The sequence below is a fragment of the Amycolatopsis sp. cmx-8-4 genome (genome assembly GCF_046548675.1).
Classification (GTDB): Bacteria; Actinomycetota; Actinomycetes; order Mycobacteriales; family Pseudonocardiaceae; genus Amycolatopsis.
Genome location: NZ_JAEBDZ010000046.1, coordinates 1 through 55,655, shown reverse-complemented (window position 1 = coordinate 55,655; position 55,655 = coordinate 1). Strand labels below are relative to the sequence as shown.

52 protein-coding genes and 2 pseudogenes are annotated in these 55,655 nt (G+C 71.9%); 25 read left to right on the top strand and 29 right to left on the bottom strand.

All coding sequences use genetic code 11. The features are described 5' to 3' along the window. Positions 1-127 (top strand): annotated as a pseudogene (locus ACLJQZ_RS45720) (IS630 family transposase); the annotation flags it as partial. Between the two features lie 255 nt (positions 128-382). Continuing rightward, entirely contained in the window at positions 383-994 is a 612-nt protein-coding gene (locus tag ACLJQZ_RS45715) for a hypothetical protein (RefSeq protein WP_410627712.1), read from the top strand. Positions 995-1,202: 208 nt separating this feature from the next. On the opposite strand, the gene ACLJQZ_RS45710 is transcribed toward ACLJQZ_RS45715, so the two are convergent. After that, entirely contained in the window at positions 1,203-1,613 is a 411-nt protein-coding gene (locus ACLJQZ_RS45710; RefSeq protein WP_410627711.1) for a hypothetical protein, read from the bottom strand. Between the two features lie 479 nt (positions 1,614-2,092). On the opposite strand from ACLJQZ_RS45710, the gene ACLJQZ_RS45705 reads away from it, so the two are divergent. Beyond that, a complete protein-coding gene (locus tag ACLJQZ_RS45705; protein WP_410627709.1) occupies positions 2,093-2,851 on the top strand; it encodes a PIG-L deacetylase family protein in 759 nt (252 codons plus the stop codon). 178 nt (positions 2,852-3,029) lie between these two features. Here ACLJQZ_RS45705 and ACLJQZ_RS45700 read toward each other — a convergent pair whose 3' ends face one another. Continuing rightward, the gene (locus ACLJQZ_RS45700) at positions 3,030-3,767 is read right to left on the bottom strand and encodes an ANTAR domain-containing response regulator (RefSeq protein ID WP_410627707.1); all 738 of its coding nucleotides are present in this window, start codon (positions 3,765-3,767) and stop codon (positions 3,030-3,032) included. A gap of 505 nt (positions 3,768-4,272) precedes the next feature. Between ACLJQZ_RS45700 and ACLJQZ_RS45695 the strand changes: the two genes are divergently transcribed. The 3 genes from ACLJQZ_RS45695 to ACLJQZ_RS45685 all read left to right on the top strand — a co-directional run bounded on the left by ACLJQZ_RS45695 (position 4,273) and on the right by ACLJQZ_RS45685 (position 7,126). Beyond that, positions 4,273-5,505 carry a 2-isopropylmalate synthase gene (locus tag ACLJQZ_RS45695; RefSeq protein ID WP_410627705.1) on the top strand — a complete coding sequence of 411 codons (1,233 nt, stop codon included), beginning with the start codon at positions 4,273-4,275 and terminating at the stop codon, positions 5,503-5,505. Beyond that, the gene (locus ACLJQZ_RS45690) at positions 5,502-6,152 is read left to right on the top strand and encodes a hypothetical protein (protein WP_410627703.1); all 651 of its coding nucleotides are present in this window, start codon (positions 5,502-5,504) and stop codon (positions 6,150-6,152) included. Before ACLJQZ_RS45695 ends, ACLJQZ_RS45690 begins: the two co-directional genes overlap by 4 nt. A gap of 233 nt (positions 6,153-6,385) precedes the next feature. Then, positions 6,386-7,126 (top strand): hypothetical protein, encoded by a 741-nt coding sequence (locus ACLJQZ_RS45685; protein ID WP_410627702.1) that lies wholly within the window; start codon positions 6,386-6,388, stop codon positions 7,124-7,126. A gap of 119 nt (positions 7,127-7,245) precedes the next feature. Here ACLJQZ_RS45685 and ACLJQZ_RS45680 read toward each other — a convergent pair whose 3' ends face one another. Both ACLJQZ_RS45680 and ACLJQZ_RS45675 read right to left on the bottom strand, forming a co-directional pair. Further along, positions 7,246-7,650: a histone-like nucleoid-structuring protein Lsr2 gene (locus ACLJQZ_RS45680; protein ID WP_247049881.1), complete on the bottom strand. Its 405-nt coding sequence runs from the start codon at positions 7,648-7,650 to the stop codon at positions 7,246-7,248. Positions 7,651-7,856: 206 nt separating this feature from the next. Beyond that, positions 7,857-8,579, bottom strand: a complete 723-nt coding sequence (locus tag ACLJQZ_RS45675; protein WP_410627700.1) for a GntR family transcriptional regulator — start codon at positions 8,577-8,579, stop codon at positions 7,857-7,859. A gap of 122 nt (positions 8,580-8,701) precedes the next feature. Here ACLJQZ_RS45675 and ACLJQZ_RS45670 point away from each other — a divergent pair, with 122 nt between their 5' ends. Genes ACLJQZ_RS45670 through ACLJQZ_RS45655 form a run of 4 tightly spaced genes read left to right on the top strand, consistent with a single transcriptional unit; the run spans position 8,702 to position 12,630 of the window. Then, positions 8,702-9,982: an MFS transporter gene (locus ACLJQZ_RS45670; protein WP_410627699.1), complete on the top strand. Its 1,281-nt coding sequence runs from the start codon at positions 8,702-8,704 to the stop codon at positions 9,980-9,982. Next, on the top strand, positions 9,979-10,923 hold the full coding sequence (locus tag ACLJQZ_RS45665) for a phosphoglycerate dehydrogenase (protein WP_410627697.1): 945 nt from the start codon (positions 9,979-9,981) through the stop codon (positions 10,921-10,923). Before ACLJQZ_RS45670 ends, ACLJQZ_RS45665 begins: the two co-directional genes overlap by 4 nt. Further along, complete coding sequence (locus tag ACLJQZ_RS45660; RefSeq protein WP_410627695.1) at positions 10,920-12,296, top strand: acyclic terpene utilization AtuA family protein; 1,377 nt, start codon at positions 10,920-10,922, stop codon at positions 12,294-12,296. The genes ACLJQZ_RS45665 and ACLJQZ_RS45660 overlap by 4 nt, the downstream gene beginning before the upstream one ends. Next, positions 12,289-12,630 (top strand): DUF4387 domain-containing protein, encoded by a 342-nt coding sequence (locus tag ACLJQZ_RS45655; protein ID WP_410627693.1) that lies wholly within the window; start codon positions 12,289-12,291, stop codon positions 12,628-12,630. The genes ACLJQZ_RS45660 and ACLJQZ_RS45655 overlap by 8 nt, the downstream gene beginning before the upstream one ends. Before the next feature lie 2 nt (positions 12,631-12,632). On the opposite strand, the gene ACLJQZ_RS45650 is transcribed toward ACLJQZ_RS45655, so the two are convergent. After that, positions 12,633-12,785, bottom strand: coding sequence for a hypothetical protein (locus ACLJQZ_RS45650; protein ID WP_410627692.1), 153 nt, complete (start codon positions 12,783-12,785; stop codon positions 12,633-12,635). Between the two features lie 156 nt (positions 12,786-12,941). Here ACLJQZ_RS45650 and ACLJQZ_RS45645 point away from each other — a divergent pair, with 156 nt between their 5' ends. Further along, positions 12,942-13,907 (top strand): TIGR03557 family F420-dependent LLM class oxidoreductase, encoded by a 966-nt coding sequence (locus tag ACLJQZ_RS45645; RefSeq protein ID WP_410627691.1) that lies wholly within the window; start codon positions 12,942-12,944, stop codon positions 13,905-13,907. Between the two features lie 31 nt (positions 13,908-13,938). Next, positions 13,939-14,322 carry a VOC family protein gene (locus tag ACLJQZ_RS45640; RefSeq protein ID WP_410627689.1) on the top strand — a complete coding sequence of 128 codons (384 nt, stop codon included), beginning with the start codon at positions 13,939-13,941 and terminating at the stop codon, positions 14,320-14,322. Positions 14,323-14,392: 70 nt separating this feature from the next. Here the strand turns inward: ACLJQZ_RS45640 and ACLJQZ_RS45635 are convergent, their stop codons facing one another. Further along, on the bottom strand, positions 14,393-15,331 hold the full coding sequence (locus ACLJQZ_RS45635) for a PfkB family carbohydrate kinase (protein ID WP_410627687.1): 939 nt from the start codon (positions 15,329-15,331) through the stop codon (positions 14,393-14,395). A gap of 80 nt (positions 15,332-15,411) precedes the next feature. After that, positions 15,412-15,984, bottom strand: a complete 573-nt coding sequence (locus tag ACLJQZ_RS45630; protein ID WP_410627685.1) for a TetR/AcrR family transcriptional regulator — start codon at positions 15,982-15,984, stop codon at positions 15,412-15,414. A gap of 37 nt (positions 15,985-16,021) precedes the next feature. Here ACLJQZ_RS45630 and ACLJQZ_RS45625 point away from each other — a divergent pair, with 37 nt between their 5' ends. Continuing rightward, a complete protein-coding gene (locus ACLJQZ_RS45625) occupies positions 16,022-17,002 on the top strand; it encodes a DMT family transporter (RefSeq protein WP_410627684.1) in 981 nt (326 codons plus the stop codon). Here the strand turns inward: ACLJQZ_RS45625 and ACLJQZ_RS45620 are convergent. Next, positions 16,894-17,376: a DUF6292 family protein gene (locus ACLJQZ_RS45620; protein WP_410627682.1), complete on the bottom strand. Its 483-nt coding sequence runs from the start codon at positions 17,374-17,376 to the stop codon at positions 16,894-16,896. The two genes, ACLJQZ_RS45625 and ACLJQZ_RS45620, sit on opposite strands and share 109 nt — an antisense overlap. A 189-nt stretch (positions 17,377-17,565) precedes the next feature. Between ACLJQZ_RS45620 and ACLJQZ_RS45615 the strand changes: the two genes are divergently transcribed. After that, on the top strand, positions 17,566-17,946 hold the full coding sequence (locus ACLJQZ_RS45615) for an ATP-binding protein (protein ID WP_410627680.1): 381 nt from the start codon (positions 17,566-17,568) through the stop codon (positions 17,944-17,946). 211 nt (positions 17,947-18,157) lie between these two features. Beyond that, complete coding sequence (locus ACLJQZ_RS45610; RefSeq protein ID WP_410627678.1) at positions 18,158-20,764, top strand: hypothetical protein; 2,607 nt, start codon at positions 18,158-18,160, stop codon at positions 20,762-20,764. Positions 20,765-20,776: 12 nt separating this feature from the next. Here ACLJQZ_RS45610 and ACLJQZ_RS45605 read toward each other — a convergent pair whose 3' ends face one another. Next, positions 20,777-21,991, bottom strand: a complete 1,215-nt coding sequence (locus tag ACLJQZ_RS45605) for an SGNH/GDSL hydrolase family protein (protein WP_410627677.1) — start codon at positions 21,989-21,991, stop codon at positions 20,777-20,779. Positions 21,992-22,159: 168 nt separating this feature from the next. Here ACLJQZ_RS45605 and ACLJQZ_RS45600 point away from each other — a divergent pair, with 168 nt between their 5' ends. After that, positions 22,160-26,260: a SpoIIE family protein phosphatase gene (locus ACLJQZ_RS45600; RefSeq protein WP_410627676.1), complete on the top strand. Its 4,101-nt coding sequence runs from the start codon at positions 22,160-22,162 to the stop codon at positions 26,258-26,260. Next, positions 26,260-26,553, top strand: coding sequence for an STAS domain-containing protein (locus tag ACLJQZ_RS45595; protein ID WP_410627674.1), 294 nt, complete (start codon positions 26,260-26,262; stop codon positions 26,551-26,553). Before ACLJQZ_RS45600 ends, ACLJQZ_RS45595 begins: the two co-directional genes overlap by 1 nt. On the opposite strand, the gene ACLJQZ_RS45590 is transcribed toward ACLJQZ_RS45595, so the two are convergent. Beyond that, positions 26,547-27,110, bottom strand: a complete 564-nt coding sequence (locus ACLJQZ_RS45590) for a TetR family transcriptional regulator (RefSeq protein WP_410627673.1) — start codon at positions 27,108-27,110, stop codon at positions 26,547-26,549. The genes ACLJQZ_RS45595 and ACLJQZ_RS45590 overlap by 7 nt on opposite strands. A 121-nt stretch (positions 27,111-27,231) precedes the next feature. Here ACLJQZ_RS45590 and ACLJQZ_RS45585 point away from each other — a divergent pair, with 121 nt between their 5' ends. After that, the gene (locus ACLJQZ_RS45585) at positions 27,232-28,134 is read left to right on the top strand and encodes an SDR family oxidoreductase (RefSeq protein ID WP_410627671.1); all 903 of its coding nucleotides are present in this window, start codon (positions 27,232-27,234) and stop codon (positions 28,132-28,134) included. Between the two features lie 30 nt (positions 28,135-28,164). Here ACLJQZ_RS45585 and ACLJQZ_RS45580 read toward each other — a convergent pair whose 3' ends face one another. The 3 genes and pseudogenes from ACLJQZ_RS45580 to ACLJQZ_RS45570 form a co-directional block, all read right to left on the bottom strand. Continuing rightward, positions 28,165-29,718, bottom strand: a complete 1,554-nt coding sequence (locus ACLJQZ_RS45580; protein ID WP_410627670.1) for a hypothetical protein — start codon at positions 29,716-29,718, stop codon at positions 28,165-28,167. A 126-nt stretch (positions 29,719-29,844) separates the two neighbouring features. Then, positions 29,845-30,711 (bottom strand): alpha/beta hydrolase family esterase, encoded by an 867-nt coding sequence (locus ACLJQZ_RS45575; RefSeq protein ID WP_410627714.1) that lies wholly within the window; start codon positions 30,709-30,711, stop codon positions 29,845-29,847. 38 nt (positions 30,712-30,749) lie between these two features. Continuing rightward, positions 30,750-31,193, bottom strand: a pseudogene (locus tag ACLJQZ_RS45570) (ricin-type beta-trefoil lectin domain protein); the annotation flags it as partial. A 157-nt stretch (positions 31,194-31,350) separates the two neighbouring features. On the opposite strand from ACLJQZ_RS45570, the gene ACLJQZ_RS45565 reads away from it, so the two are divergent. Next, on the top strand, positions 31,351-32,343 hold the full coding sequence (locus ACLJQZ_RS45565; protein WP_410627668.1) for a glycoside hydrolase family 26 protein: 993 nt from the start codon (positions 31,351-31,353) through the stop codon (positions 32,341-32,343). 36 nt (positions 32,344-32,379) lie between these two features. On the opposite strand, the gene ACLJQZ_RS45560 is transcribed toward ACLJQZ_RS45565, so the two are convergent. Further along, entirely contained in the window at positions 32,380-33,495 is a 1,116-nt protein-coding gene (locus ACLJQZ_RS45560) for a GDSL-type esterase/lipase family protein (RefSeq protein ID WP_410627666.1), read from the bottom strand. Positions 33,496-33,618: 123 nt separating this feature from the next. Here ACLJQZ_RS45560 and ACLJQZ_RS45555 point away from each other — a divergent pair, with 123 nt between their 5' ends. Next, on the top strand, positions 33,619-34,008 hold the full coding sequence (locus ACLJQZ_RS45555; protein ID WP_410627665.1) for a hypothetical protein: 390 nt from the start codon (positions 33,619-33,621) through the stop codon (positions 34,006-34,008). A 3-nt stretch (positions 34,009-34,011) separates the two neighbouring features. On the opposite strand, the gene ACLJQZ_RS45550 is transcribed toward ACLJQZ_RS45555, so the two are convergent. Genes ACLJQZ_RS45550 through ACLJQZ_RS45525 form a run of 6 tightly spaced genes read right to left on the bottom strand, consistent with a single transcriptional unit; the run spans position 34,012 to position 41,722 of the window. After that, a complete protein-coding gene (locus ACLJQZ_RS45550; protein WP_410627663.1) occupies positions 34,012-36,420 on the bottom strand; it encodes a glycoside hydrolase family 2 protein in 2,409 nt (802 codons plus the stop codon). Between the two features lie 31 nt (positions 36,421-36,451). Continuing rightward, on the bottom strand, positions 36,452-37,201 hold the full coding sequence (locus ACLJQZ_RS45545; RefSeq protein ID WP_410627661.1) for an ABC transporter ATP-binding protein: 750 nt from the start codon (positions 37,199-37,201) through the stop codon (positions 36,452-36,454). After that, entirely contained in the window at positions 37,198-38,184 is a 987-nt protein-coding gene (locus ACLJQZ_RS45540) for an ABC transporter ATP-binding protein (RefSeq protein WP_410627659.1), read from the bottom strand. Before ACLJQZ_RS45540 ends, ACLJQZ_RS45545 begins: the two co-directional genes overlap by 4 nt. Then, positions 38,181-39,077 (bottom strand): ABC transporter permease, encoded by an 897-nt coding sequence (locus ACLJQZ_RS45535; RefSeq protein WP_410627657.1) that lies wholly within the window; start codon positions 39,075-39,077, stop codon positions 38,181-38,183. The genes ACLJQZ_RS45540 and ACLJQZ_RS45535 overlap by 4 nt, the downstream gene beginning before the upstream one ends. Further along, on the bottom strand, positions 39,074-40,072 hold the full coding sequence (locus ACLJQZ_RS45530; protein ID WP_326954382.1) for an ABC transporter permease: 999 nt from the start codon (positions 40,070-40,072) through the stop codon (positions 39,074-39,076). The genes ACLJQZ_RS45535 and ACLJQZ_RS45530 overlap by 4 nt, the downstream gene beginning before the upstream one ends. Then, complete coding sequence (locus ACLJQZ_RS45525) at positions 40,073-41,722, bottom strand: ABC transporter substrate-binding protein (protein WP_410627656.1); 1,650 nt, start codon at positions 41,720-41,722, stop codon at positions 40,073-40,075. Positions 41,723-41,940: 218 nt separating this feature from the next. Here ACLJQZ_RS45525 and ACLJQZ_RS45520 point away from each other — a divergent pair, with 218 nt between their 5' ends. From ACLJQZ_RS45520 to ACLJQZ_RS45505, 4 genes are all read left to right on the top strand, one after another. Next, positions 41,941-42,963 (top strand): LacI family DNA-binding transcriptional regulator, encoded by a 1,023-nt coding sequence (locus tag ACLJQZ_RS45520; RefSeq protein ID WP_326948268.1) that lies wholly within the window; start codon positions 41,941-41,943, stop codon positions 42,961-42,963. Beyond that, on the top strand, positions 42,963-43,928 hold the full coding sequence (locus tag ACLJQZ_RS45515) for a threonine/serine dehydratase (RefSeq protein WP_410627654.1): 966 nt from the start codon (positions 42,963-42,965) through the stop codon (positions 43,926-43,928). Before ACLJQZ_RS45520 ends, ACLJQZ_RS45515 begins: the two co-directional genes overlap by 1 nt. 11 nt (positions 43,929-43,939) lie before the next feature. Beyond that, a complete protein-coding gene (locus ACLJQZ_RS45510; protein ID WP_410627652.1) occupies positions 43,940-44,584 on the top strand; it encodes a phosphate signaling complex PhoU family protein in 645 nt (214 codons plus the stop codon). Between the two features lie 211 nt (positions 44,585-44,795). Then, positions 44,796-45,140 (top strand): anion permease, encoded by a 345-nt coding sequence (locus ACLJQZ_RS45505; RefSeq protein ID WP_410627650.1) that lies wholly within the window; start codon positions 44,796-44,798, stop codon positions 45,138-45,140. 202 nt (positions 45,141-45,342) lie between these two features. Here ACLJQZ_RS45505 and ACLJQZ_RS45500 read toward each other — a convergent pair whose 3' ends face one another. The 9 genes from ACLJQZ_RS45500 to ACLJQZ_RS45460 form a co-directional block, all read right to left on the bottom strand. Then, positions 45,343-46,242, bottom strand: a complete 900-nt coding sequence (locus tag ACLJQZ_RS45500; protein ID WP_410627649.1) for a universal stress protein — start codon at positions 46,240-46,242, stop codon at positions 45,343-45,345. A gap of 9 nt (positions 46,243-46,251) precedes the next feature. Next, complete coding sequence (locus ACLJQZ_RS45495) at positions 46,252-47,163, bottom strand: universal stress protein (protein ID WP_410627647.1); 912 nt, start codon at positions 47,161-47,163, stop codon at positions 46,252-46,254. Continuing rightward, a complete protein-coding gene (locus ACLJQZ_RS45490) occupies positions 47,160-47,600 on the bottom strand; it encodes a flavodoxin domain-containing protein (protein WP_410627645.1) in 441 nt (146 codons plus the stop codon). Before ACLJQZ_RS45490 ends, ACLJQZ_RS45495 begins: the two co-directional genes overlap by 4 nt. An 80-nt stretch (positions 47,601-47,680) precedes the next feature. Further along, positions 47,681-48,478: a universal stress protein gene (locus tag ACLJQZ_RS45485; RefSeq protein WP_410627643.1), complete on the bottom strand. Its 798-nt coding sequence runs from the start codon at positions 48,476-48,478 to the stop codon at positions 47,681-47,683. A 103-nt stretch (positions 48,479-48,581) separates the two neighbouring features. Continuing rightward, the gene (locus ACLJQZ_RS45480; RefSeq protein WP_410627641.1) at positions 48,582-49,223 is read right to left on the bottom strand and encodes a hypothetical protein; all 642 of its coding nucleotides are present in this window, start codon (positions 49,221-49,223) and stop codon (positions 48,582-48,584) included. Between the two features lie 191 nt (positions 49,224-49,414). Beyond that, the gene (locus ACLJQZ_RS45475; RefSeq protein ID WP_410627640.1) at positions 49,415-49,852 is read right to left on the bottom strand and encodes a hypothetical protein; all 438 of its coding nucleotides are present in this window, start codon (positions 49,850-49,852) and stop codon (positions 49,415-49,417) included. Beyond that, entirely contained in the window at positions 49,849-50,640 is a 792-nt protein-coding gene (locus tag ACLJQZ_RS45470; protein WP_410627638.1) for an FHA domain-containing protein, read from the bottom strand. Before ACLJQZ_RS45470 ends, ACLJQZ_RS45475 begins: the two co-directional genes overlap by 4 nt. A 3-nt stretch (positions 50,641-50,643) precedes the next feature. Beyond that, entirely contained in the window at positions 50,644-51,837 is a 1,194-nt protein-coding gene (locus ACLJQZ_RS45465; RefSeq protein ID WP_410627636.1) for a right-handed parallel beta-helix repeat-containing protein, read from the bottom strand. A gap of 215 nt (positions 51,838-52,052) precedes the next feature. Then, complete coding sequence (locus ACLJQZ_RS45460; RefSeq protein ID WP_410627634.1) at positions 52,053-53,828, bottom strand: serine/threonine-protein kinase; 1,776 nt, start codon at positions 53,826-53,828, stop codon at positions 52,053-52,055. Between the two features lie 265 nt (positions 53,829-54,093). On the opposite strand from ACLJQZ_RS45460, the gene ACLJQZ_RS45455 reads away from it, so the two are divergent. Continuing rightward, positions 54,094-55,497 carry an SMP-30/gluconolactonase/LRE family protein gene (locus tag ACLJQZ_RS45455; protein WP_410627632.1) on the top strand — a complete coding sequence of 468 codons (1,404 nt, stop codon included), beginning with the start codon at positions 54,094-54,096 and terminating at the stop codon, positions 55,495-55,497. Positions 55,498-55,655 lie beyond the last annotated feature (158 nt).

The following is a 55,655-nucleotide window of genomic DNA, read 5'->3' as shown; positions in this document are numbered from 1 at the left end:
CGTCGCCGCGATCCGCGGTTTCATCGCCGGCTGGAATGACCGCTGCCACCCGTTCACCTGGACCAAGACCGCCGAGGAGATCCTGCCCCACGCCACCCGCCAACGAACTTCAGACGCGCGACACTAGGCACGCGCTAACTGGATTGCGTGTGGGTGACGGGTAGCTAGCTGTCGAGGTGAGCGCGCCGACGCGGCTTTCGAGGATCTTTGGCCAGGGCTGCAGGTGCGCACGCGAAACTCGGCCGACGCTGGCGCTCCGACCCCCACAGACTGGCCGTGTCCCGTCACGCCGGTGGCGGCGCGGCTACGAACCTGACGATGCTGCACGGATCTCCGGGTAGGCTGCCGGATGCCCTCTGTGACCGGCGACGAGGAGGAACCCGTGAGCACTCTGAGATTCCTGTCTTACGTATCGCTGTCCAAAATCGACCAGCTTTACGAGCAGATCGTCGAACAAGCCGGGGAAGACCGCTCGACCGCGCCGCAGACGGGCGACCGCAAGCCGGGGTTCCTGCGAAAAGTCAAAAAAGCAGTTCCCCAAGAAGTAGAAGTGGGAAAAATGAGCGAACTCGTCCGCGACTGGAGCGGCGGACGGGGTTACCTGCAGAAGCTGAATATGGTCCTAGAGTACATTGAGGAACGCGAGGAGGTGCCTGATTTGGTTTCGCTGGCCGAGTCGGGCCCCGGAACCCCACTGACTGCATTCGCTTACAGTGTCGGCGGTGAATTCTCTGTTCTCGGAAAGCTGAGCAGGCGAAAACACAGTTATGGACTTCGGATAAACGAGTCTGCGCTCAATGGACGGTCTGACGACCTCGTGATATCGAAGCAGGCGCTGATCGATCCCTCCAGGCTGGAAAATGAGCATGTCGAGATCGGTCCCAATGGGGCTAGGATCGTGTCTGACATAGCGTTGATCGCGACGCGGGTCGGTGATTACCAGCTTCAGCTGGCATGTTCCTATAAATACTTCGGCCAGATGGGCGGGCACTGAAATGAAAGGGAAAACGAGTGGAGTGTTTCACCGCACTCGGGAAATCATCACTTTTTCGACGGTGACGGCACAGCCTTCCTTGAGGGCGTAGTGTTCATCGGTGCGGTTAAGGGGAAGATCATCTACGGAAGTCCGCTATACTTGAGCTACACACGCAAGGCCAGTGGACTGCATCTGTAGGGCCACTGACTGATGAGTCTGCAAGTGCTCATAGTTTGAAGCGCAATCTTTTCTTTTTTGATGCCATGCCAAGGTCGCGTTGCACTGCGCCGATGAAGTCGCTCAAGGCTGAACCATAGCTGTCCGGAAGTTTGGAATTGTTCAGGAGTACTCGGTTTGCGATTTGCGCCAGCCGAAAGAAGGCCTGACTTGTCTCGTTTGATCCCACCACCTGAATTTCCGACACCTGAGTCAGTATTTGCATCGCGAGGTCCTTTCGCTCCTCGAAATCCTCAGACATGAGGAGGCGGCCGAGTAGTCTGAAAGCTTCAGAGTAGGTCGTTTTCCTGATTTCGCGACGTTTCTCCCGGCGTGAAAGCCAGTTATTCACCAGTGGTGTGACCACTGTGCCGCTCATGCCGATGGCGGCACCGATGAGGCCGGCGGTGGCGGCGTCCATTCCATCTCCGGAAATGTGGGGGCTTGTGCTGAGCTGATTTAACCACGTTTCCCGGTCGAGGTTGCGCTCGCGGTCCCGGTCCGGCTCTCGGGCGCAAGGAGCGTGACCCGACCACCCAGACGCGCTGCTCTCACGGAACAGCCTGGCGGGCGCCTATGAGCGGCGGGTGATTTGGAGCGGGCGATTCCGCTGAACGTGGCCACAGTTGCCGACACTGAGCGAGTGCTGGAACCCGCCCACCCCATGACCTGGATCGTCCGCTCGAACCTCGACGGCGTGCGGTCGACCTGAAACCGCCACGTGCGGTCGTTACGGAACCGACCGACTCTGGCGCCGAACGTCCGCAGATCGGCAATAGCGGAACGTCCGTTTGTCCGATGCGGTCAGCTTGTCGCCCGACTCCCCTGTCCGCGAGCCAGAGGTTCATCGGCACCCCCGAACGGCGGGCGGCCGGTTCTGAGGTGTGGAAGGTTGGCGACATGACATTGCCTGCCCTTCCCGAGGAGTCCTTCCACCGCGTGCTCTGCGTCGTCGCGCACCCTGACGACATGGAGTACGGCGCGTCCGCGGCCGTCGCTCGCTGGACAGCGCGCGGCATCGAGGTCGGCTATCTCCTGCTCACCCGCGGCGAGGCAGGCATGCCGAACCCTCCCGAGGAGACCGCACGCCTGCGTGTCGCCGAGCAGCAGGCCGCCTGCGCCGCTGTCGGCGTCACGCACCTGACCGTTCTGGAGCACCCGGACGGCGTGCTCGTCTACGGCCTCGACCTGCGCCGGGACATCTGCCGGGAGATCCGCCGGTTCAAGCCCGACGTCGTACTCGGCGCCGGTTACGAGGTCGAGACGCCCTATGGCTTCGACCAGGCCGACCACCGCGCGGCCGGACTCGCGACGCTCGACGCGGTGCGCGACGCGGGCAACCGGTGGGTCTTCCCGGAGCAGGTCGACGACGAGGATCTCGAACCGCACTCGGTGCGCTGGTTCATCCTCCCCGGGCTCGCCGGCTTCGCGACCCACGGCGTCGAGGTCACGGGTGAGCCGCTGCGCCGCGGCATCGCCTCGCTCGAAGCGCACGCCGCGTACCTGGCCGCGCTCCCGGACCACCCGGCCCCGGAGGACTTCATCCCGAAGTTCACCGCGATGAGCGGCAAGGCCATGGGCGTCGAGCACGCCGTCCTGTTCCGCGCCCACGACCTGCAGGCACCACCGGAGCTCTTCACCGAAACCGTGCAGGACTGACCCGGCTCCAGGGGCGGACTTCTTTGATACGCAGTATTCCGTTCAGTGCCCATGGGTCATCAGCAAGCTTCGCGTGGTGGTCCCATTCCTGGTTTCGAGAGGCCAGCTGCCCCACACCGTAGGTCGCTGTGGACGATCGGCACGTGCGCGCGTCGCGGCCCCGAGGCGGCCGGTCCGATCAAGCGGCCCGCATGGCGGCGGCGACGAAGTCCTGGGCGACTTCGCGCAGCTTCAGATTCTGCTCTTGTGACGCCTTGACGAGCAGGTCGAAGGCGTCCTCGGCCGGGATGCGGTGCAGGGCCATCAGGATGCCCTTCGCCTGGTCGATCACCGCTCGGGAGGTCAGAGCGGTGCGGAGCTGTTCCATCGTCTCGCGGGCCGCCTGGTGCCGGCGGGTGCTGCGCAGCGCCGCTTCGGCGGCGGTGGTGTAGAGCTCCAGCAAGGCCCCGTCGAGAGCGCTGAAGCTGTTGCCGCCGGTGTCGTACAGGTTGAGCGAACCGTGGTACTCGCGGTCGACGAACAGCGGCGCGGACAGGTAGCCGAGCACCGCGGACTCGCCCGCGGCCGCGGCGAACTCGGGCCACCGCTGCGCCGCTTCGGCCACCTTGACCCGCTGGAGCTCGCCGGTCCGGGCGGCCTCCAGACAGGGGCCTTGCCCGGCGTCGTACTGGGCCTGGTCGATGTGATACGCGCTGTCACCGGTCGACGTCGCCGTGTAGGGCTTGCCGTCACGCAGCAGCGTGATGCTGGCGAGTTCCGCGTCCGGCACGGCGTGCACGACTTGCTGGCACACCCGCTGCAGGACCACTGGCAGCGCCTCTTCTTCCGTGAAGGTGCCGGCCAGCCGGTCCAACGCGGTGGTGACGTCGTCCACTCGCCGTGCGGCGTCCCGCTCGTCAAGCAGGTTCTCGTCCATAGGGCGCTCCTTCGGGGGCAATGCGCGGGTGCTCGGCGTGCGGGTCTGCCGAAGACCAGGTTCCGGGCCCAACAGTATGCGTCGTCGAGTGGCTCGGCAGAGCTGGAGCGGCCTCGTTGCCGCAGGCGCGGCGTCAGACCGAGCGGACCATGCCGACCGCGGCCCGCCGGCGTCCGTCGAGATCTTCGTTCCAGCCCCGGCAGGTCGCTGCGTCGCGAGGATTGCGCGTGGCGGGAAAGGGGCGGCGAATCGACCGATCGGCTGATCATCGAGCCGCAAAATGGCGGCGGTGTCAAGTGATCCTCACGCGGTGGTGAGCCCTCGATCCGCCGTCCGAGGGGATTCTGGCGAGTCCCTTTCTGGCCTCGGCCACCTACCGTTACCGAGATGCGGATTGCCGCGACATTGTGTGAGCGTCGGCACTTTGACGCGGTCCACTGCGGCCCCGTTCACTTGTCTTCGTTCCGGTGGCGCATCCGGACCGCTGGGAAGGACGAGGACGACTATGGGTACGCCGGATCTGGTCAGGGAATCCGCGTTGGGTGGGCGATTGGTGCTGTGGGAGGAGTCGGCCCGCGATGGCGCGCAGGGCAAAACCCTGATGAGCGGGGACTTCCGCGTCCGGCTGGCCCGTGGGTACGGCCGGGTCTTCGGCGATGACGGGCCCCGGCATGTCGTGTTCGCGGCCGGATTCCCCGCGGTGTGCGCGGAAGAGTTCGCCGCCACCCGCCAGGTCGCGTCGGAGGCGGCCGGGTCCGTGAGTCCCGCCGCGGTCTGCCGGGCCACCCTCGACGACGTGCGGCAAGCGTGCGACGCGGTACGGGATGCGCCGAACGCGCGGGTGATGATCGTGGTGCCCGCGTCCGACGCGATGGCCGACGCGATGGTCCACCGCCCCGCCGTCGACGCCCTGGCCGAGGCCGTCACGCTGGTGGGGGCCGTGCGCGACGGCGACACCGGCGTCATTCCGGACGTGTGTTTCGCCGACGCGCCGCGCGCCGGCATCGACGTGATGGCCGGCGCGGCGAACGCGTTGACCGAGGCCGGCGCCGGAGTGATCGTCGTCGCCGACACCACCGGCGACCTGCTCACCGAGCGGTGCGCCGAGCTGTTCCAGAGCCTGCTCGATCGGGTGGCCGAGGACGTCGTCCTGGCCTCGCACCTGCACAACGACCTCGGGCTCGGCCTGGCGAACACGCTGGCGGCGGTCCGGGCCGGCGTCCGGGTGGTGTCGAGTTCCTGGCTGGGCGTCGCCGAGCGCAGCGGCATGGTCGCCACCGAGCAGATCCTGTTCCTGCTCGCCCACCGCGCCACCGAACTGCTGGGCGAGGCCGACCTCTGGCGGACGGCGCCCGACCTGACCCGGATTCCCGCGATCGCCCGCGCGGTGTCGGCGGAGACGGGGTTGCCGCTGACGGTGACCACCCCGATCGTCGGCACCGGGGTCGGCACGATCTCCACCGGCACGCCGTTCGTGCGCCCGGCGACGTTCCAGCCCTTCGACCCGGCGGTGCTGGGTATCGAGCCGACCGTGGTGCTCACCCACCTGGCCAGTGCCCGGGTGCTGCGGGCGGTCGGCGAACGGGCGGGCCTGGCGCTCGACCGCGCGGAGACGGCGGCGGCGCTGGCGTGGGTGAAGGCCGAAGCGTTTCGCCGCAACGAAGCGGTCATCCCGGTCGAGAGCCTCGTCGGGTTCGTCGACGCGTTCCGCGCGACCGCCGCGGTGCCGGCGCCGTGACGGCGATCCTGACGCAGCTGGCCGCGGCCGCCGACGCGGTGCGGGCGGGCTCGGCGGTCGTGTTCCCCAATCCGTACCCGCTGACCTCGGTGGTCGCCGCGATCGCGCCCGACGTCGTCAACACCGCCAAAGGCCGCCCCGCGGACCAGGCCGTCGCGTTGTGGCTCGTCGGCGACGAGCCCTGGTCCGAGTTCGCCGCCGCCCTCGACCTCGACGACGCCACCCGGGTGCTCGTCCGCGAGCTCCTGGTGCACGAACGGCTGACGCTGCTGCTGCCCGTGGTGAGCGGCCGGGCGCCGGGCTGGGCGTCACCGGCCACCCGCGACGGCCACGCTCTGGTGTTCGGCGCGTGCTGGGATCCGGTGCGCCCGATCCTCACGGACATCGGGCACCTGCACGTCAGCAGCGCCAACCGCACCGGACACCCGCCGGCAGCATCGTCGGCCGAGGCGCGCGCGATGTTCCCGCCGGAGGTGCGTGTCCTCGAGAGCGCCGATGGCTCGCCGGCCGCCGGGCGCGCGGCGACCACCACGCTGCGCGTGGGCCGGAACCACACGTTGACGCACATCCGCCTCGGCGCTCAGGACCGCGCACACGGCGGCCCGGAGGCTTATCTCGCGCACTTGCGGGCCGGTCAGGTCACCTGAGCACCCTCGGTGGTCGGCTCAGTCCCGCACGACCCGCAGGCACAGCCGGGTGAGGACGGCGCGGAGCTCGTCGTCAGGCAGTGCGTCGAGGCGGCGCGTGACCACGCCCAGGTCGCTGATCAGCGAGTAGGCCGCGATCTGGTCCGCTGTCGGCGCCGGGCCGAACAGCAGGTGCAGGGCACGGTCGGCCAGCTCGTCGAGGGTGCGGCTGTCTTTTCGGACGGTTGCTGGTCGTGCGCGCCGTCCGGGACGACCCGGCCGTCGAGGCCGCGCCGCGCCCGCTGGGCCGGACGCTGTCGGTGCCACTGGGCGCGGCGTGCGTCGTGCTGAGCGCGGGGTGGTGGCCGCTCGCGATCGGCGGCGCGGTGCTCACGGTGGCGGGGACGGTCGCGATCCTGCCCGCGGGAACCGCGCGCCTGCGGCGGGGGACGCCCGCCGCGCTCGGGGCGATGGTGCTGTTCGCGGCCGGCTACTTCGGCGCGGACAGCCTGATCACCGTGCTGCTGACGAGCGGGTTCCGGATGAGCCTCGGGCAGGCGGCGGTCGTCCTGAGCGCCGCCCCGCTGGGGTGGGCGGTGACGAGCCTCCTGGTCACGCGGTGCGCGTCGGCGTTTCCGGCTGCCGGCCTGAGCCTGACCGCGCTCGGCACGGCCGTGCCGGCGGTCGAGCTGGCCGCCGGCGGCTCGTTCGGTGTCGTCCTCGGTGCGTGGACCGTGGCCGGGATCGGCGTCGGGCTCGCGTACCCCAGCCTGTACATCCGGGCGACGACCGCGGGCTCGAGCGGATTCACGGCCACGGAGCTGGCGACCGCGGTCATCACGGCCGAATGCGTCGGCCAGCTCCTGGGCCGTGCGGTCGGCGGCACCTTGAGCTCGGCCGGCACCACCGGCGGGCTGGTCGCTTCCTACGTGCTGTTCGCGCTCGCCCTGATCGCGGCCGCGGGGGCCGCGAGCCGGACATCGACCGCCGGGTAGTCATCATTCCGGCGCGGTATCGGTGAATCCGGGCGGCGCCGACCGGACCGATTCCCGCTCGAAACGGCGTCGATTACGCGGAATGGCCCATGGCCGCGCCGCTGAACGGCTGTCATGCCTTACTTCTTCACGGCGGCGACCTTCTTGCGCGGCGTGCGCTTGCGGGCCGCGACCGGTTCGGCGGCCTGTCGCTGCGCCTCGTCGTACGCGGTGACGATCTCGGAGGAGAGCCGGCCGCGCTCGGAGACCTCGTAGCCGCTTTCCCCGGCCCAAGCCCGGATCGCGCGTGAGCGCTCACGGTCCGCGCTGCTCGCCGTCGACTGCCCGGTGGCGACGCGCACCTTGCGGCCGCCGGTCTTGCGGCTCGCGGCGATGAACCGCGCGAGTTCCCCGCGCAGGGCGGTGGCGTTGTCGTCGGAGAGGTCGATCTCGTAGCTGACGCCGTCGAGGCCGAAGGGAATGGTGTGGGTGGCGGGGCTGCCGTCGAGGTCGTCCAGCATCTCGACGAGGACCTTTTGCGCCATGGGAATTCTCCAACCGGTTGACTGTGTGTCCGTGGTGACCAGGAGCACGATATGCGGGATCCACTGTGGATCATACATACCCACCGGTATTATCGCAATTTCCCGAAAACGCGAACAAGTATCGTGAAAATGTCACAGGGCCGGGCGGGGGCGTTTTATCGGGTGGTGCGGGCGCCGCCGTCGACGACCGCGTTCGTTCCGCCTGATCAGCCGGGCCGCTCGGGTGAGCGGAGCAGGTCGTCGAGGCCGCCGCGGGCGTCCGCCATGACGAGCTCCTCCGCGGTGGCCGCGTCGCCGGCGCGCAGGGCGCGGACCAGCGCGCGGTGGCCGGAGTAGCGGTCGAGCCCGAACCGGTCGTCGGCCAGCACGTGCTCGATCAGGCGGCTGCGCCGCTCGGCGCGGGAGAACACCCGGCTCTGCTCCAGCAGCCGCACGAGCACCGGGTTGCCGGCGCACGCGCTCACCTCGTCGTTGAACCGCTGGAAGACGTCGAGCAGGGTGTGGACGTAGTTCTCGACGGGCTGCCCGTCGGCGTGCCGCTGGCGCATGACGATCACCAGGTCGTCGGCGGTGTCGAGGAGCGCGTCGAGCCGGACGAGGTGTCCCTTCGTCGCGTGCCGGGCCGCGAAGCGCGCGACCAGCCCGCGCAGGGCGACCTCCACCTCGGCCAGGTCCCGGATCGCGGCGTCCCCGATCATCGCGACGACCACCGTCCGCGGCCCGGCGCGCTCGATGAGGCCGTCCTGCTCCAGCCGCCGGATCGCTTCGCGGACCGGCGTGGGGCTGACGGAGAAGCGTTCGGCCAGGCCCCGTTCGGTGACCTTCTCGCCCGGGCGCAGGCCGCCCGTGGCGATCGCGTCCTGCACCGCGCGGTAGGTGCGGTCGGCGAGCGTCTCCGCCACCGGGGCGGCCGGTGACTGCTGGTTCATGTCCTCACCTTAACCGAGCCATGGCATCCCGTTATGCCACCGTTGACAGTTTTGCTATAGCATCTCTAAGGTGACGACAGCGCCGACGCGACGAAGCGGCCGCGGCTCCCGGAGGACTTGCGATGACCACAGTGGACACCCCGAGGGGGCGGAAGACCGGGCGGCGCATCACGTTCTACGTCGCGCTGGCCGTCTTCGCCCAGGAATCGACGTGGAACTTCTACGACGCGCAGGTGCCTCCGCTGCTGCGCGAGCACGTCGGCAGCGCCGCCGTCATCGGGCTGCTGATGGGCATGGACAACGTGCTGGGCCTGTTCATCCAGCCCTGGATCGGCAACCGGTCGGACAACACCCGCACCCGCTGGGGCCGGCGGATCCCGTACCTGGCGATCGGCATGCCGATCGCCGCTGTCCTGTTCGCCACGATCCCGCTCGCGTCGTCGCTGCCCGCGCTGATCGCGCTCATGTTCGCCTACGCACTGGTGGCGAACAGCTTCAAGCCGCTGGGGGAGGCGCTGCTGCCCGACTTCATCCGCCCGGAGCGCCGCAGCCGGGCCAACGCGGCGGTGAAGATCGCGTCCAGCCTGACCATCATCGTCTCGGCGCTGATCAGCACGTTCCTAGTCGACTCGCATCCGAAGCTGGCCTTCTCGGTGCCTTCGGTCCTGATGCTCGTGTCCGCCGCGGTGCTGGTGTGGCGGGTCCGGGACAGCACTTCGCGCGCCTACCGGGAAGCCGTGGCGGAGGACCGGGAACCGGCGCGGGAGGACACGCCCCAACCGCGTATGCGCGACATCCTGCGCGACATCGCCGGCGACACCGACCGCACCCGGCTGCTGGTGATCCTGGCGATCCTGCTGTTCGGCGCCGCTTGGGCGGCGTCCCGGTCGCTGATCACCAACTACGGCATCGAGGCCCTCGGCCTGTCCCGCGGCAGCGCCGGCGGGCTCACGTTGCCCAGTGGGGTTGCGTTCCTGCTCGCGGCGTACCCGCTGGCCCTGCTGTCGGAGCGGATCGGCCGGGTCCGGGTGATGGCCTTGGGCTCGACGGTCTTCGTGGTGGCCCTGACGATCGGCACGCTCCTGCACACGCCCACGGCGACGATCGTCGCCCTGTGCGTGGCCGCCATCGGCGCGGCCGGCTTCGTGATCAACGGCGCGGTGGTGCTGTGGAACCTGGCGCCGTCCAGCCGGGTCCTCGGCACGTACACCGCGCTGTACACGGTGGGCTGGGCCACGGGCGGCTTCCTGGGCCCCGCGGTGGTGGGCGGCATGGTCGACGTGACCGGCTGGCGCCTCATGCCGATCGACGCCGCATTGCTCGCGGTGTTCGCCCTGGGCGCGGTGGTACGCATGGAACTGCTGCGGCGCCGGTCGTCGAGCGGGACAGGGGCCGCGTTGTGAGCACGATCCTGGTCACCACCGACTACACCCGCCCCGGCGACGAGGCCGACACGGTCCTCACCGCCGCCGGGCACGATGTCCGGTACCGCACGGGAGCGCGTGGCGACGAACTCGCCGCGGCCCTGGGCGATGCGGTCGGTGCCATCGTCTCCACCGACCCGTTGACGGCGGACGTACTCGAACGCGCACCACTGCTGCGGGCCGTCGTCCGCTCGGGCGTCGGGTACGACTCGGTCGACGTCGATGCCGCCGCCCGCCTCGGCATCCGGGTCAGCAACCTGCCCGGGATCAACAGCAACGCCGTCGCCGAGTACACGCTCGCCCTGCTGCTGGCCGGCGCCCGGCGGCTGGTCGAATCGGCCGTCGGGGTGCGCGAAGGCGGGTGGCCCAGGCAGAGTGGCCACGAGCTGCGCGGCGCCACACTCGGGCTCGTCGGTCACGGATCGGCCGCCCGGGCCGTCGTCCCGCTCGCGCGGGCGTTCGGGATGCGGATCCTGTGCGCCACCGCGTACCCGGACGGCGGTGCGCCCGGGGTCGAGTTCGTCGAGCTGCCGGAGTTGTTGCGCGAAGCGGACTACGTGTCGCTGCACACCGCGCTGACCGCCCGGACCCGCCACCTCGTCGACGCCGCCGCGCTGGCTCTGATGAAACCCACGGCGATCCTCGTCAACACCGCGCGCGGCGCACTCGTCGACGAAGCCGCCTTGGCCGAGGCCGTCACCGAGGGGCGGCTCGCCGGGGCCGCCCTCGACGTCGCCCAGGCGGAACCGCTGCCGCCGGACAGCCCGCTGCGCGGGGTGGCCGGCATCACCGTGTACTCGCACGTCGCCGGCCAGACCGCCGAAGCCCGGCGGGCCGCCGCGATCGCGGCGGCGCACGAACTGCTCGCGTCCCTGCGCGGCGAACCCCGTACCCCCGTAACAGCCAGGAGAGATCAGTGAAGAACACGGCAGTGGGCGTCCTCGTGCCCGCGGGCATGATCGGCGCGGGGTTCGCCCCGGAAACGGTCGAACGCGGCCTCGCGCTCGGCGCCGACGTCATCGCCGTCGACGGCGGCTCGACCGACTCCGGGCCCTACTACCTCGGGTCCGGCACCCCGAAGACGTCCACCGCCGCGGTCGCCCGCGACATGCGCCTGCTGCTGCGCGCGGCGGCGAAGGCGCGCATCCCGCTCATCGTCGGCTCCTGCGGCACCAGCGGGGCGGACAGCGGTGTCGACTGGCTCGCGGACATCACCGCCGGAATCCTCGCCGAAGACCGGCTCGACCTGACCGTCGCCACCATCTACAGCGAGCAGGACCCCGCCTACCTCCGGCGCCGGCTGGCCGAGGGGGCGATCCACCCGCTGCCCCCGCTCGGCCCGCTCGATCGCGCGACCCTCGACGGCTGCGTGCGGGTCGTCGGGATGATGGGCCACGAACCCATCGAAGAGGCGCTGCGCGCGGGCGCCGACGTCGTGCTGGCCGGGCGGGCCACCGACACTGCCGTCGCGGCCGCTTTCGCGCTGCTGAAAGGCCTGCCGCCCGGCCCGGTCTGGCACGCGGCCAAGATCGTCGAGTGCGGCGGCCAGTGCACGACGAACCCCCGCTCCGGCGGCGTGTTCGCGCGGATCGACCAGGGCGGCTTCACGATCGAGCCGCTCGACCCCGCGGCGTCGTGCACGCCGACGTCGGTCGCCGCGCACATGCTCTACGAGACCGCGAACCCGTTCCGGATGCGGGAGCCCGCCGGCACCCTCGACGTCTCACGCGCGACCTACCGCGAGGTCGACGACCGGATCGTGCGCGTGGAGGGCTCGGTGTTCGAACCCGCCGCGCAGCACACGATCAAGCTCGAAGGCGCCCGGCTCACCGGCTACGAAACGATGTCTTTCACAGCCATCCGCGACCCGCACATCCTGGCCGGCATCGAGGACTGGGCCGCGCTGCTGAAGAAGGTGCTCACCGAGCGCGTGCACCAGACGCTCGCGCCGGGGGAGGGGGACTACGAGTTCGACGTCCGGCTCTACGGCCACAACGCGATCCTCGAAGACCTGGACCCCGCGACCACCCCGGCCCGCGAGGTCGGCGTCATGCTGCTGGTGCACGCCACCGACCAGGCCACCGCTACCGCCGTCGCCAAGATCGCCAACCCGCTGATGCTGCACCTGCCGACGGCGGACATGCGCTACCTGCCGAGCCTCGCGTTCCCGACCTCGCCGGCCGAGACCGAGCGCGGGCCGGTGTACGAGTTCGCGCTCAACCACGTCGTCGACTCCGAGACCCCGACCACGATGTTCCGCACCGAAATCCGGAAGGCCCGCGTCGATGCCTGACACCTCGCCTGACACCCTGCAAGACCTCGCGACCGAGGTGCGTTCGAAGAACGCGGGCCCGTTCTGGGTCACCATGGAGGTGTTCCTGCGCGACGACGCGGGTTACCTCGTCGCCGCCGACGAGGAGTTCCTGAACGAGACCGTGATCGCGCGGCTGTACGGCGTCCCGGCCGCCGGGGTGCAGATCTTCCGCATCCCGGCGCTCAACGTCGTCAAGATCTCCTTCCCCCGCCCGATCCCGCAGGGCAGCTTGCGCGACCGCGACATCCACGCCGGGCAGCACCACGTGCCCCTGGCACTCCTGGAGCTGCCCGGCCGAGCCGCCGGAGGGTGAATTCAGCGCACGGCCTTGCGCCGCACGAACCCGATCACCCCGGTCGCGACGAACAGGATCGCGCCCACGATGATCAGCCAGAACAGGCCCTTGATGGCGATCCCGAGCACCACCAGCACGGCCCAGATGACCAGCAGGCCGACGATAAGTCCCATGACGCGTTCCTCTCGGTCGATGTGTCGCGTGGGTACCCCGCAGCCCGGCGATCCACTCGGCAGGAAGCATCACCGTCCGGTCGCGCCGGGGCGACGCGAGTCACCGGTGTGGGGGACGCTCGTGTGCGAGCCCGGCAGCCGGGGTAACCGGCCACCATGACGTCCATCGGCTACTTCCTGTCCTGCGAGCAGTACGGCCCTCGCGAGCTCGTCGCCCAGGCCCGGGCGGCCGAGCGCGCCGGCTTCGAACGGCTGTGGATCTCGGACCACTTCCACCCCTGGAACGACGCGCAGGGCCAGAGCCCGTTCGTCTGGTCGGTGATCGGTGCCCTGTCCGAGGCCGTCTCCCTGCCGATCACGACGGCGGTGACGTGCCCGACCGTCCGGCTGCACCCGGCCGTGATCGCGCAGGCCGCGGCGACCGCCGCCGTCCAGCTCGACGGCCGGTTCGTGCTCGGCGTCGGCTCAGGGGAGGCGCTCAACGAGCACATCCTCGGCGACCCCTGGCCCTCGGCCGGGCAGCGGCTGGCGATGCTGGAGGAGGCCGTCGAGGTCATCCGCCTGCTGCACGCGGCGGGCGCGCGCGGCGAGTCGATCAGCCACCACGGTGACCACTACGACGTGGTGGACGCCCGGATCTACACCGTCCCGGCCGAGCCGGTGCCGATCTACGTGTCCGGGTTCGGGCCGCAGGCCACCGAGCTGGCCGGGCGCATCGGCGACGGCTATTGCACGGTCGTGCCGGACGCCGGCCTCGTCCGCGCGTTCCGCGAGTCCGGTGGCGGCGGCAAGCCGGTGCAGGCCGGGATGAAGGTCTGCTGGGACGCCGACGCCGACGCGGCGCTCGACCAGGCGCACCGGCTGTGGCCCAACGACGTCCTGCCCGGTCAGCTCGCCCAGATCCTGCCGCGCCCCGAGGACTTCGAGGCCGCGACGTCGTTCGTCCCGCGCGCGGACGTCGGCGAGGCGATCGTGTGCGGCGACGACCCGAAGGCCCACGCCGAGCGGGTGCGCCAGTACGTCGACGCCGGGGTGGACGAGATCTACGTCCAGCAGGTCGGTGCCGACCACGACGGCTTCTTCCGCGGCTGGCAGGAGTACGTCCTGCCGGAGTTCCACTGAGGAATGAGCGCGTCTCTGGCAGGGTGACGTGATGGCCTGCCGTATCAGCGAAATCGTCATCGACGCCCGGGACCCGGAGACACTGGCGAAGTTCTGGGCCGCCGTGCTCGGCTACGTCGAGATCGGCCGGGAACCCGACGGCATCGAGATCGGCCCGCCCGGCACCGGCTTCGGCGGCCCGCAGCCGACGCTCGTGCTCGGCGTCGGCGGGTCGGGGAAGGCGGCGAAGCTGCCGCTGCACCTGGACGTCAGCCCCACCGACCGGGACCAGGACGCCGAGCTGCGCCGGCTGCTGGAGCTGGGCGCGAAGCCGGCCGACGTCGGGCAGACCGGCGAAGAGAGCTGGCACGTCCTGCAGGACCCGGAGGGCAACGAGTTCTGCCTGCTGCGGACCCGCGTCGACCCGGTGCCCTGAGCGGCCGTCCGAAGTGGACACCGCCGGATCCACCGGGTGGCCGGTCCCGCGCAGGGGGCCGGAACCCCGGTCAGGCCTGGACTTCTTCGGCGTGCTCCGGCCGTAGGCGGTCGAGGGCCGGGCGGCTCAGGCGGGGCCGCCCGCCCGCGTGCTCGGTCGTCGCCGCGGCCGCCGCGGCCGCCAGGCAGGCCGCCGTCTCCAGCGGGCGCCGGCGGGTCAGCGCCGCCGTGAGCGTCGCGACCAGCGCGTCCCCGGCTCCGGTGGTGTCGACGACGTCGGTCTCGACGTCCGGGACGAACCAGGTGCCGGCCGGGCCGGCGAACAGGTTGCCCTGTCCGGACACTTCGAGCACGACCAGCGACGGCCCCCGCCGCCGCAGTGCGGCCGCGGCGCGGACGGCCGTCTCGACGTCCGCCACCGGCTGCCCGGTGAGCGTCTCGGTCCCGTGGGCGTCGGCGCGCACGACGTCGGCCAGTGCGAGCAGCTCGTCGGTCAGGTCCGGGTCTTCCGGCGCGCCGTCCAGCACGACGCGGGTGCCCGCGGTGTGCGCCAGCCGCGCGGCCAGCACCGCGGCCGGCGCGGGCTGCTGCAGCTGGACGATCAGGGAGCAGGCGGCCGAGATCGGCGCGGCCGCGGCGTAGACGTCGTTCTCCGTCACCAGCGTGGCGGCCGGGATGTGCTCCAGGTAGCGGCGGCGGCCGTGCTCGTCGACGACGTCGACGATCAGCGCCGTCTCGGCGCCGCGCCGGCGGACCACGTGCGTGGTGCCGATGCGGTCGGCCCGCGCCCGCGCTCGCAGGGCGTCGCCGACGAGGTCCTCGCCGACGACGCCGACGAGCGACACCGACGTGCCCAGCTGGCTCAGGGCCACAGCCTGGTTGGCGCCTTTCCCGCCGAGCACCTCCTGCCGGTGCTGCACCTCGGCCGACGCCCCCGCGTCGGGTGCGTCCGGGACTTCGACCACCAGATCACGAGCGACCTGGCCGACGACCACGACTTCGCTGGGCATGTAGTGCCTCCTCGGCTCCGAAGATCGGCTACCCCGCGCCGCGGACGAGGCAAACCGCTCGTTCGGGTAGGTGAGCCGGCTCAAGCGGCCTCGAGGACCCGCGCCGCGGCGTCCCGCGCGTGGGCGTAGGGGTTCTCGAAACCGTGCATCCCGTCGGTGACGAGCGCCCCTTCGTGCAGCAACATGAGGGTCCGGGCGCTCGACGGCGGGTCGGCGGCGCCGGCCGCGGTGGCGATGGTCGTGAACAGCTCGAGCATCCACGCCTTCTGGTCGACGATCACCCGGTAGGCGGGGTGGGCCGGGTCGTTGATCTCGGCGTGGGCGTTGATCATGCTGCAGCCGTTGCCGCTGTACCGGGCGGCCCACCGGGCGGAGGCGTCGAACACGGCGCGGAGCCGGGAGGCGGGATCGTCGCCCGCCGCGTCCAGCAGCGGGGCGAGGAACGCGCGCCACCGGCCGTCCCGCTCGCGCAGGTACTCGACGACCAGCCGCTCCTTCGAGCCGAACCGGTCGTAGAGCGTCTTCTTCGTGACCCCGGCGCGCTCGGCGATCAGGTCGACGCCGACCGCGTGGATGCCGTGCGCGTAGAACAGCTCCTCCGCCGCCGCCAGCACCGCGCGGGCCTTGGGCGTCCACTCGATCACCTCGTCCATGCCCGGAGACTATACCGATCGGTGTAGTCTCGGACCAATGACTAAACAGATCGGTATACCCGGCTCGGTGATCGGGCTCGGCGCGCTGTTCGTCGCGTGCTGGTCGTCGGGCTTCATCGGCGCGAAGCTCGGGGCCGCGGACGCGCCGGTCGCGACGGTCCTGATGTGGCGGTTCGTGCCCCTGGCGCTGCTGCTCGCGCCGTGGCTGGTCCGCTCGGGCGCCGGCGGGAGAGCGGGGCTCGGGCGGCAGATCCTGGTCGGGGCGCTGTCGCAGTCGGGGTACCTGCTGACCGTCTACTGCGCCATCGGCCTGGGCGTCAACACCGGGACGACGGCGTTGATCGACGGCGTCCAGCCGCTCGTCGTCGCCGCCCTCGCCGGGCCGCTGCTGGGCGTCGCGGTGAGCGGACGGCAGTGGGCCGGCCTGGGTGTCGGCGCGGCCGGGGTCGCCCTGGTGACCTGGTCGGACGCGACGTCGGGGCACGGCACCCCGCTGTGGGCCTACCTGGTGCCGTTCGCCGGGATGTGCTGCCTGGTCGCGGCGACCTTCCTCGACCGGCGCACCCGCGACCGCCCGTCGCCGGTGCGTGCCGTGGCCATCCACTGCGCCACCTCGGCCGTCGTCTTCACGGCCCTGGCGGTGGCGACCGGCGCCGCGCTACCGCCGGCGTCGGCCCGGTTCTGGCTCGCGATGGCGTGGCTGATCGTCTTCGCCACGTTCGGCGGGTACGGGCTCTACTGGCTGCTGCTCGACCGCGTCGGCGTCACGGCCGTGAACACGCTGATGTTCCTGGTGCCGGCGGCCACCACGATCTGGGGCACGCTCATGTTCGGCGAGCCGTTCAGCGCGTGGACCGGGACCGGGCTCGCCCTGGCGCTGGCCGCCACCTGGCTGGTGTCCCGACGGCCTCAGGGGCGCGAGCGGGTGGTGTCGGCGACACGAGGAGTCCCGCTGTGCCACCGCACCGGCGTGGCCGGCGTCCGGCGCGGGCGCCGTTTCGACGGCGGTTCGGCGTAGCGGTCCAGCAGGACGCTGAGCCGGTCGCCGTCGCACTGGCGGCGGATGAGCCGCTCGCCGCGCGCGGCCAGGGCGTCGAGGGTGAAGTCGGCGACCGCCCGCGGGGCCGGCCGGACTTCGCCGGCGAAAGTGGCGACCACGTGCATCGAGCCGGATCTGCCCTCGGCCGCCGTCAGCTGCCAGCCGTGGCGGCGGTCCCAGGTCAGGAGTTCGGGTTTCGCGGGGCCGTCGGCCGGGCGGCCGGCGAAGCGGATCTGGCCGTACAACGGCTCGGCGGGTTCGACCGTGGCGTCCTCGATCAGCAATCCGAGTTCGGTGGCGACGGCGCGCAAATAGGGGACTAGTGCGGTTTCGTCCGAGAAGTCGGTGTTCATGGTTCACCTGCCTTGTCTTCGACGATGCCTGTCTACTACCCGTTTCTCCGGCGGATACGCACGAAACCGGCGAACGATATTCCTGAGCTGACGCGTCCATTCGTGCGACGTTGGTGCGGCCGCGTGTGAGAGGCGTCAGGCTGGGGAATCAGAGCGTGTTCCGATCACTGCGGGGGAGCTGAGAACGTGATGCGTGAGAGCTTCGACTTCGATGTGAATCCGAGAGAAATCCGGCTCGTGCGATCGTGGGCGCGCGAGCGGCTGGTGGCGGCGGGCGATCTCCCGGACGAAACGATCACCGACATCGTGCTGATCATGAACGAACTGGCCACGAACGCCGTCCGGCACGCCGCCGGGCCGGCGCGGGTCCGGCTGCTGCGGTCCGACTCCGCGGTCTGGATCGGTGTCGAGGACGCGGGCGGCGCCGCCTGGTTCGACCCGGCCGTGCCGCTGCCCACCCCGATCGGCACCGGACTGACCCTGGTCGCCGCGTGCTCCCGCCGTCGCGGCCACTTCCACCGCGGCGACGGCGGCCGGACGGTGTGGGCCGAAATCCCCGTCGCGTCCTGACGTCGACCGCTCGGCGGTCCACCCAAAGGTAGGAACTCTGCGCTGTCAAGAGTGGCAGTGCATCTTGTCCTGCCTTGTCTCATCGACGGCACTTTTTGCCGTGTGTGGCCGGTTCACGTGCGCGAACCGGTCGCTTCGAGGTATCCCTCGAAGCGTACAGTCCGGCTATATTCATCAGATGTCTGTCCTCTGACCTAGCCGGAGAACCCCGATGCGAATCGCCACCGTCGTCGCGCACCTGGTCACCGCCGCAGCCGTTGTCGCGGCGGTCGGCGCCACTCCCGGAAGACCCCCGGACGTCCTCTACGCCGCGCCCTCCGGGCACGGCTCCGCGTGCAGCTCCGCCGCCCCGTGCGCCCTCCCCGCCGCTCGTGACCGGGTCCGCGGCCTCGTCCAGCACGCCCGCGGGGACGTCGTGGTCGAGCTGCGCGGCGGCACCTACTCCCTGACCACGCCGTTGCGGCTCGGCGTGCAGGACTCCGGCACGCCGGGCCACCGCGTCGTCTACCGCGCGGCCCCTGGGCAGAATCCGGTCTTCAGCGGCGCGCTGAAGGTCGGAGGTTTCCGGAAAACGGACGCCGCCAAGAACATCTACCGCGCCCCGGTGCCGAAGGGGACCGCGAGCCGCGAGCTGTTCGTGAACGGCGTCCGCGCGCAGCGGGCCCGCACGGCCCAGGACCCGGGCGGGTTCTCCGCGTCCGCCACGGGTTTCACCACCGCCGACGCGACCTACACGTCCTGGACGAACGCGCCCGGCGTCGAGGTCGTCGCCAACAACGGCTGGAAGCAGCTGCGCTGCCCGCTCGCCTCGATCACGCCCGGCGCCGCGGGCGGGTCGGCGTTGACCGTCGACCCCGGGTGCTGGAACAACAACCACAACTCCGTGCCCAACCCGAGCTTCCCCTTCAACGGCGCGGGCCTGCCGAGCCTCGACCGCGTGACCTGGCTCGAAAACGCCTACCAGCTGCTCGGCACGCCCGGCCAGTTCTACCTCGACGGCGACGCCGGCTACCTCTACTACGTGCCCCGGCCCGGTGAGGACCTCGCCAAGGCCGACGTCGAACTGCCCGTCGCGCCGGAGCTGCTCGACCTCGCCGGCACCCCCGGGCACCTCGCGCCGTTGAACGACACCGACTGGCGCGCGACCTACACCGGCGCCTGGAGCTACTCCAGCGGCCGGCACCTGGGCGACCTCGGCGCCGACGTCCACTACACCCGGAACGACGGCGACGCGTTCAGCTACACCTTCACCGGCACCGGACTCCAGGTCCTGACCGAGACGAACACGGACGAAGGCGACATCGACGTCTACGTCGACGGCGTCAAGAACCAGACGGTGTCGGCCAAGAGCCCCGAACGGCTCGCGCAGCAGGCCGTCGTCTCGGTCACCGGGCTGGCCAAGGGGAAGCACACGGTCCGCGTGGTCAAGGCCGGCGGCGACTACCTGCTGATCGACGGCTTCACCGTCATCCCCGACGTCGTCGCGCCGGTGCACGACATCGCCTTCGCAGGGATCACGTTCGCCTACGCGACCTGGACCGCCCCGAGCACCGCGGGCTACATCGACAACCAGGCCGGCATCCTCTGGGACCCGGCGACCCGCACCCCGACGCGGATCCCCGCCGCTGTGCAGGTGCACCGCGGCGCGCGGATCGGGTTCACCGGCGTGACCGTGCAGCACACCGGGACCAGCGGCATCGACCTCGCCGACCAGACCCAGGACTCGACGGTGTCGGGCAGCTCGATCACCGACATCGGCGGCAGCGGGGTCGCGGTGGGCGAGGTCGACGACTACTACCAGACCCAGTCCGCGCTGATGACCAGCGGAAACAGCGTCTCCGGCAACACCGTGCAGCGGCCGGGCCAGGAGTACCAGGACGCGGTCGGCGTCTGGGTCGGCCACAGCCGCGGGACCACGTTGTCCCACAACGACATCGGCTACACGCCGTATTCGGGCGTGTCGATCGGCTGGGGCTGGGGCTGGGCGTCGAGCTGCGCGCTGCAGGCCAAGCAGGGCCTGGCCGACCCGTGCCTGCACGGCACGACCTACACCGGTGACAACTACGTGGTCGGCAACCACGTGCACAGCGTGATGGGCGTGCTGTTCGACGGCGGCCCGATCTACACACTCGGCGGACAGGCCTCGCCGTCGGAGTTCGTCGGGAACGTGCTCGGCGAGTGCATCAACGGCTGCAACATGATCTACCACGACGAGGGCAGCTCGCTGTGGAACACCCACGACAACGTGGTGGAGTTCAGCAACGGCTCGCTGTGGCTGAACCTGTGGACGCCGACCATCCACGACGACTCGATCCACGGCAACTTCACCGACACCGACCGCTACAACGACAACGGCACCGCGATCGACCTCACGCCCGCCACGGTGGTCACCGACGGCCGCTGGCCACCCGCCGCGCAGGCGATCATCGACGCGGCCGGGCCGGGCACCCCGCCCGGCAAGGTGCTCGATGACGACGACCTGCGGATCTCCTACACCGGGAGCTGGTCCTCGAGCGGCTCGCGCACTTACGGCGACCTCGAGAACGGGGTGCACTACACCCAGCAGGACAGTGCTTCCGCGTCGCTCACCTTCACCGGGACCGGGATCAGTCTCCTCACCGAGACCAATTCCGACGAAGGGGATATCGGCGTCACGCTCGACGGCGTCGACAAAGGAACCGTCAGCGCGAACACCGCCCAGCGGCAAACCCAGTTCCCCGTTTATTCGGTGACCGGGCTCGCCGCCGGGCGGCACACGCTGACCGTTTCCCAGAAGAGCGCAACCTATTTCCTGGTGGACGGCTTCCGCGTCCAGTAGCCGTTCAGCGGTTCAGCGGTTCAGCAGCCGCAGGTCGACCGCGTCGGCCATGGCCTGCATGCCGGCTTCGTTCGGGTGGATGTGATCACCCGAGTCGAAGCCGGCCCGCAGTGCTCCGGGATCGGGGGGGTCTTGCGTCGCCTGGTCGAAGTCGACGACGCCGTCGAACTGCCCGCCGGTGCGGATCCAGGCGTTCGCCGCCTGGCGGATCGACTCGCCGTGCTCGCTGTAGCCGCCGGATCCCTTGTCCGACAGCATGGTCGCACCGATGATCCGCACGCCGGCCGCGTGCGCCTGGCGGATCAGCTCGCGGTAGCCGTCGATCAGGTGCTGCGCGGTCAGCGGGACGCCGCCGGGGCCGGCGTTGTTGCCGATGTCGTTGATGCCCTCCAGGAGGATCACCGTCCGGACACCGGGTTGCGCCAGCGCGTCGTGGGCGAACCGCTTGAGGGCGCTGACCCCCTGCCAGATGTTCGGCACGTCGGTCAGCACCCGGTTGCCGCCGATCCCGGCGTCGACCACGGCACTCGGGTGCGGCCCGGCCAGCCGGCGGGCGAGGTCGTCCGGCCAGCGGCGGTACGCGCTCGCCGGGGTGTTGTAGCCGTCGGTGATGGAGTCGCCGAAGGCCACCACGGTGCCGCGCGCGGCGGCGGAGACGACGTCCAGACCGGACAGGTAGTACCAGGAAGTCGTTGCGGCGACGTAGTTCCCGTCCTCGGTGTCGGCGGCGAAGTCGCCCGGCTTGGAGAGGTAGGAGACGTCGAACGCGTCGGAGTGCCAGGTCGCCGAGCTGGTCGCCTGGGGCAGGTACAGGCTCACGAGCAGGTTCTGCTCCGCGCGCACCGGCAGCGGCACCGGATCGCTGACGACCTCCTGGCCCGCCGGGATCGTGAGCGTTTTCGCGTGCGAGAACGTCACTGCGCGCCCGGAGCCCGCGACGGCGGTCGCTTTGTCGGCCTGCAGTGCGAGGTTCACCGCGCCGACGGCGAGGGGAGTGGTGCCGCGCAGGTTGGACAGGTGCACGCGTAGAGCGGCACCGCCGACGCTGGGGTGCACGACCATCCGCAGCGTCCGGTCGGTGAAGTCCGGGCCGCCGATCGTCATGCTCGGCGACCAGGCCGAAACCCGTTGAACGGTGGCGGAATCGGTTTCGGCATCGGCGGTGTTCGTGCTGCCCGAAATCAGCGAAACTATTGCCGCCGTGGCCAGCATGACTTTTTTGGTCATCACGGGAAATCACCTTCTTCGGTGGGGAGGCAACAGTTTTACCGCGCGTTTCCGGAAATGGCCAGCGGCGGTTTGTGCGGGACCGGTTCGTGCCCGGCCCGGCCGGGCCGTAGAGTTCGGGGGGACGGCCGGCGACCGGCCCGGGTGCACCGTGAGGGAGGGGCGTACGTGGCCGGTTCCGACGACGTGTTCTTCGCCGACGGCGACGTCGGCCGCGACCTGGCCGCGGTCGACTGGGCGGCGACCCCGCTCGGCCCGCCGTCCGGCTGGCCGCAGAGCCTCCGGACCGCGGTGGACATCCTCGTGTCGTCCCGGTTCTCGATGTGGATGGCCTGGGGCCCGGACCTGACGTTCTTCTGCAACGCCGCCTACCGGCGTGACACGCTGGGCCGCAAGTACCCGTGGGCCTTCGGGCGGCCGGCGAGCGAGGTGTGGGCCGAGATCTGGGACGACATCGGTCCGCGGATCGCCACCGTGCTCGCCACCGCGCAGGCGACCTGGGACGAGGCCCTGCTGCTCTACCTGGAGCGGTCCGGTTATCCGGAGGAGTCCTACCACACGTTCTCCTACAGCCCGCTGCGCGACGACGACGGCGTCGTGGTCGGCATGCTGTGCGTGGTCCGCGAGGACACCGACCGCGTCATCGCCGACCGGCGGCTCTCGACGCTGCGCGACCTGGGCTCGGACCCGGCCGTCGTGCGCACCGAGCAGCAGATGCTGGCCTTCGCCGGCCGGCAGCTCGACCGCAACCGGCGCGACCTCCCCTTCACGCTGACCTACCTCTTCGGCGACGACGGCGTCGTCCGGCGCGCGGCCGCCACCGGCATCGCCGCGGACCACCCGGCGGCCCCCGCCACGCTCGCCGCCGACGACCCCGCCGCGGTGTGGCCGGCCCCGCCCGGCGGCGAATCCGTGCTCGTCGACCTGGCGGCCTTCGCCGAGCTGCCCGCGGGGGACTGGCCGGAGCCGCCCACCCAGGCGCTGCTGGTCCCGCTGGCGGGGCAGGGCGGCACGCCGTACGGCTTCCTGGTGGCCGGGCTGAACCGCTACCGCGCGCTGGACGAGAGCTACCGCGGGTTCGTCGAACTGGTCGCCGGGCACCTCGCGGCCGGCATCGGCGGCGCCCGCAGCTTCCACGCCCAGCAACGGCGGGCCGAGGAGCTGGCCGAGCTCGACCGGGCCAAGACGGCGTTCTTCTCCAACATCAGCCACGAGTTCCGCACCCCGCTCACCCTGATCATGGGCCCGCTGGAGGAGCTCCGGGCCCGCGTCGGCAGCACCGACGAGCGCACCGGCCGGGAGCTGGACGTCATCCACCGCAACGGGGTGCGGCTGGGCAAGCTCGTCAACACCCTGCTGGACGTCTCCCGGCTCGAGGCCGGTCGCATGCAGGCCCGGTTCGAACCGGTGGACCTGGCCGAGGTCACCGCCGAGCTCGCCGGGGTGTTCCGCTCCGCCATCGACAAGGCCGGGCTGCGCCTGGACGTCGACGGCCCGCCGCTGGGCGAACCCGTGTACCTCGACCGCGGCCTATGGGAGAAGGTGATCTTCAATCTGCTGTCCAACGCGCTGAAGTTCACCTTCGACGGCGCCATCACCGTCACGATGCGAGCGGACGGAGACCAGGCTGTCGTCACGGTCGCGGACACCGGGATCGGCGTCCCCGAAGGCGAGCTGCCCCGGTTGTTCCAGCGGTTCCACCGCATCGAGAACGCCCGCGCCCGCTCCACCGAAGGCAGCGGCATCGGGCTGGCGCTGGCCCAGGAGATCGTCGACCTGCACGGCGGCACGATCACCGCGAGCAGCGTCGAGGGCGCGGGCACCACCTTCACCATCCGGCTGCCGTTCGGCTCCGCGCACCTGCCCGCGGAGGCGCTGGTCCCGGCGGGTGGCCGCACCGAGACCCCGGACGCCGCCGCCTATGTCCACGAAGCCCTGCGCTGGCTGCCGAGCACGCCCGACGCCGACCGCGAGTCACCCGGCGAGCCGCGGCCCCTCGCGGCCCCCGCGTCGGCGACGCGGGTGCTCGTCGCCGACGACAACGCCGACATGCGCGAGTACCTCACGCGGCTGCTGAGCGACGCCGGCTACCAGGTCGACGCGGTCACCGACGGCCAGGAGGCGCTGGAAGCGGCCCGGGCGACGGCGTTCGACCTCGTGGTCAGTGACGTCATGATGCCCCGGCTCGGCGGCCTCGAGCTGGTTGCGGCGCTGCGCGACGACCCGCGCACCGCGTCGATGCCCGCGCTGCTGCTGTCCGCCCGCGCCGGGCAGGAGGCCTCGATCGAAGGCCTGCGCGCCGGCGCGGACGACTACCTGATCAAGCCGTTCGCGGCGGCCGAGCTCCTCGCCCGGGTGCGGGCCAACGTCGAGCTCGCGCGGCTGCGCACGCACCAGGCCCGCTGGCGCACCGCGCTGGTCGATTCGCTGCAGGAGGCCTTCTTCGTCTGCGACGCCGACGGCGCGGTGATCGAGATCAACGCCGCCTTCACCGACATCCTCGGCTACAGCACCGAAGGGCTGCCCTACCACCCGGTGCACCCGTGGTGGCCGAGCGCCGAGACCGATCCCGAAGGCCATCGAGCGGTCAACGAGGCGTTCGCGACGCTGCTCGGCAAGACCCACGGCACCTACACGATCCCCGTCACCCACCGGGACGGCCATCGCCTGTGGGCGCGCGCCGCGTTCGCCCAGGCCCAGGACCCGGACACCGGGCGGGCCGTCATCGTCGGCACCTTCCGCGACGTCACCGCCGAGCACTACGCGATCCAGCGCGACAGCGCCCTGGCGTCGATGAGCACCCGGCTGGCCGAGGCGACGACGTTGACGGACGCGATGACCAGCGCGCTGAGCGAGCTGAAGGACCTCTGGCGCGCCGAAGCCGTCGTCGCCTCGGTGTTCGGCGCCGGTGACGAACCCACGCGGACCTACGCCGACCCGCCCGCCACCTGGGAAAACCTGCCTGACGATCAGCGTCGCGCGCTCGGCGAGCTGCGGCAAGGAGCGCTGCTGGCCCCGGTCTCCGGCCACACGTGGTCCGGGACCGTGCTCGAACACCCCCACGGCCGGCTGGCGCTGCTGATCGACCTGGGCGACCGCCGTCCGTTCACCGACGAGGACCGGCTGCTGCTGTCGCTGCTGGCCGGCCACATCGGGCCGAGCCTGGGCCGCGCGCACCAGATCGACCAGCAGCGCGAGACCGCCGTCGCCCTGCAGCGGGCCATCCTCGGCCCCGCCGACCTGCCCACCGGGTTCGCCGTCCGCTACGAACCCGCGACGCGGCCGCTGGAGGTCGGCGGCGACTGGTACGACACGGTCACGCTGTCCGACGGGCGCATCGGGATCGTCGTCGGCGACTGCGTCGGCCGCGGGCTGCACGCGGCCGCCGTGATGGGGCAGCTGCGCAGCGCGTGCCGCGCGCTGCTGCTGCAGGACCCGCGGCCGGCGCACACGCTGATGGCCCTGGACCAGTTCGCGGCCAAGCTCGACGGCGCGCTGTGCACCACCGTCTTCTGCGGCGTGCTCGACCCCGGGACCGGGCAGCTGACCTACAGCACGGCCGGGCACCCGCCGGGAATCCTCGCGCTGTCCGACGGCGAAACGCTCCTGCTCGAAGGCGGCCGGTCCGTGCCCCTCGGCGTCCGCCCCGGCCGTACGCGCCCCGAAGCCGTCCACACGATCCCGGCCCGCGCGACCCTGCTGCTCTACACCGACGGTCTCGTCGAACGGCGAAAACGGTCGCTTGACGAAGGCATCGAACGGGCCGGGCAGGTCCTGCACGACGGCCGGGTGAACGCGGTCGAGGACCTGGCCGGCGACCTCATGCGGCGCCTGGCCCCCACCTCGGGCTACGACGACGACGTCGCCTTGCTGCTCTACCGCCACCCTGGGCCGCTGGAGGTGAGCTTCCCGGCCGAGGCGGGCGAGCTCGGCCGCGTCCGCAAGACGTTGCGCACCTGGCTCGGCCAGTGCCAGCTCGACGCCCAGCAGGCGCAGAACGTCCTGGTCGCGGCGGGTGAAGCCTGCGCCAACGCGATCGAGCACGGCCACCGCGACACCCCGGGCGACACCGTCCTGCTCCGCGCCGAAGCCTTCGCCCACAGCCTGCACCTCACGGTCACGGACACCGGCCGGTGGAAGGCCGCGGACGCGGCCCCCGGTTCCTCCCGCGGCCACGGCATCACGTTCATGCGCGCGCTGATGCAGGAGGTCACCATCAACACCACCGCCACCGGCACCACCGTCGACATGCTGACCAGGATCGTGTGATGACCACTCCGCTTTCACTTGTCCCGCAACGACGTCCCGACGGCACCACCGTCCTGGCCGCCGGCGGTGAGATCGACATGAGCAACGCCCCGGTGCTCGCCGCGGCGCTCGAGAAGACCACGGAACTGCTCGTCCTCGACCTGACGGACGTCGAGTACCTGGACAGCGCGGGCATCGCGGTGTTGTTCGACCACGCCGATCACCTGGAACTCGTGGCTTCCCCGTTGCTGTCCCCGGTTCTGACGGTTTCCGGGCTGAGCGAGGTCGTGAAGGTCCACCAGCCTCGTCAGTGACCCGGCGTCAGGGCCCGGAGATCGGCGAAGGCCTGGTCGAGGTGGGCGTCCAGGTTCTGTGAAGGGTCGTCGATCCAGGCCTGGGCCGCGTGGTGGAAGGTGGCCCAGCCGGTCTGCGCGGCCAGGCCGGCCAGCCGGTCGGGGACGCCTCGGCGGTTCAGGGCCCCGGCGAGGGCGTCGCTCAGCGACGCGGCCTTGGCCAGATCGCGTTCGCGCAGGGCCGGCGTCACGGCGATGATCGCCAGCCGCGGCTCGGAAAACGGCCGGTTCTCTTCGAGGATCCGCGCGGCCTTGCGGAAGGCGCGCAGCAGCACGTCGAGCGGCGGCAGGTCGTCGGGCGCCTCGGCCACGGCCGCCGTCATCGTGTCGCGCAACGCGGCTTCGCCGTCGAAGAGCACTTCGCGCTTGTCCGGGAAGTGCCGGAAGAACGTGCGCTCGTTGACGCCGGCCCGCGCGGCGATCTCCGCGGTGGTCGTCTGGTCGAACCCGCGTTCCCGGTACAGCTCCAGGGCCGCCTGCTGAAGGCGCCGGCGCGCTTCTGCTCCGCTTCGTGGCACTTCGTGAGCCTACCGCGTTGCGCCAGTGACTGACACCACATTGCGCCAGTGACTGGCGTAACGCGTAGAGTCAGCGACTGGCGCTACGTAGTGCCAGTCACTGGCGTTAAGGAGTTGTTCCATGCACGTCTTCGTCACCGGCGGTTCCGGTCTGACCGGGCCCGCCGTCGTCACCGAGCTGGTCGCCGCCGGTCACACCGTCACCGGCCTGGCGCGTTCGGACACCGCCGCCGCCCGGCTGGCGTCGCTGGGCGCGACGCCACTCCGCGGCTCCCTGGACGACCTCGAGAGCCTGCGCCGCGGCGCCGAAGCCGCCGACGGCGTCCTGCACATGGCCTTCGGCGGCGACTTCGCCGATCCCGACGACATGATGCGGCGCGACCGGGCCGCGATCGAGGCGCTCGGCGAGGCGTTGGCCCACACGGGAAAGCCGTTCGTCAGCACGTCCGGCACGCTGGTCATGCCGATCGGCCGGGAGACCACCGAGCAGGACGAGCCCGACGCGGCCGGGATCGCCGGATTCCGGATCCCGGGCGAGCGGGCGTGCCTGGCATCGCGGGGAGTGCGGGCGAGCGTGGTCCGCCTCGCGCCGACGGTCCACGGCCCGGGGGACTACGGCTTCATCGGCATGCTCGTGGACACGGCGCGAAAGACGGGTGTCTCGGCTTACGTCGCCGACGGCGCCAACCGGTGGCCCGCGGTGCATCGCCTCGACGCGGCGGTGCTGTTCCGCTTGGCGTTGGAGAAGGCGCCGGCGGGCAGTGTGCTGCACGGGGTCGCCGAGAGCGGCGTCCCGTTCCGGGCCATCGCGGAGACGATCGCCCGGGGCCTCGGCCTGCCGGCGGTCTCGGTGACGCCGGAGGAAGCCGCCGGGCATTTCGCGAGCCCGTTCATGGCCGTGGTCTACGGCATCGACGCGCCGGTCTCCGGTTCGGGCACCCGGGAACTGCTCGGCTGGGTGCCGGCCCGGCCGTCGTTGCTGGACGACCTGACCCACGGCGACTACCTCGCCGCGCCTCGGTAGCCCGGGAGCGTCCCGGGCTACCGGGGTGGGTCAGCCGACCTTCTGGATCTTCGCGTTGCGGATGAGCTGCTTACCGGGTTCGTGGATCTGGTTGAACGCCGAGTCGTTCAGGAGCGCGCAGCTGCCGGAGGTCGAGGTGACCGGGACCGTGATGGCCTTGCCGTTGTCCAGGTTGGTGACCTTCAGCATGGTGCCGGCGGCGAACTGGTTGCTGGCCGCCGCGGGCGAGCCCGCCGCACCGGAGAGGGTGACGGTCGAGCCGGCGCAGACGGTCTCCACGCTACCGGCGGCCTGGGTCTCGGTCGCTGGCGTGCCGGTGGCCTGCGTGCCGTCGGCTTGCGCACCTCCGGCCGCGGCCTGGGCAACACAGTCGGCGGCGACGGCGGCCGCCTGCTCGACGGCCTGCTGATCGGTGGCGTCCTTGGCGTTCGCCTTGTTCTTGGCGTTGCCCTTCCGGTCGGCGGCCATCCCGTTCTGGTCGGCCTGGGACTGGTCCGCCATGCCTTGCTGATCGGCCATCCCGTTCTGGCCGGCCGCACCGTTCTGCTGGGCCATGCCGTTTTCGTCGGCCGCCCCGGTCTGGCCGGTGGCCATGCCGTTCTGATCGGCCGCCGCGCCGGGATCGGCCTGGGCCACGCAGCTCAGGACGGCCGCGCAATTCTGGAGGGCGGCCGCGTTCTGGGCTGCCGCGTCCTGCTGGTCGGCTGCCTGGGTCTGGTCGGCTGCGCTGTTCTGGTCCGCCATGCCCTGCTGAGCGGCCATGCCGTTCTGATCGGCAGTGCCGTTCTGCATGTCGTTCTGCATGTCGTTCTGGTTGCCCATGGTGTTCTGGTCTGCCGCGCCGGTTCGGCCGGTGGTCGCGTTCTGCTGGACCATGCCGTTGGTGTCCGCTGTCGCGGCTTCCTGGGTCAGGCATTGCTGCACGACCGCGCACGCCTGGTCGGCCGCCGCGGCTTGGTCCGCTGCCGCGACCTGGTCGGCTGCTTCGGGCTGGTCTGCCGCGCCGTCCTGGTCGGCCATCCCGTTCTGCGCCGCGCTGTTCTTGCCGGTCGCATCCTTCTGAGCTGCACCGTGCTCGCCCGCCGCGCCACTCTTGCCCATGGCGCCGTTCTTGCCCGCTGCACCGTTCTTGCCGGCCGCGCCGTTCTTGCTCGCCGCGCCGTTCTTGCTCGCCATGCCGTTCTGCTCGGCGCCGTCGGCCTGGCCGGCCATGCCCTTCTGATCAGCCACGGCGTCACCATCTGCGGCTCCGGCCACTGCCGCGCAGTTGACCGCCGCCTGCGTTGCCGCTACTGCTCCCTGGCAGCCCGCGTCCTGCCTGCGCTGCTCGATCTGGGCCACCACCGCTTCACGGTTGGCGATGCGCGCCGCGGACTGGGCGTCCGGCGTCATCTGCTGGCTCGCGATGAAACCCAGGTTGTTCTGCAGTGCCGTGTCGAGCCCCGTGCAGTTCTCCGTCGCCGCGTTGCTCGCCGGGCTGCTCAGGGCGATCGCCGTCGCGGTCGCCCCCGCCACTCCCAGCAGGGCGACGAGTCCGATCGTCGCCGGTTTGCGGTGTCGTCCGGACGTGCGCAAGTGGGGCATCAGCCCCTCCTTTCGGGTCGCCACCTCACCACTGCACACGGCGGGAAACCCCGGACGGTTCAGCCGGATTTGCCCCACTTCTGTCCACTGTGGACCATGTCAAACGGGCGTGATGAAAACCGGGTCTCAGCGCGAGTGCGCGGCGAAGAACCGCCACATGAGCGTGTTCGCGTCGATCTCGTGGGTGGTGTTCCCGTTCTCCGGCTTGGGCTGCGGGGAACCGGGCCAGGTGTGGCCGCCGTCGGCGACGGTGTCGAGCTGCACGTCGCAGTACGTCGTCAGCGTGACGTGCGTGCTCACCTGGGTGGTCACCGGGCCGGTGCCGCAGCCGTCGATGGACGCCCAGCGTTGCTGCGCCACCGAAACCGAGTACTGCCAGAGGTCGGTGCCGCCGCCGTCGTAGGGGTTGGTGGCGTCCTGCTTGCCGTGGAACGCGATCACCGGGACCGGCACGCCCGGCCGGCAGGACGCCGGATCCGGGACCGACGTGTTCCCGGGCGTCGGCCGGCCCGCGCGCAGCCCGGCCACCGGGGCGATCGCGGCGATCCGGTCCGGCCGCGCGCACGCGAACGCCGACGTCATCCGGCCGCCGCCGGAGTAGCCGGTGAGGTAGGTCCGGTGGGGGTCGGCGCAGAGGGCGCCGGTGAGCGTGGTGATGACCTGGTCGAGGAAGCCGACATCGTCGCGCGCCCCGGCCGGTGGGGTGCCGACGCCGGGGACGTTCCACGAAAGGCCGCCCTGGTAGGAGATCGCCCCTTCGGGGAACGCCGCGATGTACCCGTCGGCGGCCGCCGACGCCATGTTCGAGTAGCTGAGCTGACCGGCGCCGCTGCTGCCGCTGCCGTGCAGGTTGAGCACGAGCGGCGCGGTCTCCGGGGCGTTCGCGGGGACGTAGACCGTGACGGGGTAACGCTTTCCGGCGTAGTCGACCGGGACGACGGACTGTCCGGGGGTGCGCGGCAGGCCGGTGGCGGCCCGCCGGGGAGCGTCCACCGCTGGTTGGTCTGGTTGTTGCACGCCCACAGCTGCAACGGCGTGCCGTCGGTGCTCGACTGCCCGGTGACGTCGAGGCACCCGGCTGTCGCCGGGTTGACGAGCCGGCCGGAAGTGCTGTCGTAGCTCCACTTCTGGTGCGTGTTGCCCAGGCAGCTCCACAGCTGGATCGGGGTGCCGTTCGCGGCCGAGCCGCCCTGGACGTCGAGGCACTTCCCGGGCGCGCGGATCGTGCCGTCGTCCTGGACGGTCCAGCTCTGCGCGGCGGAACCCGTGCACGTGCGGAGCTGGATCCGGGTGCCGTCGGCGGTCGCGCCGCCGGTGACCGTCGCGCACTTGCCGGCCAGGCCGGTGAGCGGGCCGGGGCCCGTCGCCGCGTGCGCCGCGGGTGCGGCGCAGAGTGCGGCGGCCGCGATCGCGAGGACGAGGATGGGTTTGAGGGACAACGCGAACTCCGTTCCCGAAATCAACCGCTTAAGCACCGGTCTTGCCAGTAGAACAGCGGTGTTATCGCCGGTCAATGATTGTCAATGAGCAGGACAAGCCTCGGTGGATTGTCACGGGATGTCTTGACAGAGGATGCGCCGGAGCTGTCATCCTTAAGCGCTTAATACGTCCTCACCGCAGAGGAGTCAGCCTGTGTCCCCACGCTTGCGCAAGACTCGCACCATCCTCGCCGCGGCCGCGCTCGTCGCCACGGCCCTGGCCACGCCCGGCGCCGCCGTCGCCGGTCCCCGGGCCGGCGGCACCCTCAACTACCTCAAGCAGATCTCCGGCCAGTACACGATCGCCGGGCAGCACAACAAGGAACCCGCGAACCAGCCGTCGCTCTACACCGGCAAGGTCCACGACATCACCGGCCAGTACCCGGGTCTGTGGGGTGGTGACTTCTTCTTCGGCGGCTCGGACGTCGCCAACCGGCAGGCGGTGATCGACCAGGCCAAGCTCGAATGGAGCCACGGCGCGGTCGTGACCATGACCTGGCACATGTGCCCGCCCACCCAGGGCAGCTCGTGCGACTGGTCGTCCGGGGTGATGAGCAAGCTCAGCGACGCCCAGTGGAGCGAGCTGATGACGAATGGCTCCAACCTCAACAACCGGTACAAGGCAAGGCTCGACGAGATCGTGCCCTACCTGCAGCAGCTGCAGAACGCGGGTGTGCAGCTGCTGTTCCGGCCGCTGCACGAGCTCAACGACAGCTGGGCGTGGTGGGGCGGGCGCCCGGGCCTGGGCGGCAGCGCCGGCCTCTACCGGATCACCCACGACTACCTGGTGGGCAAGGGGCTCACGAGCATCGTGTGGGACTGGGCGGTCAAGGACGTCAACATGGGTTCGATCGCCGGCTACTACCCGGGTGACGGCTACGTCGACGTCGCGGCCCTCGACGTCTGGATGAAGGCGAACTCGTCCTCTTCGGACTACCAGGCGATGCTGAACGTCTCGCACGGCAAGCCGATCGCGCTGGGGGAGACCGGGACGATCCCGTCGCCGGAGCTGCTTTCCTCGCAGCCGAAGTGGACGTACTTCATGGAGTGGTCGGAGTACTTGCAGGGCAGCAACTCCAACGCGGCCATCCAGCGCACGTACTTCGACGGGCGCGTGCTGGTGCTCGGCGAGATGCAGCGCGGCTGACGTCCCGGGTGCCGGGAGGCGCTCCCGGCACCCGGTTCACCGCAGCAACCGCGGGATGACGTCGGCCATCGCGCCGGCGAGGAGGTTTTCGCCGGTGACGTTGGGGTGCTGGTGGTCGCCGGCGTCGTACTCGGCCGCCATGCGCGAGGGGTCCGCCGCGGCGCGGAGCACCGCGTCGAAGTCGGCGTATTCGTGGCCCGACGCCCGGATCCAGTCGTTCACCGCACGGCGGATCCGCTCCCGGTCGTCGCCCAGCCCGGGCGCCATGGGCGTGATCGTGGCGAGCGCGACGCCGAGCCCGGCCGCGGTCGCCCGATCGACGAGCTGCCGGTAGGCGTCGATCTGCTGCGCGGCCGTGGGCAGCTCGCCGAGCGGCGCGTGCTCCCCCGGGAGGCCGATGTCGTTGCCCGCGTGGGCGAGCACCACGTGGGTGACGCCGGCGGTGCCGAGGACGTCGTCGTCGAACCGGGACAGCCCGGACCGGCCCCAGGACGGGTGCCCGGACGGGGCGTCGTGCCGGAGCCGGTTGCCCGGGATCCCGCGGTTCAGGACGGCGATCCGTGCGTCGGCGGGAAGCCGCGCGGCGGTGAGCTGCGGCCAGCCCATGGTGGTGATGGACGCACCCAGGCACACGATCACCACGGCGGCCTCCGTCCCGGCGACCTCGACGGCGCGCAGGAACGGCCCGCCGGACGGCAGGGACCACCCGGTTCCCTCGGACGCGAGCCCGGTCTCGGCCGCCGGGAACCGCCGCGACCCCACGACGTCTCCCGGCGTCGTCGAGCGCTGGAACCGGAACCCGTTCGCGGTCGCGTAAGGCGTCGGCTCGGGCAGGTAGAGGTCGACTTCGACGTGGTCACCGTGGCCGACGACCAGCTCGACCGGGTCGGTCCACCGTGACTCGCCGGCCGGGATCTTCGTGGTGCGCTGCCCGTCGAAGGTGACGTCGAGCCAGTGGTCGCCGACGCCGATCGCACCTCGGCCGATCAGGACGGGCTCGTCCCCGAAGCGGTTGCTCAGCTCGGCCCGGACGTGGCGGCCGCCGATGCTCGCGGGCACCGTCATGCGGACGGTGACGTCGGCGAAGGGCGGCTCCTCGTCCTCGCCGCGGAAGTCCGTCATCGCCTGGGTCCACGTCGGCTGCCATCGCATGCCGCCAGTCTGGAACGGCGTTCCATAACTGTCAAGATCGCGCGGTGCGCTACGACCATCGCACTATCGGATGTCAGTCTTCGGTGCGATGCCGGGCCCGGCCGCCGGCTCTACCGTCGGGGCATGGACATCAGGGGAGTGGCCGGGACGGTGGTTCTCTGCGGCGCGCTGGTCGGCGTCGCCGGGTGCTCCAACCCGACCGGCAAGTCGTGGGCCATCACCTACGAGGTGACCGGGCAGGACAACGGGACGCTGGCGAAGGTCGGCTACGCGAACTCGCCCGACCGCTACAAGGACGAGGTCGCGCAGCAGAGCGTCCAGGGGCCGGTCGGCGTGCCGTGGAAGCAGGACGTGGTGGTGACCGCCGGTCAGAAGGCGGAGATCACCGCCACGCCGACCGGCGGCCTCACGCTCACCTGCCGCATCCTGCTGGACGCCCAGCGGGAGCTGGCCCGGGCCACCGCGCCGGGGCCCGGCCAGCCGGTGACGTGCGCGAAGACCACCGACTCCTGACCTTCAGTCGTTGACGCACCGCAGCACCGGGCGGGCGGTCAGCCGGGCCGGATCGAGCTGGTAGCGCGTCGACACCCGGATCGTCGCGTGGTCCCCGGGCAGCAGCGTGAGCAGGCACTGGTCGGCTTCGGCGTCGGGGGCCAGCCGGTCGGCGAACACCGCCAGCTCGTGGACCAGGGACCGCGCGGTGACGGTGACGTCGTAGCCCGTCGCGGTCCGGGTGACGGCGGTGTCGAACCGGGGCTCGGGGTAGGCGATGTCGAGGTCGTCGGCCAGGAACCGGATCGCGCGCTCGGCGCCCGTGTCGGCGGCCAGCAGCTCCCGTGCCGGGTCCCCGGCGAGGCCGACGTCGCCGAACGGCAGCGTCACGGTGTCGCGCGGGGGCACCCGGACCGTCGTGCCCGTCTTGGCGAGGATCTCGCCGTCCACGGTGAGCCGGCGCAGTTCGAGGGGGGCCTCCCATGCGGACGCGGAGTCGTTGACCAGGATCGCGACGCGGGAGCCGTCCCGCTCCTGGATGGTGATCAGGCGGTCGGCGTAGGCCTCGCGCAACGCGTACCAGAGCGGCTTGCGCCGCTCGGCGCCGTCGATCGCGCTCCACGACGTCACCGGCCAGCAGTCGTTCAGCTGCCAGACGATCGTGCCCATGCAGCGCGGCCGGTGGCCACGGAAGTGCTCGATGCCGGTCCGGATGGCGCGGGCCTGGGTCACCTGCGTGAGGTAGTGCCAGTCCTCTGTGGACGCCGGTGCGGCGAAGTGGTGCGCGAGCCCGCGGGCGAGCTTTCCGTTGCCGTCCTTGGCCTTCTGGTGGTGCAGGAGGCCCGGCGACTCCGGTGTCAGCGGGTCGTCGTGGACGGCCGCGGTGAGCGTGGCCCAGGCGGGCGGGGCCTGCCAGCCGAACTCCGAGACGAACCGCGGGACGCGCTCGAGGTAACCGCTGAAGTCGCGCTCGTTCCAGACGTCCCAGATGTGCACGCAGCCGTGGCCGTCGTCCTGGGTGTCGCGGGCCGGGTCGCCGGACCACGGACTGCCGGGGATGTACGGCCGGGTCGGGTCCAGTTCGGCGACGACGCCGGGCAGCAGGTGCTCGTAGTAGCCGGCGCCCCAGTCCCGGTCGGCCAGCTCGGTCTGCCAGCCCCAGTGGAACCAGCCCATGTAGTTCTCGTTGTTGCCGCACCACAAGGCGAGCGACGGGTGCGGCGCGAGCCGGACGACGGCCTCGCGGGCTTCGGCCTCGACCTCGCCGCGCAACGGCTCGTCCTCGGAGTAGCCGGCGCAGGCGAACAGGAAGTCCTGCCACACCAGCACTCCCCGCCGGTCGCAGGCCGCATAGAAGTCGTCGCTTTCGTAGATCCCGCCGCCCCACACGCGCAGCAGGTCGATGCGGGCCTCGGTCGCCTGCTGGACGCGGCGGTCATAACGGGCCGCGTCGATCCGGTGCGGGAAGCAGTCGTCGGGGATCCAGTTGGCGCCGCGGACGAACAGCGGGACGCCGTTGACGCGGAAGGTGAACGCGCCACCCCGCTCGTCGAGGTCGATCGTGCGGAAGCCGATCTCCCGCGACCACGTGTCCACAATGGACCCGTCGGACGTTTCGAGGGTGACGGTGAGCGGGTGCAGTGGCTGCTCGCCCATGCTGTGCGGCCACCACAACCGCGGCTGCTCGACGGTCACGGACAGCGGTTCCGCCGCCGGGCCGGCCACTTCGGTCCCGGACACGCGGGCCCGCAGCACGAGGCCGTCCGAGCCGTCGACGTCGGCGTGGATCTCGACCACGCCGTCGCCCGAGGGGGTGACCGACACCAGCGGCCGGACCTGACGCAGCCGGCCGACGTCCCAGACGTCGATGGCCGCGGTCTTCCACAGGCCCGCGGTGACGAGCTTCGGACCCCAGTCCCAGCCGAAGTTGCAGGCCATCTTGCGGATGAAGTTCGACGGCTCGTCGTTGCCCAGGTTGGGCAGGTCCCCGAGGCGACGGCGTTCCGCGCGGGCGTACCGGACCGCGGAGCTGAACGTGACGGCGAGGGTGTTGCCGTCGGCCAGCAGGCCGGTCACCGGGACGCGGTAGGAGCGGTGCATGTTGACGGTGGTGGCGATGACGTGGTGGTTCAGCTCGACCTCGGCGACGGTGTCCAGGCCGTCGAAGACCAGCTCGACGACGCCGGGCGCGGCCGGGCGGTCGAACGTCGTCTCGTAGCGCCAGCCGGTGAGGCCGATCCACTGCAGCTCGTTCTCGTTGCGGTCGAGGTAGGGATCCGGGATGAGCCCGGCGGCGAGCAGGTCGGTGTGCACCGTGCCCGGCACGGCCGCCGGGATGCCCTCGGCGAGCCGGCGGGCCAGCTCGATCGGGACGTGGGTCAGAGGTCCGCAGGCGCGCAGCGTCCAGTCGCGGGCGCCGAGGTCGATCCGCACGGGTGGGTCCCTTCTGGTGGATGGGAGAGGGTCAGCGCCACGGGTCGGGCGCGGCGGCGGCGAGCCGGCGGGTGTAGTCGTGCGCCGGGTGGAAGATGACCTGGTCGGAGTCGCCGATCTCGACGACGCGCCCGGCGTTCAGCACCATCGTCGTGGCCGAGAAGTGCCGGGCGGTGGCGAGGTCGTGCGTGATGTAGAGGACGGCGAGATCGTTGTCCCGCTTGAGTTCCTCCAGCAGGTTCAGGATGTCCAGCCGGACCGAGACGTCCAGCATGGACACCGGTTCGTCGGCCAGCAGCACCAACGGCTGGGGCGCGAGGGCCCGCGCGATGGCGACGCGCTGGCGTTGCCCGCCGGACAGCTCGTGCGGCAGCTTGTCCGCGTACTGGTCGGCGGGCCGCAGGTGGACGCGGTCGAGCAGGTCCAGCACGGCGCGGCGGTCGCCGTCGAGCCCGTGGACGCGCAGGGGCCGCGCCAGCTGGTGGTGCACCGGCTTGACCGGGTTGAGGGAGGCGAACGGGTCCTGGAACACCAGCTGCACGTGCTTGCGGTACTCCCGCAGCGCCCGGTAGCCGGGGCGGCGGGGTTCGCCGTCGATCGTGATGGTCCCGGCGGTGGGCCGGTCCAGCCCGCACAGCATCCGGGCGATGGTGGACTTCCCGCTGCCGCTCGCGCCCACCAGCGCCAGGGTCTGCCCGGAGGTGACGGTGAAGCTGACGCCGTCGACCGCGCGGAACCCGGCGTACTCGCGCACCAGGTCGTGCGCGCTCAGCTCGGTCATGCCGACACCTCCTGGTAGAGGTGGCAGGCGACGTCGGTGCCGCCGACCGGCCGCAGCGTGACGTCGGTGGTGGTGCACTCCGGGCGGACGAACCCGCACCGGTCGGCGAACGCGCACCCAGCGATCGGCGCCGCCAGGTCCGGCGGGTGGCCGGGGATGCCGTGCCGGTCGCGCCGCTCCGAGCGCAGCGTCGGGAACGCGTTGAGCAGCCCGGCCGTGTACGGGTGCTGGGGTTTCTCCCGCAGCTTCACGCTGTCGCCGAGCTCGACGACGCGCCCGGCGTACATCACCGCGATGCGGTCGCTGATCTCCAGCAGCAGTGACAGGTCGTGGGTGATGAAGACGACCGCGAACCCGAGCCGTCGCCGCAGTTCCGAGAGCGCGTCGAGGATCTCCCGCTGCACGAGGACGTCCAGCGCGGTGGTGGGCTCGTCCATCACGACGACGTCGGGGTCGAGTGCGAGGGCCATCGCGATCATCACGCGCTGCCGCATCCCGCCGGACAGCTGGTGCGGATACGACCGGGCGACCCGCTCGGGCAGGCCGACGAGGTCCAGCAGCTCGCCCACCCGCGTCCGGCGCTCGGCCTTGGTCAGCTGCGGCCGGTGGGCGTGGAAGAGGTCCTGCAGCTGCGCGCTGACCCGCTGGACCGGGTTGAGGGCGTTCATCGCCCCCTGGAACACCATGGACATCCGGTCCCAGCGGAACTTCCGCAACGCGCCGCCGGTCAACGCCGTCACCGAGACCGGCGCGGTGTCGTGCACACCCTGGAAGGTGACGTTGCCGGCGGTCAGGTGCGCGGGGGCCCGCAACAGCCGCGTGATCGCATACGCCAAAGTCGTTTTGCCGCAACCGCTTTCGCCCACGATGCCGACCAGTTCGCCGCGGTGGACGTCCAGGTCGACGCCGCGGACGGCGTGCACCGGCCCGGTGGCGGTTTCGTAGTCGACGTGCAGGTTGCGTACCTGGAGCACGGGCGTCATCGGATGTCCCCCTGGGCGCCGCCGCGGCGCTGCACGCGCAGCCGCGGGTTGATCAGTTCGTCGACGCCGATGTTCAGCAACGTCAAAGCCGCGCCGAGCACCGCGATGCACAGGCCTGGCGGGATGAACCACCACCACGCGCCTTGGGAGAGCGCTTCGCCGTTCTGGGCGAAGAACAGCATCGTGCCCCAGGTGACGGAGTTGAGGTCTCCGAGCCCGAGGAACGACAGCCCGGCCTCGCCGAGGATGGCGCCGATCATCGCGAACACGAACTGCGAAACCAGGATCGGGTAGAGGTTCGGCAGGATCTCGACGACGACGATCCGCCACCCGCGTTCGCCGGACGCGCGGACGGCGTCGACGTAGTCCCGGTGCGCCAGCGACGCCGTCTGGGCGCGCAGGACCCGCGCGGAGGCGGCCCAGCTGGTGACCGCGATCAGCAGCGCGATCACGGCGATGCCGCTGGAGTGCAGGTAGCTGGCGGCGACGACGATCAGCGGCAGGGCCGGGATGACGAGGAAGACGTTGCCGATCAGGTTGAGCACCTCGTCGGCCCAGCCGCCCGCGTACCCGCCGACCACCCCGACCAGCGCGGCGAGCAGCATCGTGACCGTTCCGGCGAGCAGGCCGACCAGCAGCGACGAGCGGAAGCCGACGATCAGCTGGGCGAAGACGTCCTGCCCGTTGTTGGTGGTGCCGAGCAGGTGCGCGGCCGACGGTCCGGCGAGGAGGTCGTCGCCGGTCGCGTGCGGGTCGCCGACCAGCAGCGGCCCGATGACCGCGACGGCCGCGTAGACCGCGACGATGCCGGCGCCCAGCAGGAACTTCGGCCGCCGGGTCAGTGCGGAGACACGTCCGGCGCCGCGGACGGGCGTGATCACGGCCTGGGTCATCGGGCACCTGCTTTCGCCGTGGTGCGCACGCGCGGGTCGATGACCGCGTAGAGCAGGTCGACCAGCAGGTTCGCGCCGAGCACCGCGAGGGTGATGATCAGGAAGATGCCCTGCATCAGCGGGTAGTCGCTGTTGCGGACCGCCTGCAGCAGCGTGAACCCGATGCCGGGGTAGGAGAACACGGCCTCGGTGACGATCGCGCCGCCGACGACGAACCCGAGCGACACCGCGACGCCGGAGACGCTCGGCAGGACGGCGTTGCGGGCGGCGTAGGTGACCATCACCCGGCGGAGGCTGAGGCCTTTCGCCTGCGCGGTGACGACGTAGTCCTCGGCGAGCGTGGACACCATCATGTTCCGCATCCCCAGCAGCCACCCGGCCAGCGAGCTGACGACGATCGTGAGCGCCGGCAGCAACGCGTGGTAGACGACGTCGCCGACGAACTCGCCCGACCAGCCGGGCTCGATCTCGACGTCGTAGCCGAGGCCGAGCGGGAACCAGCCCAGGCCGGCCGAGAGGAAGTACAGCGCGGCCAGCGCCAGCCAGAAGTACGGGATGGCGGCGAGCATCGTCGACCCCGCGACGAGCGAGTCGACGACCCCGCGCCGGAACCACCCGGCCAGCGCGCCCAGCGAGATGCCGAGCGTGAACGACACGACCGTCGCCACGCCGACCAGGCCCAGCGTCCACGGCAGGGCCTGGCCGATGATGTCCCCGACCGGCGCCGGGAAGAACGTCACCGAGCGGCCGAGGTCACCGGTGAAGATCTGCCCGAGGTAGGCCAGGTACTGCTGCCACAGCGGGCGATCGGTCACGCCCAGCAGCAGTTCCAGCGAGTGCCGGGCCTCCGGGGAGACCGGCGCCATCGACGACTGCCGGGCCAGCACCGCGTCCACCGGGTTGCCCGGCGCGAGGCGGGGGATGAGGAAGTTCAGCGACAGCGCCGCGAGCAGCGCGACCGCGTAGAACATCAGCTTCTTGCCGAGGAACCGCATCTACTTGACCGGCTTGAGGTTCTTGGCGACGAACCCGGTGTCGGGGAAGCTGTCCGCCCGCGACAGCGCGTAGGCGTTGTCGTCGGTGGGCCAGCCGGTGACCTTCGTGGCGAGGAACGTCGCGTTCGGGCTGTTCTGGAAGACCGGGACGTAGGGCAGCTTGTCCAGCATCACGCGGCCGATCTCTTGGGCGCGCTGCTTGAGCACGGCCTCGTCGTCGGTGCCGGCCATCGCGGCCAGCGCGGCGTCGACCTGCGGGTCGGAGAAACGCGACCAGTTCGACGCGGCTTTCTGCCCGATCGGCGCGGTGGTCGCGGAGGCGAGCACCTGGTTGTAGAGCTGGTACGGGTCCGGTTTGCCGCCCAGGCCGTCGATGAGGAGCTGGAAGGTGCCGGTGGAGCGGTCGGAGTTGAACTGGGCGCTGGAAACCTGCTGCACGGTCAACGCGATCCCGGCTTCGGCGAGCTGCTGCTGCATCAGCTGCAACGCCTGGATGTAGTCGGTGTAGCCGGTGACGACCTTGATCGAGACGTCGAGGCGGCGGCCGCCCTTGTCGACGTAGACGCCGTCCGCGCCCCGGGTGTAACCGGCCTTCTCCAGGGCGGCCCGCGCGGCGGCGGGGTCGCGGGTGACCGGGCCGGTGATCCGGAAGCCGTCGTCCCGCGGGGTCTGCAGCAGTTCGGGGCTGGGCACCTTCGCGATGCCGAAGTAGACGGTGTCGACGATCCGCTTCCGGTCCAGCGCCAGGTTCATCGCCTGCCGCACGGCCAGGTCGTTCGTCGGCCAGCTCGTCAGGTTCGGCACGAGACTGGTCTGGTAGATGCCGGCCGACGGGACGAGGTGGGTCTTCGGGTCCTTGGCGACCCAGTTCTTCCGCGGGTCGGGCACGAAGGTGTTGCCCCAGTCGATCTTCCCGGCCAGCAGCGACTGGTTCGCACTCGTGTTGTCGCTGAAGGAGATGAAGCGCACGCCGTCGATGGCGGGCTTCCCCTGCTCCCAGTAGTTCGGGTTCTTCTTCAGCAGGAACGTCTGCGGCGAGAACGAGTCGAGGGTGAACGGCCCGGTGCCGACCGGGTTGGGGTTCAGCTCGGTGGCGGGGTCCGCGATCTTCTCCCAGATGTGCTTCGGCACGATCAGGGTGCGGCCCGCCGCGCCCCACAGCTGGTTGAACGCCGGCTGGGCGAAGGTGATCTTCGCGGTGTGGTCGTCCGGCGCGGTCGCGGCGGCCAGCGTCAGCCCGTTGGTGTTGAGCTCGGGGTGCTTGATCATGGCGTCGAAGGTGAAGGCGACGTCCTGGGCGGTGAACGCCTGGCCGTCCTGCCACTTCACGCCGTCGCGGGTGGTGACGGTGAGCGTCCGGCCGTCGGGGGAGAAGGTCGCCGCGGTGGCCAGCTGCGGCACCGGCGGACGCCGTTCGGCCATGTCGAAGAACAGCAGCGACTCGTAGACGGTGCCGCCGTAGCCCGCTTGGGCCTGGTTGGGCAGGAACGGGTTGAAGTTGCGGACGAACGCGCCCGACGCGCCGGTGTTGGCGGTGATGATCACGCCGTCGGCGCTGGTCGCGGTGCTGGAGCACGAACTCAGGGCGAGGCCGAGGGTGAGGACGACGGCGGCGGGGGCGAGCAGGCGGCGGTGCCTTCCGGCCTTCATGGGACTCCAGGAGTGCTTAAGCGGTTAACTCGATGGACGGCCACGCTGACGTCGCACTGGGAGGGCTCGGTGTCGTCAGGCGGCGATCGGGGGCGGGCGTGGGTTAAGCGCTTCACATCTTGTAACCTCGGTCACGTCATGTCAATGGACCGAAACGATGTCGGGGTAGCCTCGTGCGAGGTGAAGCGATTGAGTCAGCGAGTGGGGCGAGGAGCACGATGAAGCGGCTGACCATCTCGGACATCGCGGACGCGGCCGGGGTGTCGACGGGAGCGGTGTCCTACGCGCTCAACGGGAAGCCGGGGGTGTCGGCGGCCACGCGCGAGCGCGTGCTGGAGATCGCCGACCGGATGGGCTGGCGGCCCAGCACCGCCGCCCGCGCGCTGACCCGGTCCCGGTCGGGCGCGATCGGCCTGATCGTCGACCGGCCCGCCCAGGTGCTGGGCATCGAGCCGTTCTTCATGCAGCTGGTCTCCGGCATCGAGATGGCGTTGCGCTCGGACCCCTCGACGGCGCTGATGCTCGCCGTCACCGACGACCGGGACGCCGAGATCCAGACCTACCGCCGCTGGTGGGCCGAGCGGCGCGTCGACGGCGTCATCGTGGTCGACCTGCACGAGAACGACATCCGCACCGGCGTCCTGGCCGAGATCGGGCTGCCCGCCGTCGCGCTCGGCTACCCGCAGTCGGCCGAGGTGCCGTGCGTGTGGGCCGACGACGCCGCGCCGATGGAGGAGGCCGTCGGCTACCTCGCGGCGCTCGGGCACCGGCGGATCGCCCGGGTCGCCGGGCCGGACCGGTTCGCGCACACGCTGCGCCGGGACGAAGCGTTCACCAAGGCGGCCGAGACGCACCGGCTGGAGTGGTCGAAGACCGTCCACGGCGACTACTCGGGCGACAGCGGCGCCCGCGCGGCGCGGCGCCTGCTGTCGGAGCGCGACCGCGCGACGGCGGTGATCTTCGACAACGACGTGATGGCGTTGTCGGCGATGGCCGCGGCCCAGGAGATGGGCGTCTCGGTGCCCGAGCAGCTGTCCATCGTGTCCTGGGACGATTCGGCGCTGTGCCAGCTGGTCCGCCCGGCGGTGACGGCGCTGGACCGGCACATCACTCAGCACGGCGTGCTGGCCATCGAGACGCTCAACGAGATCCTGGCCGTCGGCGCGGCGGGGCACGTCCAGGCGCCGGCCCCGATCCTGATGCCCCGGGCCAGCACCGGCCGGGCTCCGCAGGACCGCTGATGACGACCGTGCCGCGGACGCGTCTCGACCTCACCCGCATCGAGGCGGCCCGCCGGGTGATCGACCCGGTCTTCCTCGACACCCCGCTGTACCCCTGCGAGCCGCTCGGGCGGGCGCTCGGGTGCCGGGTGAGCGTCAAGCTCGAGACGGCGAACCCGGTGCGCAGCTTCAAGGGCCGCGGTACCGAGGTCGTCGTGAACGGTCTGAGCGGGCGGGCCGCGGTGTGCGCCAGCGCGGGCAACCTCGGCCAGGCCCTCGCCTGGTCCGCGCGCGGCCGTGGCGTGGACGTCACCGTCGTGGCGTCGCGGTCCGCGCCCGCGGTCAAGCTCGAGCGCATCCGCGCGCTGGGCGCCCGGCTGGAGCTGGTCGACGGCGACTTCGACGAGGCGCGCGAGCGGGCCGTGGCCATTGCCGAGCACGACGGGATCCGGCTGGTCGAGGACAGCCTGGACCTCGAGACGTGCGAAGGCGCGGCGACCATCGGCCTGGAGCTGCTGGAGACGCCGTTCGACTCCGTCCTGATCGCGCTCGGCGGCGGTGCGATGGCCACCGGGATCGGCCACGTCCTGAAGACGCGCGCACCCGGCGTCGAGGTGGTTTGCGTGCAGCCGGCGGGCGCGCCGGCGATGACGCGGTCCTGGCGGGAACGGCGCGTCGTCACCACGGACTCGACCAGCACCATCGCCGACGGCGTCGCGGGACGGCGGCCCATCCCGGAGGTCCTCGGCGACCTGCTGCTCGTCGCCGACGACGCCGTCCTGGTGCGGGAGGAGTCGATCGTCGCCGGGATGCGGCTGCTGCTGGAGCACGCGGGGCTGGTCGTCGAACCGTCGGCGGCGCTGGGGGTCGCGGCGGTGCTCGAGGACCGGGACCGGTTCGCCTGCCGGCACGTCGTCGTCGTCGTCTGCGGCGGCAATGTCGACCTGGCCGCCTACCACCGCTGGCTCGGCACCGGCCTCCCGTAGGCTGCCGAGTCGTGCGAGAAGGATTTCACGACGACCTCAAACGTCTGAGCGAGCTGCTGGCGACCATGTGCGACCTGGCGGCGACGGCGATCCGGCAGGCCACCGAGGCCTTGCTGAACGCCGACCTCAGAGTCGCCGAGGAGGTCATCGCCGCCGACGCGGGCCTCGACGCCCACCGTGCGCGGTGCGAGGAGGACGCCTACTCGCTGCTCGCCCTGCAGGCCCCGGTCGCCGGCGACCTGCGCCAGGTCCTGGCGGTGGTCTACTGCGCGGAGCGGATCGAGCGGATGGGCGACCTGGCCGCGCACATCGCCGACAGCGCGCGCTACGCCCATCCCGACCACGCCGTGCCCGCGGAGCTGAACCCGACGTTCCTGCGGATGGGCGAGCTGACCGCGGGCATGGCCGAGGGCGTCGCGACCCAGATCCGCACGGGCGCCGGCGGCAGCTACCGCGATCTGCGCGAAGCGGACGAAGCCGTCGACGCGCTGCACGCCGAGCTGCTGTCCGGGATGACGGGTGCCGGCTGGGGCCACGGCCACGGCGAGGCCGTCGCCGCGGCCCTGGCGACGCGGTTCTACGAACGCTTCGCCGACCAGACCGTCTCGGTGGCCAAGCGGCTGGAGTTCGCCAACACCGGAGACCTCCCCGGTTAGACCGTCCGCGGACACCGGCGTGTCTGCATTCCACCGGAAGTCGCGCCCCGAGCCTGCGGGAGCCCGGGTGACCGGGCATGACCGCGGTGCGCTGAAGAAGGGACCCCATCCATGCGCTTCACCCCACGGGGCACGAAGTTCTTCGACCTGCTGACCGACGCGGCGAAGAACCTCGTGACCGCCACGGCGCTGCTGCGCGACCTCGTCGTGGGTGACCCTGGCCTGCGCCGCGGCCCTGTCGCTCGGGACGTACTCCGGCGGCCTGCGGATCATGCGGACGCTCGGGCGCCGCGTGTTCCCGCTCGACCCGCCGCACGGGTTCGTCGCGGAGTCGGTGGCGTCGTCGGTGCTGTACGTGACGGCGTTCGCGGTGAAGGCCCCGATCTCGACGACGCACGTGATCACCGCGGCGATCATGGGCGTCGGCGCGACCCGGCGGCTCTCGGCGGTGCGCTGGGGCATCGCGCGCGACATCGTGCTGGGCTGGGTCCTGACCTTCCCGGCGGCGGCCGCGGTGTCGGCGGCGGTGTTCTTCGGGATCAGCGCCCTCACCTGAGCACGACCCTACGGCGTGTCCAGTGCCCGTGTTGGCCACTCCGGTCGGTGTGTTGGCCGTTCCGGGCACCGTATTGGCCGTTGTCGATTGGCTCGTCGTTCACGAACGGTTACCGTGATCACCGGAGTGGCCAACACAGCGACTGGAACGGCCAACACGGTGACCGGAGTGGCCAACACGGCTGTCGGGAGCCGGCGAGTCCTCAGCGCCGGGACTCCAGCCGGACCACGAGCACCGTGCAGGCGGCGTGCTGCACCAGTGCCTGGCTCGTCGAACCGAGCAGCATCCCGGCGAAGCCGCCGCGGCCGCGGTTGCCCACCACGACCAGCTGGGCCGTCTGGGCGGTTTCGAGCAGGGCGTGGCGGGGGCGGTCGCGGCACAGGATCCGGCGGATCCCGACGTCCGGGTACTTCTCCTGCCAGCCCGCCAGCCGCTGGGCGAGCAGCCGCTCCTCGTCCTCCCGCGCCGACTCCCACTGCGGCATGATCCGCACCGCGCCGTAGAAATCTTCGTAGGTGATGTCGCTCCAGGCGTGCACCGCGACGAGGGGTGCGCGGCGGAACGACGCCTCCTCGAACGCCGCGGCGATCGCGAGTTCGCTCGTCTCGCTCCCGTCGACCCCGACCACGACCGGGCCCGACTCGGGGACGTGTGCCGTGCCGTGGCGGCCCCGGATCACCGCCACCGGCGAGTGCGCGTGGTCGACGAGGGTGGCCGCGGTCGTGCCGAGGAGCATCCCGGTGAAGCCGCCCGAGCCGGACGCGCCGACGACGACCATCCGGGCCTGCCGCGACAGCCCGACGAGCAGCGCCGCCGGGGACTCGACCGGCGTCTTCGCCGTGACCACCAGGTCCTCGTCGATCGACGCGGCCACCTTCCGGGAGCCGGCGACGACCCGGTCACCGTCCTGGCGCACCGCGTCGAACAGGACGTCGGTGCCCGCCATGCCGCCGTCGTGACGGAGCTCGGTGGACCGCAGCCCGTGCACGATCTCGAGCTCGAGGTGCCGGGCGGACGCCATCTTCGCGGCCCACGACACCGCCGCCATCGACGCGCCCGAGCCGTCGACGCCCACCACGACCGTCCGGTTCCTGTCCTTCATCGGGTCTCCTCAGCTACTCGGGCGGCCGGCGTCGGGCGGAACCGCTTCGTGGGGCCGGACGACCGCGACCGGGCACGGCGCGTGCACGATCAGCGCCTGGCTGGTCGAGCCGAGCAGCATGCCGGTGAAGCCGCCGAGGCCCCGGCAGCCGACCACGAGCAGCTGCGCGTGCTCCCCGCGCTCCAGCAGCGTCCGGACCGGGCGGCCGCGCGTCACGTCGAGGTCGATCGTCAGGTCCGGGAACTTCTCCCGCCAGCCGCCCACCTGGTCGGTGAGCTTGGCGCGCTCGGCCTGGTCGATCTCGGATCCGTTGTCCTGCAACGGATGGGGCCGCAGGACGCCGTCGGCGACGATGTCGCTCCAGGTGTGCACCGCGGTGAGCGTGCTGCCGCGCAGCCGCGCCTCTTCGCACGCGAACGCGAGCGCCGCGTCGCTGTCGGACGAGCCGTCGGCGCCGACGACGACCGGTCCCGCCGCCGCGCCCAGGCCGCGCACCACGACGATCGGGCAGTGCGCGTGGGCGACCACGGACACGGCCGTCGAGCCGGCGAGCATCCCGGTGAAGCCGCCGAGCCCGCGGGACCCGAGCACGACCAGGTCCGCGTTCCGCGACTCCTGGACGAGCGCGGTGACCGGGCTCCACTCCCGCGCGGCGGTCGCGATGTCGAGGCCGGGGGACTCCGCGAGCACCGCGGTTCGCGCCTCGGTCAGCCGGCTTTCGGCGCGTTCGGCCAGCCCGGTGCGCACCTGGTCGTGGGTCCCGGCCGCGATCGGGGCGTGCACCTGCGGCAGCGCGTGGACGTGCACCAGCCGCAGGGGACGCCGTCGCCGGCGTGCTTCGGCGCCGGCCCAGACCGCGGCGTGCACCGCGGCCGCCGAGCCGTCGACCCCGGCGACGACCGCGCCGCGTGGCGCGGTCACAAGGTGCTTTCGGCGACCGCCGCGACAGCCAGGATCGTGCCGATCTCGTGGCCCCAGGCCCGGATCAGCGGCCGGTCGTCCGTGCCGTCGAACACCCGGTGGTCCCGGGCCGCCAGCTGCCGCACGAGCTCGCGGGCGGGCTCGTGGCCCGCCGCCACCGGGCCGCGGGTGAACAGCCAGACGGGCAGCCACCGCAGACCGTCCGAAAAGGACTCCGCGAACGCCCGCGCCGGGGCGAGCCACTGCCCGTTCGCCACCGGGCTGCCGAGGAGCACGGCGTCGAAGCCCTCGAGCGACGGGACGAGACCGACGTCCCGGACCTCGACATCGGCCGCCGCTCCGGCGTCGGTCATCGCGGAGCCGACCGAGCCGGCGAGGTGTTCGGCGATTTCCCGGGTGGCACCGTGCCGGGTGGCCACCGCGACGAGGATTCTCATGGTTCCAGCCTCACCCGGCCGCGGCCCCGGGAGCAGAGGCCAACGACCTCGCCCGGACCGGCGAAGGACCCTGCGGCCTGCTAGTGGACGACGGCGACCGGGCAGGCCGAGCGCGCGAGCAGGTCGTTGCCCGTCGACCCCAGCACGGCCCCGGCGACCGGGCCGCGGCCGCGGCTGCCGACGACGATCAGCTGGGCGTCGGGCGCGACGGCCATCAGCACGCGCGCCGGTTCACGGTCCTCGACGACGCGCGTCGTGACGTCCAGGTCCGGGTGCTTTTGAGCCAGGCCCGCGACGAGCTCGTCGAGGTCGCGCCGGTCCTCGGGCGCGGTGCCCGGGACCGATGGCCGGCCGGCGTGGGCCACCACCAGCGGCACCCCGCGCGCGACGGCCGCGTCGACCGCGAACCGCAGGGCTTCCTCGCTCGCCGGCGACGAGCCCACGCCGACCACGACCGGGCCCTGCGGCCCGGCCTGGCCGCGGAAGACGACCACCGGGCAGTGCGCGCCGGCGGCGACCCGGAGGGTGACCGATCCGGTCAGGGCGCCGCGCAGGCCGCCGAGGCCGTGCGAGCCGAGCACGATCAGGGCCGCGGTCCCGGACGCCGCGAGCAGCAGGTCGACCGCGAGCCCCAGCTCCACGTGGACGTCGACCTCGACGCCCGGCGCCGCGGTGCGGGCGATCTTCGCCGCGTGCCGCGTCCGCCGGGTCACGTGCTCGGGCAGCAGTTCGGCCTCGTCGCCCGGGTCGACCACGCACGCGTGGAACAACCGCAGGTCAGCGCCGCGCCGGGCCGCCTCGTGCGCGGCCCACCGGACCGCGCGCAGCGACCCTTCCGAGGCGTCCACCCCGACGATCACCGCGGCCTGGTCGGCCATCACCGCCTCCTGACGTCCGTCGCCCGGACGGCGACTCCGGCCAGCATGTCGCCTCGCGGGCCGGCGCGTCAGAGCACGAAGACCTCTCGGCCGGGACCAATGGTCACCCGCCCGCGGCCAGGTACCGCTGCGGGTCGCCGCCCGCGCGGGCTCCACTGCCGAGCCAGCGGGCGAACCCCTCGCGGTCCCGGCGTTCGAGCTCGTCCAGGTAGGCCTGCCGCGACCGGACCACACGCCGGCGGGCCGGCTCGTCGGGGGCGCGCAGGAGTTCGCCGTAACTGCGCCGCCACGCCAGGCACAGCTCGGCCGTGGACAGGTCGGCGACTTCGGTGACTTCGGTGCCTCCGGAGGCACCTGGGGCTTCCTCCACGACGACCGGAGGGGTGCTCGGCGCCGGGCGGGGCCGGAACCGCCACACCGCCCACGCCGTCGCCACCACGACCAGCAACGAGGCGGCCGCCGTCCCGCCCGCGACGGCCACCAGGCCGCTGACCGCCAGGCCGGCCCCGAGCGCGCCGAGCCCGGTCACGACACCGATCGTCACGGCGGAAGCCGCGGATCCGGTCGCCGCGAGCCGCTCGCGCACCGCGGGAAAGCCCGTCACCGCCAGCCACGCGCTGACGCCGACGGCGAGGCCGAGCATGCCCCACCCGACGAGCGCGCCGGCCGGCAGCACGACCAGCCCGACCGCGCCGAACGCGGTTCCGGCGACGATCGACACGATCCTGGTGATACGAGTGAACATGAGCGCCTCAGTTCTGGTGAACGACCACCCGAGCACGACGGCGCCGGGGTCCGAGGCGTAGTGCCGAGTGTAGCCCCGGAACCGGTTTCCGGCGGGGATCCCCTGATCGGCCCCCCGGCGCCGGGCTCCGGCAATGTCCTTTGTGGATCGAACGGGCGGCGCTCAGCGGAGCCGGCGGGTGCGCCGGACGATCACGCGAACCGGTCGACCAGGCCGCTCACCCGTGCGGTGCCGTCGGCCGGATCGGGGGTCCGGACGCGGTCGCCGAGCCGCACCGGCGCGGGGTAGCCCAGGCGCGGCGGATCGGCGTCGACCGGTTCGGCCGGCCGCAGCCGCGTCGCGACCTCGAACACCACCGTCAGCGCGGGCCGATCGCCGCCGGTGGCGGTTTCGGTCAGCCAGGGCTCGTCGGCCGCGGTCAGCGCTCCGGCGGGATCAGCGCGTCGTAGGACCGGAAGAGCGCCTCGGCCCGCGCGGGGTCCACCCGCAGCGCCGGCCGCAGGGCGGGGCCGTAGTCCCGGATCGCCCGGTCGGCCGCCGGCGGGAAAACCTTCCGACAGCCGCTTCGCCGCACCCCCGGCGAGCCGGTCGCGCACCGCGTCGAAGCGCGAACCTCGCGGTGGGGTCACGTCGCGGGCGGGTCGGGGAGCTCGAGCCATTCCAGGTCCATCGGCACCAGCGTCGTCGAGAGCACCAGCTCCCGGAGGAGGTTCACCGTCAGGGTCAGGCCCACCGGTTCACCCACCTCCTCGCGTCGCAGACCGTGCACGCCGGCGTCGGAAAGCCGTTGCCGGACACGGGAAACGATATGCTCGACGCGCTTGGCCGTCCAGCTCTCGCGCGGCCGCCGCTCACCGAGCTCGGCGGCCGCCTGCTGGCGCGACAGGGGCAGCGGCTGCGGGTCGTAACCGAGGTAGCGCTGCCCGAGCACGGCCAGCACCAGGTGCTCCTCCGCGGTGAGCCGCCAGCGTTTCGGCGGGGCCGTCGGGTGGGTCGGCCGGGGCGCGGTGGCCGTGTCCTCCCCGTCGGAGACCAGCAGCTCCAGCACGTGCTCGCGGTCGCGCGTCCCGCGCAGGAACAGCGCGGTGTAGCCCGCGGCCAGCGGCAGCGGCTCGCTGTCGCGGTGCAGCAGGACGCTGTCGGACAGCCGGATCGGCGAGCGGCCGGTGTTGCTCAGCCACCAGCGGTCCCGGTCGTGGGTCAGCAGCCCGTGGACCCGGCTGATCCGCAGGTCGTCCTCGCCGACGCAGACGTCGACCTCCAGGCGGTTGCGGCCGAAGCTCACCCGGCTGCCGTCGGCCGGGGGCACCGCGATGCCGCCGGTGACGGTGAGCGCGCTCAGCGTGCCCGGCACAGACGCGGTCACGTCGTGGCGCAGGCTGCGCTGGCGGTGCGGGTCGAGGCGTTCGGCGGGCACGGGCTACCTCCGCTCGTAGGCGCCGATGTCGAAGCCCGCGCCGGCGGGCCGGGGGACACCGTCGAGGTCGAAGGCGGGGGCGAGCGCGGCACTGCCGGTGTCGACGGCGGCCGAGCCCGCCGCGAGGTGGTAGTCACCGGGGGCCGCGAACCCGGGGTCGCCGGTGAGGTTGTGGTCGGCGGTGAACGGCCCGGCGGTCACCGGGCCGTCGCCGAAGACGTTGTTGCGCAGGATGTTCGTCCCGGCGAACCGGTCGCCGCCGACGTGCACCGAGCCCTTCGCGTTGCCGGCGAAGGTGTTGTTGACGACCGTGAGGTCGCGCATCGTGCCGGTCGACTCGACCCACAGGTCGAGCCCGGCCTGCGCGTTGCCGGTGGAGAGGTTGTCGAAGACCCGCACGGCCGAGAGCAGCCGCGTTTCCGAGTAGTCTTCGACGGCCAGGCCGATCCCGGCCTTGCCGGCGTCGCGGGTCCCGCTCACGACGTTGGCGTAGACGTCCACAGTGGACGAAGAGTCGACGTAGATGTTCGGCCCGCGGTTGCCGGTGACGACGTTGTGGTGGATCTTCACGCGGGCGGTGTCGTCGTACTTGACGTCGATGCCTTCCTCGCCGTTGTCGTGCACGCGGCAGCCGGACACCTCGACGTCGGAGGAGCCCGAGGCGATGCTGAGCGCCTCGTGGTCGGCGGAGGTGCCGCGGGCGTTGGTGCCGCGGATGTCGCAGTTCCGGATCGTGGCACGGCGGGTGGCGACGAGCACGAGCCCGCCGTCCTGTGCGCCGTCGACGCCGAACCGGTCGAACACGAGGTCGTGCGCGCCCTCGGCGTAGACCCCGAAGCCGGTCGAACCGGCGACGGTCAGGCCGCGGAACTCCAGCCAGGAGTGGTTGCCGACCGCGAGCAGGCCGGCGTCGCCGCCGGTGCCGGTCAGCACGGCGGTGCCGCCCATCCCGGTGAACCGGATCGGCCGGCCCGGGCCGCCGTCGTGCCGGATGGCGAGGCCACCCGGGTAGGTCCCGGCCGCGATCGCGACGGTGTCACCCGGGCGGGCGACGTCGGCCGCGGCCTGGACGGTGGCGTACTCGCCGCCCGGTCCGACGTGGAGGGTCCGCGGACCCGCTCCGGCGGCCCCCACGGCCGTCGGAACGACCATGGCCGCCACCGTCAGCACCACGCCGGCCACACCCCGCACCGCCACCTCGTCCCCCTCCGGCCCGCCGGCGGCGCCGGCCTGGCCCTGTTTTTAGCCGAGCCCGCCTGGGACCGGTCCCCGGTTCACGGCAGCCGTCCGGCTTCCCCGCCGCCGGCCCCCGAGCGCCCCAATGTGGCGTTGGGTGCGTCCAACGCACCCAATGTGGCGTTCGGTGCGTCCAACGCACCCAACGCCACATTGGGGCGCATGAGAAGCCGCGGTCACGGCAGCCGTCCGGCGAGCGCGGCCGCCAGCGTCCTGGCGTCGCCGCACAGCGCGTTCCCGCTCGCCGCCCCGGCGTCTTCGAGGGTGACGACGGCGATCTCCTCCCGGTTCGGCTCGGTGCCGCGCAGCACCGGCAGCGCCGGGGTGTAGAAGCGGTGCACGACCTGCACCGCGCAGGCGGGCCGGTCGCCCGGCACCGGCGCCACGACGGCGCTGCGGGTGCCGGCGCGGATCCGCTCGCCGGGCACGTCGGTGTCCGCCTCGATCGGCCATTCCCGGGTGTAGCGCACGGTGATCGTGCGGGGATCGTCCTCCCAGGTGCAGCCCCACCCGCCGAACTCCCGGTCGGCCTGCGAGGCCCGGACCGAGACGCTCGCCGTCACCGCGGTGTCGAGCAGGCCGCAGGCGTCGACGTGGGCGAGCGACCAGTCCGGGAACGGCCGGTCGCGCCGCGGCAGGGTCCCGTTGGCGAGCATGGGCAGCACGTCGGAGAGCACCGAATCGGAGATGGTGCACAGGGGCGCGTCCTGCGCGCGCGTCACCGGGCGCGAGGTGACGTCGATCCGGTTGGTGTCGGCCAGCGAGATGCTGCGCTCGCAGGCGCCGTCGCGGGCCTCGGGGCGTTCGATGTCGCCCATCCGGCCGGGCACCGGGGGCCTGGTCGGGTAGCGCAGCGGGCCGGTCAGGTCGAGGGTCGTCTGCACCTGGCCGGTGCCGTCGGCCAGGGTGGTCGTGACCACGCAGGTGCCGAAGTTCTTCAGCTCGGGGTCCACGAACGGCTGACCGAACCGCGTGAGCGAGTCGACCGAGATCGCCGCGCACGGGTCCGTCGCGGCCGGATCGGCGCCGAGCGTGTTCGGCCCGCCCGCCGGGGTGGCCGACGGCGGCCGGCTGAGCAGGAACCCGGCCACCAGCGCGAGCACCGCGGCCAGCGCACCGACCGCGAGGAGCCGGCGGCGGAACCGGCGTCGTGGCCGCCGGGGCGCGGGGGTGTCCGCTTCGAGCAGGGCGACGGCCTCGGCCGCGGTGGGCCGGTCGGCGGGGTGGCGGGCCATCAGCGCGTCGAGGACCGGGCCGAGCCGGCCCGCGCGCTCGGCCGGGGCGGGCCGCCCACCGGCGGCGCGGCGCATCTGCACGAACGGGCCGTCCTCGCCGGACCCCCACGGCGACCGGCCCTCGACCGCGGCGTAGAGGGTGGCGCCCAGGGAGAAGACGTCTGATTCGGGACCGGCCTCGCCGCCGCCGGCGACCTCCGGCGCGACGTACCCGAGGGTGCCGGTGAGCTGGGCGCCGCCGGTGCGGGTGACCTCGGTCCAGCGGGCGATCCCCAGGTCGGTGAGCTTGGCGACGTCGTCGTCGGTCACCAGGACGTTGCCCGGTTTGACGTCGCGGTGGACGATGTCGCGGGCGTGCATGGCCGCGAGCGCCGCGGCCAGCTGCGCGCCGATCCGCCGGACCCGGTCCTCGGGCAGCGGGCCGCCGTCGTCGACGAGCTCCTCGAGGCTGCGCGCGGCCAGGTACTCGGTGACCAGCCAGCGCGCGTCGACGTCGTCGGTGACCGTGTCGAACACCGTGACGACGTTCGGGTGCAGCAGACCGGCCCCGATGCGCGCCTCCCGCCGGATCTGCCCGGCGTCGGCGTCGAGGGATCGTTTGAGCGACACTTGCCGGCCCAGTTCGAGGTCGAAGGCCCGCCAGACGACGCCCATGCCGCCCTGTCCGAGCTCCTCCTCCAGCCGGTACCGGTCGGCTACGACGCGACCACTGCCCACCCGCGGAGTCTACGAAACGGCCCGGCACCCCGCGCGCGGCACGTCACGACGGTGGCGGGGGTGGTCTCGGTGAGCGGCATCCCGTTCTTGACTCCGCAAGTAATACCGAATTACCGTCACGGTGCGAGACCACCCGGTCACCCGATTTGTCCTGACAGCCGCCACTGTCGCAGCGGATTCCTCCGCACACGATCGTAGGAGCGGCATGTTCCCGAGGTCAGGTGTCCCAGAACGACGCAAGTCCCGGCCCCGGACGGCCGCCGGCGTGACGGCCGGGCGAGTGCTCGCCGTGGCCGTGACGGCGCTGGCCGCGGCCGGGCTGGGCGTCACCGGCGCGGCGGCGGCGGCGGGAACGGGCGCGGTCACCGGGATCGGCGGCAAGTGCCTCGACGTCACCGGCGGCTCGGCCGCCAACGGCACCCGGGTCCAGCTGTGGACCTGCACCGGCGGCCCGGCCCAGCAGTGGACCGCCGGTGACGACGGGTCGATCGCCGCGCTCGGCAAGTGCCTCGACGTGGCCGGCGCGTCCGCCGCCAACGGTGCCGCCGTGCAGGTCTACGACTGCAACGGCACCGGCGCCCAGCGCTGGACCGCCGACGCGGGCCGGCTGGTCAACGCCGGGTCCGGGAAGTGCCTGGACGCCGCGGGCGTGTCCAGCGCGGACGGCACCAAGCTGCAGATCTGGACGTGTTCGACCGGGGCGAACCAGCAGTGGGTGCTGCCCGGTACGACGACGGTCCCGCCCGCGAACGGTCCCTGCCCGCAAGGCCCTTTCGGCACGCCGTTGCCGTCGTCGACCCTGATCGCCACCAAGATCAAGGACGGCTTCAACTTCCTGGAGGGACCCACCTGGGACGCGGCGACCCAGACCCTGCTGCTGACGAACATGCACGACGGGGCGGGCGCCGAAAACGTCCAGCCGTCGGACATCCTGCGGTTCACACCGTCGACCGGCGCGTTCGCCACGGCGATCGCCGGCGCGGGCAGCAACGGGCTGGCCATCAGCCGCGACGGGAAGTCCGTCGTCGCCGCGACGCACGACCAGCGCAGCGTCTCGTCCTACGACCTGGCGACGGGCCGGCGGACGACGCTCGCGGCGACCTACCAGGGGCACCTGTTCAACTCGCCGAACGACGTGACGGCAGGCGCGGACGGCACCGTCTACTTCACCGACCCGGACTTCCAGCGCGCGAACCGGGCGGACCAGATGTCGGGCAGGACGAGCGTCTTCCGGGTGCGCGACGGTGTGGTCAGCTTGATCGACGACACCATCCGCGAGCCGAACGGCATCGAGCTGGCCCCGGACGGGAAGACGCTGTACGTCGGCGGCAACGCGACGGGCAAGATTTACAGGTATCCCGTCAACGCGGACGGCAGTACCGGTGCTCGCAGCGACTTCGCGTCGGTGGCGGGCACGGACGGCGGCACGATCGACTGCGCCGGCAACGTCTACCAGGCCACCTTCGGCGACGGGAAGGTCCACGTGTTCTCCCCGGCCGGCCAGGCCCTCGGCACGATCTCGGCCGGCCAGAACACGACGAACATGGCCTTCGGCGGCCCGGACGGCAAGACCCTCTACGTCACGTCGGGGACGCCGTCCACGGGCGGCGACAACGGGAACTTCGGGCTGTACAGCATCCGGCTGAACGTGCCGGGCTGGCCGTACTAGACCGGCGGTCGTGAGTGCGTAACAGTGTTCTAACACTGTTACGCACTCACGAGGGGGTCGGTCAGGTGCAGTTGACGCCGGCCTGCTTGTAGTTGTCCTTGTTGACGATCGTGGTCTTCGCGATCGTCTCCGCGGGCAGCTCCTTGCCGTTCTTCACC

What these genes read in the sequence shown, in the direction of transcription:
- ACLJQZ_RS45710 (WP_410627711.1), bottom strand. Translation starts at nt 1,613, where the DNA reads ATGGACGCCGCCACCGCCGGCCTCATCGGTGCCGCCATCGGCATGAGC.
- ACLJQZ_RS45705 (WP_410627709.1), top strand. Translation starts at nt 2,093, where the DNA reads ATGACATTGCCTGCCCTTCCCGAGGAGTCCTTCCACCGCGTGCTCTGC.
- ACLJQZ_RS45700 (WP_410627707.1), bottom strand. Translation starts at nt 3,767, where the DNA reads ATGGACGAGAACCTGCTTGACGAGCGGGACGCCGCACGGCGAGTGGAC.
- ACLJQZ_RS45695 (WP_410627705.1), top strand. Translation starts at nt 4,273, where the DNA reads ATGGGTACGCCGGATCTGGTCAGGGAATCCGCGTTGGGTGGGCGATTG.
- ACLJQZ_RS45680 (WP_247049881.1), bottom strand. Translation starts at nt 7,650, where the DNA reads ATGGCGCAAAAGGTCCTCGTCGAGATGCTGGACGACCTCGACGGCAGC.
- ACLJQZ_RS45675 (WP_410627700.1), bottom strand. Translation starts at nt 8,579, where the DNA reads ATGAACCAGCAGTCACCGGCCGCCCCGGTGGCGGAGACGCTCGCCGAC.
- ACLJQZ_RS45670 (WP_410627699.1), top strand. Translation starts at nt 8,702, where the DNA reads ATGACCACAGTGGACACCCCGAGGGGGCGGAAGACCGGGCGGCGCATC.
- ACLJQZ_RS45655 (WP_410627693.1), top strand. Translation starts at nt 12,289, where the DNA reads ATGCCTGACACCTCGCCTGACACCCTGCAAGACCTCGCGACCGAGGTG.
- ACLJQZ_RS45650 (WP_410627692.1), bottom strand. Translation starts at nt 12,785, where the DNA reads ATGGGACTTATCGTCGGCCTGCTGGTCATCTGGGCCGTGCTGGTGGTG.
- ACLJQZ_RS45645 (WP_410627691.1), top strand. Translation starts at nt 12,942, where the DNA reads ATGACGTCCATCGGCTACTTCCTGTCCTGCGAGCAGTACGGCCCTCGC.
- ACLJQZ_RS45640 (WP_410627689.1), top strand. Translation starts at nt 13,939, where the DNA reads ATGGCCTGCCGTATCAGCGAAATCGTCATCGACGCCCGGGACCCGGAG.
- ACLJQZ_RS45635 (WP_410627687.1), bottom strand. Translation starts at nt 15,331, where the DNA reads ATGCCCAGCGAAGTCGTGGTCGTCGGCCAGGTCGCTCGTGATCTGGTG.
- ACLJQZ_RS45630 (WP_410627685.1), bottom strand. Translation starts at nt 15,984, where the DNA reads ATGGACGAGGTGATCGAGTGGACGCCCAAGGCCCGCGCGGTGCTGGCG.
- ACLJQZ_RS45625 (WP_410627684.1), top strand. Translation starts at nt 16,022, where the DNA reads ATGACTAAACAGATCGGTATACCCGGCTCGGTGATCGGGCTCGGCGCG.
- ACLJQZ_RS45620 (WP_410627682.1), bottom strand. Translation starts at nt 17,376, where the DNA reads ATGAACACCGACTTCTCGGACGAAACCGCACTAGTCCCCTATTTGCGC.
- ACLJQZ_RS45615 (WP_410627680.1), top strand. Translation starts at nt 17,566, where the DNA reads ATGCGTGAGAGCTTCGACTTCGATGTGAATCCGAGAGAAATCCGGCTC.
- ACLJQZ_RS45610 (WP_410627678.1), top strand. Translation starts at nt 18,158, where the DNA reads ATGCGAATCGCCACCGTCGTCGCGCACCTGGTCACCGCCGCAGCCGTT.
- ACLJQZ_RS45605 (WP_410627677.1), bottom strand. Translation starts at nt 21,991, where the DNA reads ATGACCAAAAAAGTCATGCTGGCCACGGCGGCAATAGTTTCGCTGATT.
- ACLJQZ_RS45595 (WP_410627674.1), top strand. Translation starts at nt 26,260, where the DNA reads ATGACCACTCCGCTTTCACTTGTCCCGCAACGACGTCCCGACGGCACC.
- ACLJQZ_RS45585 (WP_410627671.1), top strand. Translation starts at nt 27,232, where the DNA reads ATGCACGTCTTCGTCACCGGCGGTTCCGGTCTGACCGGGCCCGCCGTC.
- ACLJQZ_RS45580 (WP_410627670.1), bottom strand. Translation starts at nt 29,718, where the DNA reads ATGCCCCACTTGCGCACGTCCGGACGACACCGCAAACCGGCGACGATC.
- ACLJQZ_RS45560 (WP_410627666.1), bottom strand. Translation starts at nt 33,495, where the DNA reads ATGCGATGGCAGCCGACGTGGACCCAGGCGATGACGGACTTCCGCGGC.
- ACLJQZ_RS45555 (WP_410627665.1), top strand. Translation starts at nt 33,619, where the DNA reads ATGGACATCAGGGGAGTGGCCGGGACGGTGGTTCTCTGCGGCGCGCTG.
- ACLJQZ_RS45545 (WP_410627661.1), bottom strand. Translation starts at nt 37,201, where the DNA reads ATGACCGAGCTGAGCGCGCACGACCTGGTGCGCGAGTACGCCGGGTTC.
- ACLJQZ_RS45540 (WP_410627659.1), bottom strand. Translation starts at nt 38,184, where the DNA reads ATGACGCCCGTGCTCCAGGTACGCAACCTGCACGTCGACTACGAAACC.
- ACLJQZ_RS45535 (WP_410627657.1), bottom strand. Translation starts at nt 39,077, where the DNA reads ATGACCCAGGCCGTGATCACGCCCGTCCGCGGCGCCGGACGTGTCTCC.
- ACLJQZ_RS45530 (WP_326954382.1), bottom strand. Translation starts at nt 40,072, where the DNA reads ATGCGGTTCCTCGGCAAGAAGCTGATGTTCTACGCGGTCGCGCTGCTC.
- ACLJQZ_RS45525 (WP_410627656.1), bottom strand. Translation starts at nt 41,722, where the DNA reads ATGAAGGCCGGAAGGCACCGCCGCCTGCTCGCCCCCGCCGCCGTCGTC.
- ACLJQZ_RS45520 (WP_326948268.1), top strand. Translation starts at nt 41,941, where the DNA reads ATGAAGCGGCTGACCATCTCGGACATCGCGGACGCGGCCGGGGTGTCG.
- ACLJQZ_RS45515 (WP_410627654.1), top strand. Translation starts at nt 42,963, where the DNA reads ATGACGACCGTGCCGCGGACGCGTCTCGACCTCACCCGCATCGAGGCG.
- ACLJQZ_RS45500 (WP_410627649.1), bottom strand. Translation starts at nt 46,242, where the DNA reads ATGAAGGACAGGAACCGGACGGTCGTGGTGGGCGTCGACGGCTCGGGC.
- ACLJQZ_RS45490 (WP_410627645.1), bottom strand. Translation starts at nt 47,600, where the DNA reads ATGAGAATCCTCGTCGCGGTGGCCACCCGGCACGGTGCCACCCGGGAA.
- ACLJQZ_RS45485 (WP_410627643.1), bottom strand. Translation starts at nt 48,478, where the DNA reads ATGGCCGACCAGGCCGCGGTGATCGTCGGGGTGGACGCCTCGGAAGGG.
- ACLJQZ_RS45480 (WP_410627641.1), bottom strand. Translation starts at nt 49,223, where the DNA reads ATGTTCACTCGTATCACCAGGATCGTGTCGATCGTCGCCGGAACCGCG.